Source organism: Streptomyces sp. NPDC039430 (assembly GCF_055639435.1).
Genome location: NZ_JBVKAK010000001.1, coordinates 892922 through 948690, shown reverse-complemented (window position 1 = coordinate 948690; position 55769 = coordinate 892922). Strand labels below are relative to the sequence as shown.

The 55769-nt window shown below is 72.1% G+C and carries 48 protein-coding genes and 4 tRNA genes (2 of these 52 running past the window's edge); 19 read left to right on the top strand and 33 right to left on the bottom strand.

What is annotated here, in order from left to right:
- Both ACZ7LS_RS04035 and ACZ7LS_RS04030 read right to left on the bottom strand, forming a co-directional pair.
- Positions 1-537, bottom strand: partial view of a glycosyltransferase gene (locus tag ACZ7LS_RS04035; RefSeq protein ID WP_385132550.1) — the start only. It extends 858 nt beyond the left edge of the window; only the first 537 of its 1395 coding nucleotides appear in the window; it begins with the start codon at positions 535-537; its stop codon lies beyond the left edge, outside the window.
- A 284-nt stretch (positions 538-821) separates the two neighbouring features.
- Positions 822-895, bottom strand: a tRNA-Lys gene (locus tag ACZ7LS_RS04030).
- A gap of 191 nt (positions 896-1086) precedes the next feature.
- Between ACZ7LS_RS04030 and ACZ7LS_RS04025 the strand changes: the two genes are divergently transcribed.
- From ACZ7LS_RS04025 to ACZ7LS_RS04015, 3 genes are all read left to right on the top strand, one after another.
- Complete coding sequence (locus ACZ7LS_RS04025; protein WP_385132553.1) at positions 1087-2493, top strand: peptidoglycan-binding protein; 1407 nt, start codon at positions 1087-1089, stop codon at positions 2491-2493.
- Between the two features lie 11 nt (positions 2494-2504).
- On the top strand, positions 2505-4286 hold the full coding sequence (locus ACZ7LS_RS04020; protein ID WP_385132556.1) for an SPFH domain-containing protein: 1782 nt from the start codon (positions 2505-2507) through the stop codon (positions 4284-4286).
- Positions 4287-4441: 155 nt separating this feature from the next.
- Positions 4442-5029 carry a lytic polysaccharide monooxygenase auxiliary activity family 9 protein gene (locus tag ACZ7LS_RS04015; protein WP_382521319.1) on the top strand — a complete coding sequence of 196 codons (588 nt, stop codon included), beginning with the start codon at positions 4442-4444 and terminating at the stop codon, positions 5027-5029.
- A 244-nt stretch (positions 5030-5273) separates the two neighbouring features.
- Here ACZ7LS_RS04015 and ACZ7LS_RS04010 read toward each other — a convergent pair whose 3' ends face one another.
- A complete protein-coding gene (locus ACZ7LS_RS04010; protein ID WP_385132560.1) occupies positions 5274-7778 on the bottom strand; it encodes an FtsX-like permease family protein in 2505 nt (834 codons plus the stop codon).
- Entirely contained in the window at positions 7772-8605 is an 834-nt protein-coding gene (locus ACZ7LS_RS04005) for an ABC transporter ATP-binding protein (RefSeq protein WP_382872334.1), read from the bottom strand. The genes ACZ7LS_RS04010 and ACZ7LS_RS04005 overlap by 7 nt, the downstream gene beginning before the upstream one ends.
- A gap of 132 nt (positions 8606-8737) precedes the next feature.
- On the opposite strand from ACZ7LS_RS04005, the gene ACZ7LS_RS04000 reads away from it, so the two are divergent.
- On the top strand, positions 8738-10024 hold the full coding sequence (locus ACZ7LS_RS04000) for a sensor histidine kinase (RefSeq protein WP_385132563.1): 1287 nt from the start codon (positions 8738-8740) through the stop codon (positions 10022-10024).
- Positions 10025-10296: 272 nt separating this feature from the next.
- A complete protein-coding gene (locus ACZ7LS_RS03995) occupies positions 10297-10785 on the top strand; it encodes a phospholipase (protein ID WP_382521330.1) in 489 nt (162 codons plus the stop codon).
- A gap of 54 nt (positions 10786-10839) precedes the next feature.
- Here ACZ7LS_RS03995 and ACZ7LS_RS03990 read toward each other — a convergent pair.
- From ACZ7LS_RS03990 to ehuB, 6 genes are all read right to left on the bottom strand, one after another.
- A tRNA-Lys gene (locus ACZ7LS_RS03990) sits at positions 10840-10913 on the bottom strand.
- Between the two features lie 92 nt (positions 10914-11005).
- Positions 11006-11764 (bottom strand): IclR family transcriptional regulator, encoded by a 759-nt coding sequence (locus ACZ7LS_RS03985; protein WP_385132566.1) that lies wholly within the window; start codon positions 11762-11764, stop codon positions 11006-11008.
- Between the two features lie 166 nt (positions 11765-11930).
- Positions 11931-12698, bottom strand: coding sequence for an ectoine/hydroxyectoine ABC transporter ATP-binding protein EhuA (ehuA, locus tag ACZ7LS_RS03980; protein WP_469449193.1), 768 nt, complete (start codon positions 12696-12698; stop codon positions 11931-11933).
- A 16-nt stretch (positions 12699-12714) separates the two neighbouring features.
- Positions 12715-13368 (bottom strand): ectoine/hydroxyectoine ABC transporter permease subunit EhuD, encoded by a 654-nt coding sequence (ehuD, locus tag ACZ7LS_RS03975; RefSeq protein WP_382521336.1) that lies wholly within the window; start codon positions 13366-13368, stop codon positions 12715-12717.
- Entirely contained in the window at positions 13365-14039 is a 675-nt protein-coding gene (ehuC, locus tag ACZ7LS_RS03970; protein ID WP_382521339.1) for an ectoine/hydroxyectoine ABC transporter permease subunit EhuC, read from the bottom strand. Before ehuC ends, ehuD begins: the two co-directional genes overlap by 4 nt.
- A complete protein-coding gene (ehuB, locus tag ACZ7LS_RS03965; protein ID WP_385132574.1) occupies positions 14036-14968 on the bottom strand; it encodes an ectoine/hydroxyectoine ABC transporter substrate-binding protein EhuB in 933 nt (310 codons plus the stop codon). Before ehuB ends, ehuC begins: the two co-directional genes overlap by 4 nt.
- A 119-nt stretch (positions 14969-15087) precedes the next feature.
- On the opposite strand from ehuB, the gene ACZ7LS_RS03960 reads away from it, so the two are divergent.
- Positions 15088-15585, top strand: a complete 498-nt coding sequence (locus tag ACZ7LS_RS03960) for a DUF3830 family protein (RefSeq protein WP_382521344.1) — start codon at positions 15088-15090, stop codon at positions 15583-15585.
- Here the strand turns inward: ACZ7LS_RS03960 and ACZ7LS_RS03955 are convergent.
- Together ACZ7LS_RS03955 and ACZ7LS_RS03950 are read right to left on the bottom strand one after the other, a co-directional pair.
- The gene (locus tag ACZ7LS_RS03955) at positions 15566-17032 is read right to left on the bottom strand and encodes an amidase (protein ID WP_385132577.1); all 1467 of its coding nucleotides are present in this window, start codon (positions 17030-17032) and stop codon (positions 15566-15568) included. The two genes, ACZ7LS_RS03960 and ACZ7LS_RS03955, sit on opposite strands and share 20 nt — an antisense overlap.
- A complete protein-coding gene (locus ACZ7LS_RS03950; protein ID WP_382521350.1) occupies positions 17025-17975 on the bottom strand; it encodes a D-2-hydroxyacid dehydrogenase in 951 nt (316 codons plus the stop codon). Before ACZ7LS_RS03950 ends, ACZ7LS_RS03955 begins: the two co-directional genes overlap by 8 nt.
- Before the next feature lie 224 nt (positions 17976-18199).
- On the opposite strand from ACZ7LS_RS03950, the gene ACZ7LS_RS03945 reads away from it, so the two are divergent.
- The 3 genes from ACZ7LS_RS03945 to ACZ7LS_RS03935 all read left to right on the top strand — a co-directional run bounded on the left by ACZ7LS_RS03945 (position 18200) and on the right by ACZ7LS_RS03935 (position 21063).
- The gene (locus ACZ7LS_RS03945; protein ID WP_382666276.1) at positions 18200-19102 is read left to right on the top strand and encodes a maleate cis-trans isomerase family protein; all 903 of its coding nucleotides are present in this window, start codon (positions 18200-18202) and stop codon (positions 19100-19102) included.
- Complete coding sequence (locus ACZ7LS_RS03940) at positions 19099-19833, top strand: maleate cis-trans isomerase family protein (protein WP_382666274.1); 735 nt, start codon at positions 19099-19101, stop codon at positions 19831-19833. The genes ACZ7LS_RS03945 and ACZ7LS_RS03940 overlap by 4 nt, the downstream gene beginning before the upstream one ends.
- Before the next feature lie 147 nt (positions 19834-19980).
- Positions 19981-21063, top strand: coding sequence for an LLM class flavin-dependent oxidoreductase (locus tag ACZ7LS_RS03935; RefSeq protein WP_382521358.1), 1083 nt, complete (start codon positions 19981-19983; stop codon positions 21061-21063).
- Between the two features lie 30 nt (positions 21064-21093).
- On the opposite strand, the gene ACZ7LS_RS03930 is transcribed toward ACZ7LS_RS03935, so the two are convergent.
- Positions 21094-22371 carry a methyltransferase domain-containing protein gene (locus tag ACZ7LS_RS03930; RefSeq protein ID WP_385132582.1) on the bottom strand — a complete coding sequence of 426 codons (1278 nt, stop codon included), beginning with the start codon at positions 22369-22371 and terminating at the stop codon, positions 21094-21096.
- Positions 22372-22712: 341 nt separating this feature from the next.
- Positions 22713-24674 carry a putative bifunctional diguanylate cyclase/phosphodiesterase gene (locus ACZ7LS_RS03925; RefSeq protein ID WP_382521364.1) on the bottom strand — a complete coding sequence of 654 codons (1962 nt, stop codon included), beginning with the start codon at positions 24672-24674 and terminating at the stop codon, positions 22713-22715.
- 316 nt (positions 24675-24990) lie between these two features.
- Here ACZ7LS_RS03925 and ACZ7LS_RS03920 point away from each other — a divergent pair, with 316 nt between their 5' ends.
- On the top strand, positions 24991-26271 hold the full coding sequence (locus tag ACZ7LS_RS03920) for a M6 family metalloprotease domain-containing protein (protein ID WP_382521366.1): 1281 nt from the start codon (positions 24991-24993) through the stop codon (positions 26269-26271).
- An 89-nt stretch (positions 26272-26360) separates the two neighbouring features.
- Here ACZ7LS_RS03920 and ACZ7LS_RS03915 read toward each other — a convergent pair.
- The 7 genes from ACZ7LS_RS03915 to ACZ7LS_RS03885 form a co-directional block, all read right to left on the bottom strand.
- Positions 26361-26434, bottom strand: a tRNA-Lys gene (locus tag ACZ7LS_RS03915).
- 85 nt (positions 26435-26519) lie between these two features.
- Positions 26520-27209 carry a hypothetical protein gene (locus ACZ7LS_RS03910; protein ID WP_382521369.1) on the bottom strand — a complete coding sequence of 230 codons (690 nt, stop codon included), beginning with the start codon at positions 27207-27209 and terminating at the stop codon, positions 26520-26522.
- Between the two features lie 146 nt (positions 27210-27355).
- Positions 27356-27703: a hypothetical protein gene (locus ACZ7LS_RS03905; RefSeq protein WP_129771719.1), complete on the bottom strand. Its 348-nt coding sequence runs from the start codon at positions 27701-27703 to the stop codon at positions 27356-27358.
- Between the two features lie 72 nt (positions 27704-27775).
- A complete protein-coding gene (locus tag ACZ7LS_RS03900) occupies positions 27776-29140 on the bottom strand; it encodes an AAA domain-containing protein (protein WP_385132620.1) in 1365 nt (454 codons plus the stop codon).
- Between the two features lie 29 nt (positions 29141-29169).
- Complete coding sequence (locus ACZ7LS_RS03895; protein WP_385132587.1) at positions 29170-30957, bottom strand: hypothetical protein; 1788 nt, start codon at positions 30955-30957, stop codon at positions 29170-29172.
- Entirely contained in the window at positions 30948-32243 is a 1296-nt protein-coding gene (locus ACZ7LS_RS03890; protein WP_382521377.1) for a hypothetical protein, read from the bottom strand. Before ACZ7LS_RS03890 ends, ACZ7LS_RS03895 begins: the two co-directional genes overlap by 10 nt.
- A complete protein-coding gene (locus tag ACZ7LS_RS03885) occupies positions 32161-33195 on the bottom strand; it encodes a phosphatase PAP2 family protein (RefSeq protein WP_385132623.1) in 1035 nt (344 codons plus the stop codon). Before ACZ7LS_RS03885 ends, ACZ7LS_RS03890 begins: the two co-directional genes overlap by 83 nt.
- A 228-nt stretch (positions 33196-33423) precedes the next feature.
- Here ACZ7LS_RS03885 and ACZ7LS_RS03880 point away from each other — a divergent pair, with 228 nt between their 5' ends.
- Entirely contained in the window at positions 33424-34020 is a 597-nt protein-coding gene (locus tag ACZ7LS_RS03880) for a histidine phosphatase family protein (RefSeq protein WP_382521383.1), read from the top strand.
- A 118-nt stretch (positions 34021-34138) separates the two neighbouring features.
- Here the strand turns inward: ACZ7LS_RS03880 and ACZ7LS_RS03875 are convergent, their stop codons facing one another.
- Positions 34139-35554: a tetratricopeptide repeat protein gene (locus tag ACZ7LS_RS03875; protein ID WP_382666258.1), complete on the bottom strand. Its 1416-nt coding sequence runs from the start codon at positions 35552-35554 to the stop codon at positions 34139-34141.
- A gap of 265 nt (positions 35555-35819) precedes the next feature.
- Between ACZ7LS_RS03875 and ACZ7LS_RS03870 the strand changes: the two genes are divergently transcribed.
- Together ACZ7LS_RS03870 and ACZ7LS_RS03865 are read left to right on the top strand one after the other, a co-directional pair.
- Complete coding sequence (locus tag ACZ7LS_RS03870; protein ID WP_382521387.1) at positions 35820-36251, top strand: hypothetical protein; 432 nt, start codon at positions 35820-35822, stop codon at positions 36249-36251.
- 96 nt (positions 36252-36347) lie between these two features.
- Positions 36348-37208 (top strand): spermidine synthase, encoded by an 861-nt coding sequence (locus ACZ7LS_RS03865; RefSeq protein ID WP_382666256.1) that lies wholly within the window; start codon positions 36348-36350, stop codon positions 37206-37208.
- 78 nt (positions 37209-37286) lie between these two features.
- Here ACZ7LS_RS03865 and ACZ7LS_RS03860 read toward each other — a convergent pair whose 3' ends face one another.
- Entirely contained in the window at positions 37287-37934 is a 648-nt protein-coding gene (locus ACZ7LS_RS03860; RefSeq protein WP_385132592.1) for a hypothetical protein, read from the bottom strand.
- Between the two features lie 112 nt (positions 37935-38046).
- Here ACZ7LS_RS03860 and ACZ7LS_RS03855 point away from each other — a divergent pair, with 112 nt between their 5' ends.
- Both ACZ7LS_RS03855 and ACZ7LS_RS03850 read left to right on the top strand, forming a co-directional pair.
- Positions 38047-38862 (top strand): response regulator transcription factor, encoded by an 816-nt coding sequence (locus ACZ7LS_RS03855; protein WP_385132595.1) that lies wholly within the window; start codon positions 38047-38049, stop codon positions 38860-38862.
- Positions 38859-40256, top strand: coding sequence for an ATP-binding protein (locus ACZ7LS_RS03850; RefSeq protein WP_382521399.1), 1398 nt, complete (start codon positions 38859-38861; stop codon positions 40254-40256). The genes ACZ7LS_RS03855 and ACZ7LS_RS03850 overlap by 4 nt, the downstream gene beginning before the upstream one ends.
- A gap of 253 nt (positions 40257-40509) precedes the next feature.
- Here the strand turns inward: ACZ7LS_RS03850 and ACZ7LS_RS03845 are convergent, their stop codons facing one another.
- The 4 genes from ACZ7LS_RS03845 to ACZ7LS_RS03830 all read right to left on the bottom strand — a co-directional run bounded on the left by ACZ7LS_RS03845 (position 40510) and on the right by ACZ7LS_RS03830 (position 45357).
- Positions 40510-41943, bottom strand: coding sequence for a glycoside hydrolase family 1 protein (locus tag ACZ7LS_RS03845; protein ID WP_385132598.1), 1434 nt, complete (start codon positions 41941-41943; stop codon positions 40510-40512).
- A gap of 108 nt (positions 41944-42051) precedes the next feature.
- Positions 42052-42939 carry a carbohydrate ABC transporter permease gene (locus tag ACZ7LS_RS03840; protein ID WP_385132601.1) on the bottom strand — a complete coding sequence of 296 codons (888 nt, stop codon included), beginning with the start codon at positions 42937-42939 and terminating at the stop codon, positions 42052-42054.
- A gap of 9 nt (positions 42940-42948) precedes the next feature.
- Positions 42949-44013 (bottom strand): carbohydrate ABC transporter permease, encoded by a 1065-nt coding sequence (locus tag ACZ7LS_RS03835; RefSeq protein WP_382521407.1) that lies wholly within the window; start codon positions 44011-44013, stop codon positions 42949-42951.
- A 3-nt stretch (positions 44014-44016) separates the two neighbouring features.
- Positions 44017-45357, bottom strand: a complete 1341-nt coding sequence (locus ACZ7LS_RS03830; RefSeq protein ID WP_382879098.1) for an ABC transporter substrate-binding protein — start codon at positions 45355-45357, stop codon at positions 44017-44019.
- A 200-nt stretch (positions 45358-45557) separates the two neighbouring features.
- On the opposite strand from ACZ7LS_RS03830, the gene ACZ7LS_RS03825 reads away from it, so the two are divergent.
- Positions 45558-46703: a LacI family DNA-binding transcriptional regulator gene (locus ACZ7LS_RS03825; RefSeq protein ID WP_385132604.1), complete on the top strand. Its 1146-nt coding sequence runs from the start codon at positions 45558-45560 to the stop codon at positions 46701-46703.
- 107 nt (positions 46704-46810) lie between these two features.
- Here the strand turns inward: ACZ7LS_RS03825 and ACZ7LS_RS03820 are convergent.
- The 3 genes from ACZ7LS_RS03820 to ACZ7LS_RS03810 form a co-directional block, all read right to left on the bottom strand.
- Positions 46811-46883, bottom strand: a tRNA-His gene (locus tag ACZ7LS_RS03820).
- A 131-nt stretch (positions 46884-47014) separates the two neighbouring features.
- The gene (orn, locus tag ACZ7LS_RS03815; protein ID WP_385132607.1) at positions 47015-47617 is read right to left on the bottom strand and encodes an oligoribonuclease; all 603 of its coding nucleotides are present in this window, start codon (positions 47615-47617) and stop codon (positions 47015-47017) included.
- 10 nt (positions 47618-47627) lie between these two features.
- Positions 47628-48848 (bottom strand): GlxA family transcriptional regulator, encoded by a 1221-nt coding sequence (locus ACZ7LS_RS03810; RefSeq protein WP_382521417.1) that lies wholly within the window; start codon positions 48846-48848, stop codon positions 47628-47630.
- A gap of 1135 nt (positions 48849-49983) precedes the next feature.
- Between ACZ7LS_RS03810 and ACZ7LS_RS03805 the strand changes: the two genes are divergently transcribed.
- Both ACZ7LS_RS03805 and ACZ7LS_RS03800 read left to right on the top strand, forming a co-directional pair.
- Positions 49984-50505, top strand: a complete 522-nt coding sequence (locus ACZ7LS_RS03805) for a universal stress protein (protein ID WP_030354999.1) — start codon at positions 49984-49986, stop codon at positions 50503-50505.
- Positions 50506-50746: 241 nt separating this feature from the next.
- Positions 50747-51325 carry an acetate uptake transporter gene (locus tag ACZ7LS_RS03800; RefSeq protein ID WP_382881987.1) on the top strand — a complete coding sequence of 193 codons (579 nt, stop codon included), beginning with the start codon at positions 50747-50749 and terminating at the stop codon, positions 51323-51325.
- Positions 51326-51534: 209 nt separating this feature from the next.
- Here the strand turns inward: ACZ7LS_RS03800 and glmS are convergent, their stop codons facing one another.
- From glmS to ACZ7LS_RS03785, 3 genes are all read right to left on the bottom strand, one after another.
- A complete protein-coding gene (glmS, locus tag ACZ7LS_RS03795; RefSeq protein ID WP_382521423.1) occupies positions 51535-53364 on the bottom strand; it encodes a glutamine--fructose-6-phosphate transaminase (isomerizing) in 1830 nt (609 codons plus the stop codon).
- 54 nt (positions 53365-53418) lie between these two features.
- On the bottom strand, positions 53419-53694 hold the full coding sequence (locus ACZ7LS_RS03790) for a hypothetical protein (RefSeq protein ID WP_356508494.1): 276 nt from the start codon (positions 53692-53694) through the stop codon (positions 53419-53421).
- Between the two features lie 189 nt (positions 53695-53883).
- Positions 53884-54804, bottom strand: a complete 921-nt coding sequence (locus tag ACZ7LS_RS03785) for a DUF4429 domain-containing protein (RefSeq protein ID WP_382521425.1) — start codon at positions 54802-54804, stop codon at positions 53884-53886.
- 129 nt (positions 54805-54933) lie between these two features.
- On the opposite strand from ACZ7LS_RS03785, the gene ACZ7LS_RS03780 reads away from it, so the two are divergent.
- Positions 54934-55769, top strand: partial view of a beta-N-acetylhexosaminidase gene (locus ACZ7LS_RS03780; RefSeq protein ID WP_385136708.1) — the 5' end (the start) only. 847 nt of this gene lie beyond the right edge of the window; 836 of the gene's 1683 nt are visible here — the first part of the coding sequence; it begins with the start codon at positions 54934-54936; its stop codon lies off the right edge, out of view.

Below are 55769 nucleotides of genomic sequence, written 5' to 3'. Positions count from 1 at the left end.
GGAGGCGAAGAACTCGTAGTCGTCGCCGTGCGCGTCCAGCCAGGCGTTGTAGTTGCCGTGCTTGGTCTTCGCGCGGTGCGCGCCCATGGCCTGGTTCCACACCATCTCCAGGGGCTCCTTGCCCGGTACGAAGGAGGTGAGGAAGGCCACGCGGGTATTGGCCTCGGGCACGACGGGGACCGGGTCGCGCGCCACCAGCGTCGCGTGCGCGTTCGAGAGGACGTTCATCGTGCGGAACAGCTCGATCAGTCCGATCGAGACGAGCATCACGATGTCGAGGACGAGCAGGAGATCGTTCTTGACGTTCGGGTCACGCTCCGTCCAGTGCTGCGGCTGCATCAGCCAGACGAAGAGGCCGAGCGAGAGCAGCGGGGCCGCGCCGAGCAGCAGGGCGGCGCGGATACGGTGCGGCTCCTGGGAGAGCAGCGAACGGTACTGGACGCGGTACGGCTTGGCCGGATCGGGCCTGGTGAGGGGTCCGGCGAGCCGGCTGTCGCACGGACGGGGCCACCGACCGCTGTTCGGCGTCGGTGACATGGGTGACCCCGCCGGACCCACCGCTGGGGCATCCCCTCGTACCGCGTCCAACTGTTCGGACCGCACGCCCCATTGGCGTTCACCAGCCCAGTCTGATCATGTGAAGAACCCTGGGGGATTCGCCCCGGAGGGATCGTATCGTGGGCGGCGCGGTGCACGAGCGGGTGCGAGTGGGCGCGAGCCCGGGTGAGCGGGGCGAGTGGGGGCGGGCGGGGGCGTCAACGAGTGGTGCGACACAACGAGCGAGGCCCCCTCACATGAAGTGAGAGGGCCTCGACTGTGCGTGCGCCGCCAGGGACTCGAACCCCGGACCCGCTGATTAAGAGTCAGCTGCTCTAACCAACTGAGCTAGCGGCGCCTGCTGACCTGGCCAACTCTACCCGATCGGCTTGGGTGGCCCCGACCATTTGATGGGTGTTGCGGCCTGTCGGATTGTCCTTTCTTCCCTTTGATCCGTCAAAATGCGATTTGTTCGGACAGTTGACGCACTGGCGCTCGTGCAGCCGCGCCCAAAGATCTTGATGACTTGATGAGTGTGGAGGGGATCGCATGACCGTCCCGGTCTTCGAGGAGTACGAGCCCGCTCCCGACTGCCCCTGTGCGGGATGCGCCGAGCACCGGCGCGATCTGGCCAGAGGGCTGCCGGTACGGGCCGGTGGCCATCCGGCCGCGCACGGTGCCCGGCGCGCACTGGTGCTGGTGACCGCCGCCGGGGTGGCGCTGGGCGTGCCGTGCGCGGGCGCCGGCACCGCATGGGCCGCCGCGCCGCCCGGTACGGCTGCCGGCACCTCCGTCGATCCGCATCCGGTCACCCCTCAGGGCGGCAGCGGCCCCCTGCACGGGCGACCGCAGTCGAGCAAGCCACCGGGCGAACTGCGCGCGACCACCCGGGCCGACATCATCAACCGCGCGAAGCGGTGGGTGCAGGCGCAGGTGCCGTACAGCATGGAGAAGTACTGGTCGGACGGGTACCGCCAGGACTGTTCCGGCTATGTGTCGATGGCCTGGAACCTCTCCGACAACGAGTGGACGGGCAGCCTGGCGGATTTCGGCGTACGGATCTCGCGGGACGAGCTGGAGCCCGGGGACATGCTGCTCTTCCACAATCCGGCCGACCCCAACAAGGGCTCGCACGTCACGCTCTTCGGCGGCTGGACCGACTACACGCACTCCTACTACGTGGCCTACGAGCAGACCAAGCCGCATACGCGTACGGAGTCCACGCCGGTGGGGTACTGGAACAACCCCGACCGCTATGTGCCGTACCGCTATAAGGGGCTGACCGAGGTATCGGAGGGCAAGGGGGCGAACTCGGCCACGGGCAACGGGGCCGGGATGCCTGCGGCGTACCCGGGGGAGCGCTCCTTCGGGCCGGGCGCCCGCAACGCGTATGTCACCCGGCTCGGCCGGCTGCTGATCCAGCGGGGCGGCAAGCGGTTCTACAGCCAGGGCCCAGGACCCGAGTGGGGCGAGGCGGACCGGCGGGCCACGCAGGCGTTCCAGCTCGCGCAGGGCTGGAGCGGCGCGGAGGCGGACGGCCGGCCTGGGCCCGGGACCTGGCGCCTGCTGGTGAAGGGCCTGGGCAGGAACATCCCGGCCGAGGACGCGGGCGGGCGCCCCGGCGGCTCCGTCGGTGGCGGTGGCGGTGGCGGTGGAGCCGGGAGTGGCGCGAGCGGGAACGGGAGCGGGAGCGGGGGCGGGAGCGGTACGGGGAAGGCGCCGGCGTTCCCGGGCGTCGAGTTCTTCCGGCCCGGCCAGTCCAGCGTCCACGTCGAACAGCTCGGCAGACAGCTGGTGCGGAAGGGCTTCGGCAAGCACTACACCTCGGGTCCCGGCCGGCTCTGGACCGAGGCCGACCGGCGTAACACCGAGGCGTTCCAGCGCGCTCAGGGCTGGAGCGGCAGCGCGGCCAACGGTTACCCCGGTCCGGAGACCTGGCGGCGACTCTTCGCATGACGGAGGCAAGGATGACGACCACGCGGCGGCCGAATGGCGACGAGGACGACCTGAGGGGCGTGTTCACGGTACGGCGCACACCGCCCCCGGTGGAGCCGAGCCCCGAGCCCGAGCCCCAGGGCGCGAGCGGGAGCGAGAAGGGGGACGGGGACGGGGACGGGAGTCAGAGCCGGCCCGATCACGGACCCGGACTCGAACCCGAGTCCCGGTCCGAGTCCCGGTCCGAGTCCCGGTCCGAGTCCCGGTCCGAGCGCCGGTCCGAGCGCCGGTTCGATTCCGAGCCCGAGCGGGTGCCGGACCGGCCCCCCGAGCCGACGGTCGGTCCGGCTGACGACGACACGGCGGAACTTGTACCGGAGGGCGCGACGCGCGGGGAAGGGCCGGCTCCCGACGACGGTGGAAGCGGCGGCGGATGTGATCGGGACCGCTGCCCGGAGCCGGTGCTCTTCGGGAAGGACGCTCCCGCCCACCACGACGGTCCCGGCCCCGACGATCCCGCCCCCGCCCCCGGCGATTCCGCTCGTACCGGTCCCGCCCCCGCCGGCCCCCTCGGCGATGACACGGACGCCGACCGTCCGGTCCTCGCCGCCTTCGGTGCTCAGGCGCCCGGCGCGGGGGCCGCTCCGTTCGTACGCACCGCGGGTGTTCCCCGGTGGAGCCCGCTCATCGTGGGCGAGAGCACCCAGGAGATCCCCGTCCATCTGCTCTTCCGCGACGAGGCCGACGCGCTCGAAACCGCCGGACACCCGGCCGGGCGTCCCGCCGGACAGCCCGTCAGGCCCACCGTCGTCGGGCGCCGATGGGGGACGGGGGAGCAGCCCCGGGTCCGCCGGGTGCCGGGGCCCGCGCCCATGCCGGTCGCGCCGAAGCGCGCCGCGCCGCCCGTGGACCCCAAGCTCGCCGAGCGGCCGGGTCCTGCGCTGCCCGGCTGGGCCGCCGCCCTCGTCGGCTGCGTGGCGCTCGTCGGCTGCGCGGCGGTGGTGTGGTCGACCGGAGCCGTACCGGACGGGGCGTCCAGGGTGCTCGGGCTGCCCCGGCGCCCGTACCACGGCATCGGGCTCGGTCAGTGGGTCCTGCTCGCGCTGGGGGTGACGGTCACGCTCTTCGCCTTCGGCGGCCTCGGCCGGGGCCGGGTCGGCCAGGCGTGGGTGCTGACGCTCTTCGGTGACTACCGGGGCAGCGTGCGCCGTACGGGGCTGCTGTGGGTGAGCCCGCTGCTGCTCCGCCGCGGGGTGGACGTACGGCTGCGGCACTGGCGCAGCGAGCCGATGCCCGCGGTCGACTCGAACGGCACCGCGCTGCGGGTCGTCGTGCTGGTGGTCTGGCGGGTGCGGGACACCGTACGCGCGGCGCTCGGCGTCAAGGACCACGAGGCGTATCTGCGCGAGCAGGTGGAGGCGGCGATGGCGCGGGTCCTCTCGCAGCTGCCGGCCGACGCGTTCCACGACGAGGCGCCGACGCTGCGCGACGCGGAGACCGTCGGTGACTCGCTGACCAGAATGCTGTCGGCGGAGTGCCGGCCGGTCGGCGTCGAGGTCTTCTCGGCGCAGCCGACCCGTATCGAGTACGCGCCGGAGATCGCGACGGCGATGCAGCGCAGCCGGATCGCGGCGATCGACGCCAGGCACCGGGACTCCGTGCTGACCTCGGTGGTGGACGCGGTGGACGACACCGTGAACCGGCTGACCTCGCGGGGACTGGTGGAGCTGGACGACTACGAGCGCAAGGCGTTGGTCAAGGACCTCACCGTCGCGTTCTACACGGGTCGTCAGGGAGCGGCGGAGAAATGGTGACCGTTCGGCGCTGATTGGTCTGGACCTTGTTCGTACTTGTTATGGACACGGTCAAGTTCTGTCCATACCCTAGGACTTGGTCTAGACCGCATAACTGCTCACCTGCACGCGCGCAGCACGGCTCACCGAACTCCCCACGTTCTCTGGAGCGAAGCATGCGAAAGAAGATTGGCGCGGCCGTGGTCGGCCTCGCGGTCGCGGGCGTATCCCTGCTCGCCACCGGCAGTGCCAGCAGCCACGGCTACACCGACTCACCGATCAGCCGTCAGAAGCTCTGTGCCAACGGCACCGTGAGCAACTGCGGCAACATCCAGTGGGAGCCGCAGAGCGTCGAGGGGCCCAAGGGCTTCCCGGCCGGCGGTCCCGCCGACGGCAAGATCTGCTCCGGCGGTCTCGGCCAGTTCGCGCAGCTCGACGACCCGCGCGGCGGTGCCTGGCCCACCACCAAGGTATCGAGCGGCCAGAGCTACAACTTCCGCTGGCAGTTCACCGCCCGGCACGCCACGACCGACTTCAAGTACTACATCACCAAGAACGGATGGAACTCGAACGCCCCCGTCACCCGGGCGGCTCTCGACTCGCAGCCGTTCCTGACGGTGCCGTACAACAACCAGCAGCCGCCCGCGACGCTCTCGCACTCGGGCACGCTGCCGTCGAAGTCGGGCCGGCACCTGATCGTGGCCGTCTGGACCATCGCTGACACGGGGAACGCGTTCTACGCCTGCTCCGACGTCCAGTTCTGAGGCAGGTCTCCACAGTAGGAACCTCGGGGGGCGTGGTTCTTCCCGGTCCGCCGCCGTGCGGTCCGCGCTCCCCGAGGCGAGTGGCTCCCCGTGGCGAGTGGCTCCCCGTATCGAGTGGCACACCCGAGCCGCGCAGCTTCCTGAGCCGCATAACTTTCTGAGCCGCACAGTTCCCCGGGCCGCCTGGTTTCCCGAGCCGCACAGCAGCCCGGGTCGCACAGCTTCCCCGCCGCCGCGGCCCGTGTCACTCTCGCGTGCCCGCGAACTCCACCGGCCGCGAACGCAGGGACAGCGCGGCCGGGACCACCGCCGAGACCGTGGCGAGCAGCGCGCACGCGCCCGCCGCCGCACCGAGCGCGCCCCACGGCAGTACGAGCGGGGCCCCCGCGTGGAGGACGCCCAGCGCGCCCCACAACCCGGCCAGACCGACCCCGGCGACCAGCGTGCCGAGCACCGCTCCGACCGCCACGACCAGCAGCGCCTCCGCCGCGACGAGCCGTAGCACCTGGGGAGCCGTGGCGCCCGCCAGCCGGAGCGCGGCCAGCTCCCGCACCCGGTCGGAACCCGCCATGACCAGGGTGTTCGCCAGGGAGATCCCGGTGTAGAGCAGTGCGATGCCCAGGACGAGCAGGAACCCCGTCCGCGTTCTGCCATCGGTCTCCGGGTAACTGGCCGCCACCCACGCGTCCTTGGTGAACACCTGCCCGCCCGAGCGTCCGGCCGCCGCGCGCAGACCGGCCGCCACGGCGCTCGCGTCGGCTCCCTCCGCGAGGCGCACGTCGATCCGGTCGACGGGCGCGCCCGGCGCGTTGCGCGGCGTCACGTACACCCCGTTGCCGCCGGTCCCGACGCGCATCACGGCGGCGACGCGCAGCGAGGTCCGCGTGCCGTCCGCCCGCCAGATGTCCACGGACTCGCCGACCGTATGCCGCTCCCACTCCTCGGTGACGATGATCGAGCGGTCGTCGAGACCGGTCACCCGGCCCGCGGCGAGCGGCAGCCGGACCGTCGCGGCAAGCGCCGCCGGATCGGCCGCGCGGGCGTCGGACCGGATGAGCGCGACACCGTCCTCCAGTACGTGGACGGCGCTCGCGGCGGTGGGGGAGACCATGGCGCCGGGGACCCGCCGTACGCGCTCCACCGTCGCGGCGTCGAAGCCCGTTCCGACCGCGTCCCGCCCGGTCGCGGCCTCCCCTCCCGGCCCGGAGATCACGAAATCCGCCGTGGTCCGCTGCCGGATCTCGCCGGCCTTCGCCCCGTCGATCGTCGCCGTGGCCCCGAGCAGGGAGCCCGTCAGCGCGACCGTCACCAGCACGGGCGCGGCGACGGCCGCGGTGCGCCGGACCCCGGCCGCCGCGTTCTCCCGTACCAACAGGCCGGTCGCGCCCGGCAGCCGGGCGGGCAGCCAGGCGAGCAGCCGGGCGAGCGGAGGCACCAGGACCGGCGCGAGCAGCGCGCACGCGACGATCAGCGGCATCGGCCCGCTCGTGTACGACTTACGGCCCAGCAGCCCGCCCGGCTCGGTCAGCAGGGCGTACACCGGCAGCCCGATCCCCACCAGCAGCAGCCCGGCGCCGCAGAACCACCGGCCCCGGGTCATGGTCCCGGTGTCCACCGCCGCGTCACGCAGCGCCTCCACCGGCCCTGTCCGCCCGGCCCGCCGGGACGCCGCAACCGCGCCCGCGAGCGCCACCGACAGCCCGGTCCAGAAGGCCAGTTGGTACGGCCAGGTGTCCGTCCCGATGGCGAACCAGCGCGGTGCGAGCCCGTCGTCCACCAGCCACGCGGCCAGCAGCGGCGCTCCCCGCGCGCCCAGCGCGCAGCCCGCCGCCGAGGCCACCACGCCCACCGCCATCGCCTCCGCGAGGACCATGCGCCGGATCTGGCCCGGGGTGGCGCCCGCCGTGCGCAGCAGCCCGAACTCCCGGCGCCGCTGCGCCACCGCGAAGGCGAACGTCGACGCGACCACGAAGACCGAGACGAACCCGGTGACCCCCGCCGCCGTGCCGAGCATGGCGTTCACCGTGACCAGCGCCTCGCTGTCGCGCTCCGGATCGGCGTCCGCGTCCTTCCTGGCGGCCCCCGTGAGCACCCGTACGCCCGCCGCGTCCGTCGCGTCCGCCGAGCCGGCCACCTTCTCGCGTACCGCACGTGGATCGGCGTCCACCACCAGCTGATCCACGTCCGGGGAGAGCCGGGCCGCGCGGTCGTCGGTGTAGAACAGCGCCCGCTCGAAGCCGAGATCCCGGACCGTACCGACGATCGTCACCGTCCCCCGGTCGGTCCGCACCCGCCGCCCCGGCGCGGTCCAGTCGCCCGTGGCCACGGCCTCGTCCGCCGCCCTCGGCGCCCGGCCCGTGTCGAGGCGGTACGGCGCGAAGGCGGCCGTGGACCACGGGTGCCCCACCAGCCCGGCCGGGCCGCCGTCGGCCCGTACCGCGAACGTACGGTCCTCGACGGTACGGCCCAGCGCGGCCAACTCCCGTCCCAGGGACGGCGGTACGGGACGCGGACTGTCCAGCTTCGCGACCCGGTCGCCGATCCGGGTCGGTACGCGCAGGGTGTCGGCGCCCTTCACCACGACGGGCGCCTTCGCGAACCGCTCGGGGCGGCGCTCGGGCGCGTCCAGGGTCGCGGCCAGGGCGAGTCCCATGGTGGCGATCAGCCCGACCCCCAGGGAGAGCGCGATGAAACCGCCGACGAAGGTGGTCCAGCGGCTGCGCAGCGTACGCAGGGCGACGCTCAGCACGGCACGGCCTCCAGAGCGGTCATCCGGGCCGCGATCTCCTCGGCGGCCGGCGCCGGCAGTTCGCCGCCGACCCGTCCGTCGACCAGGAAGACGACGCGGTCGGCGTACGAGGCGGCGACCGGGTCATGGGTGACCATCACGATCGTGGAGCCCTCCCGGTCCACCAGGGAGCGCAGCATGGCCAGCACCTCACGGCCGGTCCGTGAGTCCAGCGCTCCGGTCGGCTCGTCGGCGAACAGCACCTCGGGGCGGGTGATCAGGGCGCGGGCGAGCGCGACCCGCTGCTGCTGGCCGCCCGACAGCTCGGTGGGCCGGTGCTTCGCGCGGTCGGCCAGACCGACCCGGTCCAGTACGTCCCGTACCCGCGCCCGTGAGGCCGCGCGGCCCGCGAGCCGCAGCGGCAGGGCCACATTCTGCTCGGCCGTCAGCGCGGGCAGCAGATTGAAGGACTGGAAGACGAAGCCGACGCGGTCGCGGCGCAGCAGGGTCAGCCCTCTCTCGGTCAGCTCCGTCAGTTCCGTCCCGCCGATGGACACCGACCCCGAGGTGGGCCGGTCGAGACCGGCCGCGCACTGGAGCAGGGTCGACTTCCCGGAACCGGAAGGGCCCATCACGGCGGTGAACGTGGCACGGGGGAAGACGAGGGAGACGTCGTCGAGGGCGGCGACGGCACCGTCCCCCGATCCATGGATCCTGCGTACGGAGCGCAGCTGAATCGCGTCATCGTGCGCGTCGCCGTCCGTGCGCTCGTCCGTGTGGTCCTGAGCGTGGTCCGGCTCGTCTCGATGCCGGGCGTCGTGCCGGGCGCGGAATGCGTTGTGGGTCATACGTCCAGTCCACCGGCGCGCGCCGCCCGGCACACCAGTGCGGGGCCTATTCCCGGGGTAGGGCAGGCCCTACCCCGGACACTCCGCCTGCGTGGATGGCCGGTCCTCCGGTTCGCCTTCTACCGTCCTCCCATGCGCTCCCGCTCCCGCACCGTGTGGCAGGCCCTGGCCCGGCCGGACTTCCCGCTCTCGCCCTGGCCGTGGCGCGCGGCGGCGTATCTGCTCAGCGGCGTACCGGCCGGGGCCGCCGTGCTGGTGGTGGCCCTGGCCGTCATCGCCGTCGGCGGGGCGCTCTCCCTCGTACTGGTCGGGCTGCCGCTCCTCGCGGTCTCGGCGCTCGGCGGGCTGCCCGTGGCCAGGTTCGAGCGGTTCAGGGCGCGGCTGATCGACGGGCGGCCCGCCGCCGATCCGCACCGGCGTCCCACGGAACCGGGGCTGTGGCCCTGGCTGCGGACCCGCTTCCAGGAGCGTGCCACCTGGCGGGAGCTGGGATACGCGGCGCTCTTCGCGCTGGTGCTCTGGCCGCTCGACGCGATCGCCGTCACGCTCTGTCTGCTGCTGCCGCTCGCGATGGTCGCCACACCGGTCCTGCTGGCCACCGTGGGGGAGGGCGAGGAGGTGAAGGTCGTCAAGGTGTGGACGGTCACCTCCTGGCCCATGGCGTGCGCGTTCGCCGTGCTCGGCCTGCTCTTCCTCGCGGTCTGCTGTTACGCGCTGGGCGTGCTGGCCGGCGCCCGCGCCGGACTGACCCGGATCCTGATCGCGCCCCGGGAGACCGCGCTGGGCCGGCGGGTCACCGAACTGAGCCGCTCCCGGGTGCGGTTGGTGGACGCCTTCGAGGCGGAGCGCCGCCGGATCGAACGGGATCTGCACGACGGCGCCCAGCAGCGGCTGGTCGCGCTGACCATGACGCTCGGCCTGGCCCGGCTCGACGCCCCGCCGGGGCCCGCCGCCGACCGTATCGAAGCGGCGCACCGGGAGGCCGGCGAGGCGCTGGCGGAGCTGCGCGAACTGATCCGGGGCATACACCCCAAGGTCCTCACCGACTACGGACTCGCGGCGGCCGTCGCGGATGTGGCGGACCGCTCGGCGCTGCCGGTGGACGTGGCGATCGAACGGATGCCGAGGTTCTCCGACGCGGTGGAGGCCACCGCGTACTTCGTGGTGTGCGAGGCGCTGGCGAACGCGGGCAGACACAGCGGGGCGAGCCGTGCCACCGTCTCCGGCCGGTACGGCGACGGGCGGCTGATGCTGGAGATAGCGGACGACGGCGACGGCGGTGCCCGCGCGGGCGGGGGAAGCGGGCTGACCGGACTGGCCGATCGCGTCTCCGTACTGGACGGCAGGCTCTCGCTGTCCAGCCCGGCCGGCGGCCCGACCGTCCTGCGGGTCGAGATCCCGTGCGCGCGAGGGAGTTGACGGGTAGGACCAGGCGCCCTCCGCCGCGCCGGCGGCCGGACACAGAACGGTCAACTGGGGACGGATGTGTCAACTGGACGCTGTCCGCCGGGAGTTCGCCGCACAAGGGGTTTGCCGACGCCGGGATTTGGGGGACCATTCCCGCGTCGGTCATCGCGCGTAGACCCATGCGACAGCCGCGCCGCTCACTCTATGGACGCTCCATGCCCACCCGGGCGTGGAACGTCTTCCCCCCCCATGTCCCCCCATGCCTCGCCCGGAGGATCACCGTCATGCGCAGACGCCTGGCACTTCCCCTCGCCTCAGCCGTACTCGCCCTCGCCGCCTCGCTGGTGACGGCGTCTCAGGCCGCCGCCGCCCCGGCCGACAAGCCGCAGGTCCTCAGCGGCTGGACCCAGGAATCCGCCGCCAGCTACAACTCCTGGGTCTCGGCCCGGGGGAACCAGGGCGCGTGGTCGGCCTACGGTTTCGACTGGTCCACGGACTACTGCTCGTCCTCGCCGGACAACCCCTTCGGCTTCCCGTTCCAGACCGCCTGTTCCCGCCATGACTTCGGATACCGCAACTACAAGGCGGCCGGTCAGTTCGCGGCGAACAAGGCCCGGCTCGACTCCGCGTTCTACGCGGACCTGAAGCGCGTCTGCTCGGGATACTCCGGCGCCACGAAGACGTCCTGTGACGGTCTGGCGTGGACGTACTACCAGGCGGTCAGCATCTTCGGCGTGAGCCCGATGGTGGACGGCTCGCGGTCCGTGGTCTGAGGATCGTGAACGAGGGAAGGCCCCCCGCTTCCGCAGGGGGCCTTCCTCTGTCTGTGCGCCGCCAGGGACTCGAACCCCGGACCCGCTGATTAAGAGTCAGCTGCTCTAACCAACTGAGCTAGCGGCGCCTGCTGACTCGAAAATAATACCCGGTGGTCCAGGGTGCTCAGGACCACGGCCATGATCACCGGCCGGGCAGCCGACCGGACAGGCGGAAAAGCTAGATCGTCAGCGAGAGGGCCAGCGGGGCCGCCCCGCGGTTCAGGGCCTCCGCCGCCACCCGCAGCCGGTGGACGTGCTCGACCGGGAGCGACAGCGCCAGGCAGCCCACCGTGGACCCCGCCGTCAGCGGGACGGCGGCGCAGACGGTCCCCAGCGCGTACTCCTGGAGATCGAGCACCGGCACCGTCGGCGCCTGGCTGTCCAGCCGGGAGAGCAGCAGCCGCTCGCTGGTGATCGTCCGGGAGGTGAACCGGGCGATCTTGTGGCGGTCCAGGTGGTCACGGCGGCCGTCCCTGTCCAGCTGGGTCAGCAGACACTTGCCGATCGCGCTGGCGTGGGCGGTGGCGCGGAAGTCCACGTACTCATTGACGGCGGGCGTCAGCGGGCCGTCGGCGACCTGTGTGACCTTGATCTCACCGTCGATATAGCGGCTGAGATAGACCGCCGCCCCGACCGAGTCGCGCAGCTCGTCCAGCGCGCTATGCAGCCTGTCCTCCAGGGCCTGCCGCCGGGCCGCGCCGGAGCCGAGCATCGCCAGTGACTCGCCGATCACATACGCGCCGTCCGTGACCTGCTCCACGTATCCCTCGCGCCGCAGCAAGGAGAGCAGAGGAGCCAGATGACCGGCCGGCAGTCCGCTCTCCCTGGCTATCCGGGCCTCGGTCACCCCGCCGCCGTAGTTGGACACGGCCTCCAGGACGCGCAGCACGTACCGCACCGAGTGGAACGGCGCGGTCGGCTCCGGCTTCAGCACCACGGTTCCCCCCAGCAGGTTGTGACCGCAAGCTCACTCACCACGATAGCCGTCAAGAGCCTTTGCCGGGGCGGCGGTTGCCCACACGGAGCGGACGGGCCGACGCCCTGGGCTGGGGCGCATCGCGCTGGCATATGCCAGCGGAATACTTGCCCGAGGGGATATGAGGTCAGAGCACCGCGCCCAGGAACTCGCGTGTACGTTCGTGCCCCGGCTCGGAGAAGATCCTCTCCGGCGGGCCCGATTCGATGACCTTGCCGGCATCGAACATCAGAACGTCGTCGGAGATGTCCCGGGCGAAGTTCATCTCGTGGGTCACGCAGAGCATCGTGATGTCCGTGGTGCGGGCGATGTCCCGGAGCACATCGAGTACGCCCGCGACCAGCTCGGGGTCGAGGGCCGAGGTGACCTCGTCGAGCAGCAGGATCTTCGGCCGCATCGCCAGCGCGCGGGCGATCGCCACCCGCTGCTGCTGGCCGCCCGAGAGCTGGGTCGGCTTCGCCGCGCAGCGGTCGCCGAGGCCGACCAGATCGAGCAGCTCGCGGCCGCGCTCCTCCGCCTCGTCCTTGCTCAGCCCCAGCACCTTCACCGGGGCCTCGGTGACATTGCGGAGCACGTTCATGTTGGGGAAGAGATTGAACTGCTGGAAGACCATGCCGATGTTCTTGCGCACGTCACGGACATGCTTGTTGTCGGCCGGGAAAAGTCTGTCGCCATTGATGGTGATGACGCCCTCGTCCGGTTTCACCAGGGTCATCAGCAGCCGCAGGATCGTTGTCTTCCCCGAGCCGGACGGGCCGATCAGCGTCACATGCTTTCCTGGCCGCACGGAGAAACAGAGATCGTCCAGCACGGTGTTCTTGCCGAACCGCTTGGTGACATTGTCGAAACGGATCAGCTCGCCCGCGGGACCGGTGGTGGCTGTCGGATCGGGGATTTCGGGGGTGGATATGTCAGCGGACAAGACGACGCTCCAGGGCTCGCATGAGAAGAGAAGCCGGGTAGGCGATGAGAATGAAGGCGACACCGACCACGGTCAGCGGTTCGGTGTACTGGAAGGTGGTCGCGCTCTCCAGCCGGGACTGCTGGAGCATTTCCAGCACACTGATTCCGGCGAGCAGCGGCGTGTCCTTCAGCATCGAGATGACGTAATTGCCCAGCGCGGGCACGATCCGCCGGATCGCCTGCGGCAGGATCACCACCATCCACGTACGGCCGGGCGGCAGACTGAGCGCGGTGGCCGCCTCCCACTGCCCGGCCGGCACCGCGTCGATACCGGCCCGGTACACCTGGGCGGTGTAGGTCGAATAGTGCAGGCCGATCGCGATCGTGCCGGTGGTCAGCCCGGAGAACTGCACGCCCCATTCGGGCAGGACGAAGAAGAAGAAAAACAGCTGCACGAGCAGCGGGGTGTTCCGGATGAACTCGGTGACGACATTGACCGGCCACCGGATGAAACGCGTCGGCGCCCGGAATCCGATCGCCCAGACCAGACCGAGCGTGAAGGAGAGCAGCGAGCCGAGCACCAGCACCTGAAGGGTGAGGAGCAGGCCGTCCCAGAAGCGTGGCATGAAGTCCGCGACGGCGGACCAGTCCCAATTGTTCATCGGGCACCTCCCGGTGTCGCGGTGATGCCGATTCCGGCCTTGGTCTTGCGCTCAAGCGCCCGCATTCCACGGGCGAGGACAAACGCGAGCACGAAATAGATCACCAGCGTCACCGAGTAGATCTGCGCGCTCTCCTGGGTGGCCAGCCGCACCAGATAGGCGGCGAACGACACATCGGCGACGCCGAGCAGGGAGACCAGCGCGGTGCCCTTCAGCAGCTCGATGAGGAGGTTGCTGAACGGCGGGATCATCTCCGGGACCGCCTGGGGCAGCAGGATCAGCCGCATGCGCTGCCAGGGAGAGAAGTTCAGGGCGATGCCGGCCTCGCGCTGGGCGGGCGCCACGGAGTTCAGGGCGCCGCGTACGACCTCGGCGCCGTACGCCCCGTACGACAGCCCCAGCGCCAGGACGGCGGCCCACATCGGGACCAGGGCCCAGCCGAACAGGCCCGGCATGACGAAGAACAGCCAGAACATCAGCACCAGCGCCGAGGTGCCCCGGAAGATCTCGGTGTAGAGGCCCGCGAGGAAGCGGACGAAACGCGAGCTGTGCGTACGGGCCGTACCGACGGTGAAGGCCACGACGGCGGCGAGCGCGGCGCTGTACAGGGTGAGCTGGACCGTGATCCAGATACCGGGCAGCACCCAATGGGTCCAGAGGCCGGCCGTCATGCGCACAGCTCCTCTGCGGTCAGGGTGGTCATCTCCGCTTCCGTGAAGCCGAACGGCTTGAGGATGCGGAACAGCTCGCCGCTCTTCTTCATCTTGTGGATCTCGACATTGAAGGCGTCCCGGAGACCGGTATCGGTGGGACGGAAGGCGAATCCGCCGCCGTCGATCTTCTTCTTGCCGTCCACGACCGGCGCGAACGGCTTCGTGGCCTCCGCCTTGGTGCTCTTCTTCACCACATCGCGGCCGGTGAGCGCGGTTCCGGCGAATACGTCGACCCGGCCGGACTCGACCGCGTTCAGCCCCGCGACGGGATCCTGGAGAATGACGAGTTCGTTCTCCGGGACCCCGGCGGATATCGCGTAGTCGATTTCCGCGTAGCCGGTGCCGGTGGCGATCTTCGCCTTGGTCCGCACCACGTCCTGATACGAGTGCAGCCCTTTGGGGTTGCCCTTGCGCACGATGAACGAGTCGAGCATCTGGTACTCGGGATCGGCGAAGATGACCTGCGCGCAGCGCTCCTTGTTGATGTACATCCCGGCCGAGACGACATCGAACTGCTGCGAGTTGAGGCCGGGTATCAGCGAGGAGAAATCGGTGGCAACGGGCTGCACCGCGCCGATGCCGAGCCGCTTGAAGATCACCTTCGCCAGCTCCACCGCCTCACCGGTGAATTCACCCTGGTCGTCGATGAATCCGTACGGTGCCTCGCCCGCGATACCGAGACGCACCGTGCGCTGCGATTTCAGGCGGGCGAGGGTGTCACCCGACGGAATCCTGCTGCAGCCGGCGGCGCCGAGTGCCCCCGCGGCGCCCAGCGCCGCCGCGCCCAGCAGAAGCGAGCGGCGGCCCAGAGACCGGCGCGCCGGTGACCGGCGGCCTATGGACCGTTTTGCGGTTCTTTCCCTGTCGTGCTCTGGTGGTGAAGCCATGGGCGCGCGGCTACCCGACTCCATACGGGTTATGCACATCATTTCGAGCCGATCTTGGGATCGTCCCGCGCCCGGCCGACCGCTCTTGACTCAGTGGATCAGATGAGGACCATGAGGACATGGCCGACCGATTTGTAACTGTGTCGCTCGACAAGCGCGGGGTGCACTGCACCGCGAAACTCCTGGACGACCGGGCTCCGGTCACCTGCGCGGCGGTGTGGGAGGCGCTGCCGCTGGGCTCGGACGTGTATCACGCGAAGTACGCGCGCAATGAGATCTACGCGCTCTTTCCGGCCTTCGCCGCCGAGGAACCACCGCTGGAGAATCCGACCGTGACCCCCATCCCCGGGGATCTGTGCTACTTCACCTTCTCCGACACGGAGCTGGGCACGTCGTCGTACGGCTACGACGAGAAGGCGGTGCGCGGCCGGCGTACCGTCGTGGACCTGGCCCTCTTCTACGAGCGCAACAATCTCCTGATCAACGGGGACATGGGCTGGATCCCCGGCATCGTCTGGGGGACGGTGGTGGACGGCCTCGACCGGATGGCCGAGGCCTGCCAGGACCTGTGGCGCGCGGGCGCCGTCGGCGAGACGCTCAGCTTCCGGCGGCAGTAGGCGCCGGAAGGCCGGGCGCCGCGCCCGACTCGTACAGCGCGTGCGCGGCGCGCAGCACCAGCGCGTCCGCGTGGCGCCCGGCGACCAGCTGCACACCGACCGGCAGCCCGTCCCCGTCCACCCCGCACGGCACGCTGGCGGCGGGCTGCTGCGTCAGATTGAACGGGTACGTGAACGGCGTCCAGGCCGTCCAGCGCCGCTGGCCCGAGCCACGCGGCGTCTCCCGGCCCGCCTCGAACGCGGTGATCGGCAGCGTCGGCGTGACCAGCAGGTCGTACGACTCGTGGAACCGGCCGAACCGCCGGCCCAGCTCCATCCGCGCGTCGACCGCGGCCAGATAGTCCAGCGCGCTGTAGCGCTCACCGGCCGCGACGATCTCCCGCAGCCCCGGATCGAGCAGCTCGCGCTGCTCCGCGCCGTACGGCTCCACCAGCCGGGCCGCGCCGCTGAACCACAGGGTGTGGAAGGCCTCCACCGGATCCGTGATGTCCGGATCGGCCTCCTCGATATACGCGCCCAGCTCGGCGAGCCGGCCCACCGCGCGCCGTACGGCCGAGGCCACCTCGGGGCGTACCGCGACCTGATTGCCGAAGGTCGGGGAGTACGCGATCCGCAGCCCCTTGACGCCGCTCCCGCCCGCCCGTCCCGCCGAGCCCGTCGCGCCGTCCGTCAGCGCGGCGGAGAGGCTCGGCGCCGGGGCGAGCTGTGACCAGTCCCGCCAGTCGGCGCCGCTGATCACGTCCATCAGCAGCGCGGCGTCCGCCGCGTCCCGGGTCATCGGCCCGGCGTGCGCGAGCGTGCCGAACGGGCTGGACGGATAGAGCGGCACCCGGCCGTACGTCGGCTTGAACCCGAAGATCCCGCAGAAGGACGCCGGGATACGGACCGATCCGCCGCCGTCCGTACCGATGGAGAGCGGGGCCGCGCCCAGCGCCACGGCCGCCGCGCTGCCGCCGCTGGACCCGCCCGACGTCCGGGACGGATCGTACGGATTGCGGGTGACCCCGCTCAGCGGTGAGTCGGTGACGCCCTTCCAGCCGAACTCCGGGGTGGTGGTCTTGCCGACGAGAACCGCGCCGTGCTCCCGCAGCCGCGCCACCGCCGGCGCGTCCTCGTCCCAGGCGCCCTCGGCCCGTACGGTCCGGGAGCCGCGGAGGGTGGGGCTGCCGCGCTGGAGGAAGATGTCCTTCACCGAGACCGGCACCCCGTCGAGCAGCCCCCGCGGCTCCCGCGCGCGCCAGCGGGCCGTGGACGCCTCCGCCTGCGCGAGCGCGGCGTCGGCCGCCACCCGCACGAAGGCGTTGACCAGCGGCTGCACCACCTCGATCCGGTCCAGTACGGCACGGGTCGCGTCGAGCGGCGAGAAGTCGCCCCTCTCGTAGCCGGCCAGCAGCTGCCGTGCGGTGAGGTCGGTGAGGCGGGTGGGGTCGCTCGTGTGATCAGTCATGCATGGGGACGTACCCACGTTTCTTGTCCACCACGTTCGGCAGAGGCTTTCCGGCGGCCCAAAGTTCATACAGATCCACGAACTGTTCGCCCAGCCGGTCGCGCCAGCCGACCGTGTCCCCGCTCATGTGCGGGGAGATGATCAGCCCGGGGACGTCCCAGAGCCTGCTGCCCGTGTCCAGCGGCTCCCGCGCGAAGACATCGAGCGCCGCGCCCGCGATCCACCGCTTGGACACCGCCGCGACGAGATCGTCCTCCACCACGAGCTGACCGCGGCCCACGTTGATGAACCGGGCGGAGGGCTGCATCAGACCGAAGAGCCGTGCGTCGAACATGCCGCGTGTGGCGTCCGTGAGCGGCGCCGCGGAGATCACCCAGTCGGCCCGGATCACCAGCCGGTCCAGCTCTTCGGCGGCGTGCACGCCGGGGCGCGCCGTACGGCCGGTGACGGCCACCGTCACGCCCAGCGCGCGCAGCGTCCCGGCCACGGCCCGGCCGATCGGGCCCGCGCCGATCACGACCGCCCGGCTGCCCGCGACCTGAAGGCCTTCGCGATGGCGCCAGCGGCGCTGGCGCTGAAGCTCCAGCGTCCCGGGGAGATCCTTCGCCATGGCGAGCACCAGCCCCGCCACATACTCGGCGATCGGCGCCTCGAAGATGCCCCGGGCATTGGTCACGACCGTGTCGGAGGCGATCAGCTCGGGGCAGAGCAGCCGGTCCACCCCGGCGCTCGCGGTGTGCACCCAGCCGGGCCGCGGCCCCTCGCCCGGCCAGGCGTTCCGTACCGCGTCGGAGGTGAAGTCCCAGACCAGCAGGGCGTCCGCGTGCGGGAGTTCGGCCGCGAGCCCGGCTTCGTCGACGGAGCGGATCCGTGCCTTCCCGGTGAGGCGGCCCAGCCGTGGCGGAGGCTCCGCTTCCAGGACGAGGAGGGTGGGTGCTGTCATGAGGAGCAGCCCTTCTGCCGGGGCCGGACCGGCGGCGGGTCCGCCGGGTGCCGGACGGGAATCCGCCGTCCACCAGGCGGGAGTCTGCCGATGATCGGGCCGGGCGGGGTTCCCTCGGGATTTCCCTCGGGAAAATTCCGTGCAACGTCTGAGATGGGCGGATTGACCACGCTCGCACTTGGCTCCTACCGTCGTCAAACAAGAGCCTGATAAGGGGGCACGACGTGGAAGTCTCCTTTCTGGGTGGTCCAGAGCCGCAGCGTGGTGTCGGCGTGGTCGCTCCCTTCGATTTCGCACTCGACCGTGAACTGTGGCGGTGGGTGCCCGACGATATTTCCCTGCGCGTGACACGTACGCCGTACGTGCCGGTCGAGGTCTCCCTCGACCTGGCGCGGCTGGTCAGCGAGCACGAGACCCTCGGCGAGGCGGTCAGAGCGCTCGGCGCCTCGGAACCCGAGGTCATCGCCTACGCCTGCACCTCCGGCAGTTTCGTCGGAGGCGCGGCAGGCGAGCGCGCCATGTGCGAGGCGATGAACCGCGCCGGTGAGGTGCCCTCGCTCACTACGTCCGGCGCCTTGGTCGAGGCGCTGGAGGAGCTGGGCGTCGGCCGTATCGCGCTGGTCACGCCCTATACGGAGTCCGTCACCCAGTCGCTGGAGGACTATCTGGGCGAGGTCGGGGTAACTGTGACGGGTCGCGCTTTTCTGGGACTGACCCGGCACATCTGGAAGGTGCCGTACCGCTCGGTCGTGGACATGGCGCGGCAGGCCGTCGTCGGGGCGGCCGACGCGCTCTTCATCAGCTGTACGAATCTGCCGACGTACGACGCGATTCCGCAGCTGGAGGCCGAGCTGAGGATGCCCGTCCTGTCCGCCAACCAGGTGACGATGTGGGCGGCACTGCGCAGGCTCGGGGCACACGCCGTCGGTCCGTACCAGGCGCTGCTGCTCGATCGGCCGTCGGCGCGTTCGGTGCCGGCGATGCCGCTGGTGGAGCCGCTGCCGCCGGTCGCGCCCGTCTCGCCCGCGGCACCGATCGGGCCGGTCGGCCCGGTCGGGGTAGCCCCGCCGGGGCAGGCCGCCCTGCCGGCGGAGCCGCTGCCGGAAGATACGGAAGGATGGACATGACCACCGTCGGACTCCTCTACCCCGGACATTCGGCCGAGGACGACTACCCCCGCATCGAAATGATGTTCGGTAGTGACATCAGGCTGCCCGTGGTCCACACCGATATCGGCGAAGACGCCCACCGCGTCGACGCGCTGCTCCGGATGGGGGCGGACGAACGGCTCGCCGCGGGGGTGGAGGAACTGCGCCTCGCCGGTGCCGAGTCCGTGGTCTGGGCGTGCACCAGCGGAAGCTTCGTCTACGGCTGGGAGGGCGCCCATGAGCAGACACGCGCCCTGGCCGCCGCCGCGGGACTGCCGGCGTCGAGCACCTCGTTCGCCTTCGCCCACGCCGTACGCGCGCTGGGCGCCCGGCGGGTCGCCGTGGCCGCCACATACCCGGCGGACGTCACCGCGTACTTCGCCGCCTTCCTCAAGGCGGCCGGGATCGATGTCGTCTCCGACCGGGCCAGCGGCATCATCACCGCGGCCGAGGTCGGCACCTGGGAGCGGGAGCAGGTCCTCGAACTGGCCCGCGCGGGCGACCATCCGGACGCGGAGGTCGTCCTGCTCCCGGACACGGCCCTGCACACGATCGCGTATCTGCCGGAGCTGGAGGAGATCCTCGGCAAACCGGTCCTCACCGCGAACCAGGTGACGGTCTGGGAGGGGCTGCGGCTCGCGGGGCGCAGGGCCTGGGGGCGCCGGCTGGGGAAGCTGTTCGAAGGCCGGGAGTTCGAGGCCCGGGGCTGACGGCGCGGGCGCGGGTGCCGCCGACGTGGGCGAGGCGGCCACGGTGACGCGCGCGGGAATAATCCGGGGGCCGGTCCGGGAATAAGCGGAGAGACCCTCCTGTTGTACCCCTGCTGTACGCATTCGATACGCAGGAGGGTCTGACCGGTGGACGACGCGAGCCGAGGCACGACGGACGGCATCAGGGGCACGGCGCACGGCACCGCGCCCGTACCTCTCTCGGTACTGGACCTGGTCACCGTGGGCAAGGGCTCCACGGCCTCCGAGTCGCTGCGGACGAGCGTCGCGCTCGCGAAGCTCGCCGAGCGCCGGGGATACCACCGGCACTGGGTCGCCGAGCACCACTCCATGCCGGGCGTCGCCTCGTCCTCCCCGGCCGTGATCCTCGCCCATCTCGCCGCTCACACCGAGCGCATCCGGCTGGGCTCGGGCGGTGTGATGCTGCCCAACCACGCCCCGCTGGTGATCGCCGAGCAGTTCGGCACGGTGGAGGCGCTCGCCCCGGGCCGGGTCGACCTGGGCCTGGGCCGCGCGCCCGGCACCGACGGGGCGACGGCCGCCGCGCTGCGCCGCTCCGACCGGCTGAACGAGGGCGCCGACGACTTCCCCCAGCAGCTCGCCGAGCTGACCCGGTTCCTGGACGACGACTTCCCCGACGGCCACCCGTACGCCCGTATCCACGCGGTACCGGGCCCGGTCCAGGGCCCCGCGGGCCGGCCGCCGATCTGGCTGCTCGGTTCCTCCGGCTTCAGCGCCCGGCTGGCCGGGGTGCTGGGGCTGCCCTTCGCCTTCGCCCACCACTTCTCGGCGCAGAACACCATCCCGGCGCTCGATCTCTACCGGGACTCGTTCCGCCCCTCCGGGGTCCTCGACGCCCCGTACGCGCTGATCGGCGTCTCGGCCCTGGCCTCCGGCAGCGAGCGCGAGGCCCGCCGTCAGGTACTGTCCGGCGCGCTCTCCATGGTGCAGCTGCGCACCGGCCGGCCGGGGCTCGTCCCGACGCCGGAGGAGGCCGAGGCGTACCGGTTCAGCCCGATGGAACAGGAGTTCGTGGACAACTGGCTCGTCAATATCGTGCACGGCACCCCGGACGCGGTCCGCGACGGCCTCAACGACCTTCAGAAGCGCACGGGCGCCGACGAGCTGATGATCACCTCCCACGCGCACAGCGGTGAGGAGCGGCTGCGCAGCTATGGGCTGATCGCGGACGCGTACGGCCTGCCGGCCTGACGCTCGCGGGGTCGCCGCCCCGGACAGGACCTAAGGCATATCCGGCCCGGTCGTGAGGACGCCCGCCGGGGTGTGCAGCCATGGTGTCTGCCGGCCGTCAGGGGTGACGGTCAGGCCGAATCGCTCCGGGCCCGGACTGCCGGCCCGGAGCCACCACCGGTACGTCGCCTCGACCTCGTCCCACAGCCGGCGGGGGCCGTACTGCCAGACCGTGAGCCGCTTGTCCGTCCGGCCGTCCCAGTCCACGGCCGCCCAGGACGTGGTGTCGGTGGTGGCGAGCCAGAGCCGGGACGCCACGCCGTGCACATCCGGGTTGTCGTGCCAGGCGCGCCAGATGTCGGGGAGCCGCAGGCCGATGGCGAAGCGCGCGGCCGGGTCGTCGCCCGCCACCGCCCAGGGGCACAACTGCGTGGCGGACCGCTCCGGTATCTGGTGGTCCTCCACGACGTCGCGGTAGATCCGCAGGTCCGTGCGCTGGCTGCGGATGAGCACGAAGGCGGAGTGCGGGGAGAACCGGCCGGACGCGCTGCCGTCGTCCCGTACGGTGAGCCGCAGCAGCCCGAAGCGGAACCAGGGCGATTCCCAGGGCGTCAGGATCACCCCGCCCGGACGGGTCTGCTCCAGCCAGGCGCCCGGCACCCGCCGCACGGAACAGGTGGCGACGACCCGGTCGTACGGCGCGCCGGGCGCGTATCCTGCCGCGCCGTCCCCGGTGATGACCCGGGGCGCCAGGCCGGCGCTCCGGAGACGGCGGGCGGCCTGCGCGCTGAGCCGGGGATCCAGCTCGACGGTGGTCACGCGCTCGCTGCCGAGCCGATGCGCCATCAGCCCGGCGTTCCAGCCGGTACCGGTGCCGATCTCCAGCACGCGGTGGCCGTCCTCCACCGCCAGCAGGCGCAGCATACGGAAGACGATCGACGGGGCCGACGCCGAGGACGAGGCCCGCCGCCCGCCGCCGCCCGGGTCCCGGATGTCGTCGATTCCGTCGTCGATCCAGCCTCCGATCCTGTCGCCGCCCCCGTCACCGATTCCGTCACCGATTCCGTCATCGACCGCCGTCACCACCGGACCGTTCGCGTACGCGGCGCGGAGCCAGTGGTCCGGTGCCGCGCCACGGGTACACGCCGTCAGATCGTCATCGATCCAGACCCTTTCCGGCAGGAACCGGTGCCGAGGAACGGCCCAGAAGGCCCGCTCCCACTCCGGCGCGAGCGGCCCGGCCAGGGCACCGCGCAGCCCGTCGAGCAGCCCTCGCATGGCGGCCCGCTCGGCGGCACCCGTACGGAACGCACCCGGCGCGTCCGTCACCGCGTCTACTTGCCGTGCTTGCTGTGCTTGCTGTGCTTCGGCCCTGGGCCGGGCCGAGCCGTGACCGCCGACGACCCGGGGCCTGTCCGGCGGAGCCCCGGATCCCCGCCCTCCGTGTGTCCGCCCTCGCTCCCGCCACCGGCCGTGACCCTTCCCCAGCACATGCCTCGCGCCCCTGTCTTCTCCGCCGCCGTGGTCCAGCGTCCCGGCGGGACAGACGCCGGGACGCCCTTCCACGATCACCCAGCGTCCCGATCACCGGCAAGGCCGCCCGGACGAATGGCGAGTCCCCGCCAGCCAAGGGCCCATCTGTTCGAGCAGGGCGAGCACGAGAGCGGCCGTCACACGTCTCTCGGGCTGACCGCGACCATCTCCGCGATCCGTTCCGGCGCCACCGGACGGGAGAAGAGCCAGCCCTGCCCCGTGTCACACCCGATCCGCTGGAGCCGCGCCGCCTGGCCCGAGGTCTCCACACACTCCGCGGTGACCGTCAGCCCCAGCCGGTGCGCGAGCTGGATCAGGGCCTCCACGATCGTCTCGTCGGCCGGGCTCGGGTGGACTCCCTCGTCGTAGCGGAAGCCGCGGACGAACGAGCCGTCCAGCTTGAGGACCGAGACGGGCAGCCGGCTGAGATACGCGAGGTTCGAGTACCCCGTCCCGAAGTCGTCGATCGCGATCCGTACGCCCATGTCGCTCAGCGCCTGGAGCGCCTGGAGGGGCCGGCCCGCCGAGCCCATCACCGCCGACTCCGTCAGTTCCAGCTGCAGCAGTTGCGGCGCGAGACCGGTCTCCGCGAGGATCTCCGCCACGTCCGCGACCAGATCCGAGTCCCAGACCTGGCGCACGGCGACATTGACGCTGACGAAGAGCGGCCGGGTGTGCGGGTGGTCCAGCTGCCAGCGCCTCGCCTGGCGGCACGCCGTACGCAGCACCCAGCGGCCGAGCTGCACGATCGAGCCGTCCTCCTCGGCGATCCCGATGAACCGATTCGGCGCGAGAGTCCCGAATTGCGGGTGGTTCCAGCGCACCAGCGCCTCCACCCCCCGTACGACCCCGTCGGCCATCCCCACCAGCGGCTGGTACTGGAGCACGAACTCCTCGCGCTCCACGGCCGGCCGCAGCGTCGAGGTGAGCGCCTGCCGGGTCATCCGGTGGGCGTTGCGCTCCGGGTCGAAGAGGGTCCAGCGGGCCTTGCCGTCTGCCTTCGCCCAGTACAGCGTGGTGTCGGCGGCCTGCATCAGACCGGTCGGGGTGGTGCCCTCGGCGACCCGCTCCACGACCCCGATCGACGCCGAGACCGAGAGCCGCTGCCCGGCGAGGTCGAAGGGGCGCTGGAGCGCGGTGAGCACGGAGCGCGCCAGGTCGGCGAGCTGCTCCGTACCGGTGGAGTCCTCGACGAGGATCGCGAACTCGTCCCCGCCGAGCCGGGCGACCAGATGGCCGCCGCTGCGCGTGTAGCCGTCGTGGTCGGCGCACTCGGTGAGCCGGGTCGCCACGGCCGCGAGCAGCCGGTCGCCGGTGCGGTGGCCGAGGGTGTCGTTGACCGCCTTGAAGCCGTCGAGATCGAGGTAGCAGAGCCCGATCCGCCCTGTTCTGCCGTCGCCGTACGGCCTGCGGTCCAGATAGGCCGGGGACACGCCGTACGCCACGCCGTCGTACGTCGAGGCCTCCAGCGCGGAGGCGAGCCGCTCGAAGAACAGCGTGCGGTTGGGCAGCCGGGTCACCGGGTCGTGCATCTGGAGATGGCGCAGCCGCGCCTGGAGCTCGCGCCGGTCGCTGATGTCAGCGATCGACAGCAGCGCCCCGCGTCCTTCCGGTACGGGGACGACGGTGACCTCGGCCCAGAGGGTCCGTCCGTCGGGGTGCTTGAGCCGGCGGGTGCAGCGGAAGCGGGCGCGCCGGCGCTCCAGCACCGCGCGATAGGCGTCCCAGGTGCGGCTGTCGGAGGCGAGGTCGACGAGATCGGCCGCGGCCCGGCCGGCGACCGCGGCGGGTTCGGTGTCGAGGAGCACGGCGAGCGCGTCGTTGGCGCTGACGACCGTGCCCTCGTGGTCGGTCACGGCCATGGCGAGCTCCGCGGCCCGGAAGGCGCCGCGGAAGTGCTGCGCGTCGCCCGGCGTGCGTACATCGCGCGGTGTGCGGCTGCCGCCCGGCAGGTGCGCGCCGCCCGGCGTGGGTACGTCACGCCCGTCCGATGGCTCGGTGGCTGTTCTGCCGAAGGTATGACGCTCCGTGACGGGTGGCCGTGCGATGCCCGCCGCCGCGACCGCCGCTGGACGCGGCCCTTCGGAGGTTCCGCTCACGGCTCGCTCCCGCGGTGCAGTCGTGTCGTACAGAGTGGTCGGGACGGTCTGCCAGGGAAAGTGTGCCGATCATAGAGGCAGGCCGGGCGGCCGTTCCAGCTCCTGGACGTCGAAGAGCCCGCGGAATCCCGCCGGCGCCCCACCGGGCGATCGTTTCTGCACGTCTGTGGCACCGGAAGAGCCCGCCGTGATCGCTTGTGACTTTCCGTGATGCGCCGGGGTGTCGGGTCGTCGACGCAGTGATCACAAGGCCCCTCACCCATGTGGTGCAGCGGAACAGGGCATAGTCGTACAAATCGACCCAGGGTGGGGAGTGGTGCCCCCCAATCCGGAGCCGGAGGTCGATGTGGAGCGTCCGCAGCCACCCGGGGGAGTGGAACGGCCCCGCCTGCGCAGGACCGCGGCCGCCGTGACCTCCCTCGTGGCGCTCGCCGCCACATCGCTGATCGCCGGGCCCGCCGGGGCCTCGGCCCCCGAAGGGCCCTGCGCCCTGCCGCGTACCGGCGCCCATCACTCCCTCGGCCTCGACACCTGGAACGCCTCCTATCCGCGCCCGGACCGCGTCCTCGACGCGGTCATGATCTTTCTCTCCTTTCCCGACTCGGCGCCGCTGGCCGACCCCGCCGAACTGGCGGCCGATCACTTCCCGGCCACCAGCCGCTTCTACGAGCAGGCGTCGTACGGAAAGTTCGCGCTGCGCGCCCACCCGCAGCTCCAGTGGTTCCGGATGCCGCACGCGTCCACCGACTACGGGATACGGCGCGACTGGGAGCCCGCCCGGCGCACGGCCTATCTGCGGGACGCGCTGGCCGCGGCCGATCCGGCGGTCGACTTCTCGCGCTACGACGTCGTGTATCTGGTCGCCGATCCGGACGCGCCCGGTGTCGACTCCGATGCCACGAAGGTGGTCAACTTCGACCGGCCGATGCGGGCGGACGGCACGGACATCCGGCGGATCGTCACCGTCTTCGAGCGGCACCCGCCGGACCGCAATGTGCTGGCCCACGAGACCGGGCATGTCTTCGATCTGGCGGACCTGTACCACCGGCCCACGGACGGCAGGGGTGACTGGGACACCTATGTCGGTGACTGGGATGTGATGGGAAGCCAGTTCGGGATGGCGCCGGATCTCTTCGGCTGGCACAAGTGGAAGCTCGGCTGGCTGGACCAGCGGCAGGTGCGGTGCGTGCCGCCCACGGGCACGAGCCTGCTCACCCTGGAGCCGATCGCGGCGGCGCCCACCCCCGGCGGGAGCGCCGGGACCCGGCTCGCGGTCGTCAGGACCGGCCGGAACACCGCGCTGGCCATCGAGGCGCGCGCGGCGACCGGAAACGATCTGCACACCTGCACCGAGGGGGTGCTGATCTACCGCGTACGCGGCGAGACGGCGTCGGGCGGCGGGCCGGTCGAGGTGGTGGACACCCATCCGGGCGGAGAGGGCTGCTGGGACCGGTCGGTCTATCCGCCGCTGGCGGACGCGCCGCTGGGGGTCGGCGAGACCTTCACGGTGGAGCAGGAGCGGACGCGGGTGGAGGTGGCGGACCGTACCCCCACCGGGGCCTGGACCGTCAAGATCACCCCGGAGGTCACGTCCTAGAACCCCCTGGGCCTCACGCCGTGTGACCGTGCCCGATGTACGGAAAACGGAGGAGCCCCCCGCTCGCGCGAGGGGCTCCTCCGTGTCTGTGCGCCGCCAGGGACTCGAACCCCGGACCCGCTGATTAAGAGTCAGCTGCTCTAACCAACTGAGCTAGCGGCGCCTGCTGACGTCGTAGACCTTAGCACCCGGATCGGCGCGAAGAAAAATCGATACGGGCGGGCCGCTTCGGGAGGTGTTTCCCATGGTCAGGAGCGTGACCGGGGAAGCCGGGCGGCCGCCGCCGCCGACGGTTCCGGCGCCGTCCTGGGGCGCGGTACGGAGCCCGTCCCGGCCGCCGCCTGGTCGCGGGCCGCCCGTACGCAGGCCCAGAGCAGCACCTCGGGTCCGGGCAGCCAGGGGTGGCGGGTGTCGGGCGCTACCACCCAGCGCGGCCCCGACGCCGGGCCCGGCGACAGCGGCGGGACGGTCACCGCGTCGCCGGAGCCGTGGCAGAGGAGGGGCGGCGGCGCCGTCTCGCGCCCGCCGCCGCCCGAGCCGCCCCACTCCTCCCAGGAGAGCAGGGACGGCAGCCGCTGGGCGGTGCCCGGCGCGGCGAAGAGGAGCGTACGGCCGCGGTACGCGGCGACCGGCCCGGAGCCGGGGCCGTCCGCCCACAGCCGGTCCAGCATGCGCCGGCCGAAGACCGCGGGGGCGTTCACCACGTCGAAGGCGGAGCCGCAGGGCAGCACCGCGGGAGCGGTCGGACGGGCGGTCCAGAGGGAGAGCGTGGAGCGGGGGTACGGTCCGGCGGAGACGAGCCACTCCGCACCGGCCTGGGTGACCCGCTCGGCCTGCGGGCCGCCCTCGTCACGGAGAAGGCCGAAGATGTCGGTGCGGCGCTCGTCGTCGCTCATGCCGGGACTCAGCGGGGATTCATCTCGTAGCCATGCGCTCATGGCAGTCAGATCTACCGGGAGTAATGGGCTCGTTCCCGAGAGTTCGCGAAAGACGGGACAGGGCGGCGGGGGAGGCGTAACCTGCGCCACGCATATGCCACACGGGTGACACGCAGGCCCGCCAGTTCCCTGCCGTCCCGCCGGCCTCACTGGCTCGCCAGGCCCTCGCCGCTCAGCAGGTCCCGGCCGAACTCGACCATCTTCTTCGCGTAGTCCTCGGTCCACTGCGCGCGCAGCGCGATGTCCGCCGTCGTCAGCCGGTCGAAACGGCGGGGATCGGCGAGCTGCGCGGCGGCGATCGCCTGGAACTCGACGGCCCGGTCGGTCGCCGCCCGGAACGCGAGAGTCAGCTCCGTCGCTCTGGCCAGCAGGTCGGCGGGGTCGTCGATGGATTCGAGGTCGAAGAAGTGCTCGGGGTCGGCGACCGCCTCCGAGGGCTCGAAGAGCAGTGGTGCCGGCCGCAGCCGCCGCTCGCTCCGCTCGGGATCCGCCATCGGTTCTCCTCCTGCTCGTGCGTGTAGGGCCTTTCGGCCACCGTCCATTGTCCCGCCCGGCGCAAGGGGGCCTCAGGGCCGCCAGCTCACCCGGTGCTCCGAGAGCTTGGCCAGGACCGAGTGGTTCGCCTCCCAGCCGTCCGGGAATTTCACCGTCACCCCCAGCCGCACCGGCTCCGTCGAGGGGTGTTCGTCCAGCAGCTCGGCCACGCCCGCGCGGCACACCACGACACACGCGTGCCGGTGCCGGGACGCCAGCACGCACAGCCGGCCCGTCTCCAGATGGAACGCGGTGGCGTCCGGGCGGCCGGAGAGCGGGTGGAGCACCACCGTGACATCGAACTCACGGCCCTGGAGCCGGTTCGCCGTGTCCACCGCGACTCCGCTCACCCCCAGCTCCGCGAGGGCCGCGCGGACCGCCGCCGCCTGGTCGCGGTGGGCGGTGCCGACCGCGATCCGGTCGGCCGTGACCGGAACCGGACCGGGGGAGCGCTCGCTGGTCGCCGCGCCGCCGCGGTCCAGCACCCTGCGCACGACCAGCGCCACGGCCCGTACCGCCTCCGGGTCCGTACGGGGCGTACGCCGGGCGGGCAGCTCCAGCAGGCCCCAACCGGACTCGGCCGCCTCGTCGAGCACCCGGTCGGGACCCGAGCCGTCGGACGGCACCCCGAACGCGAGCCTCCGGTCGCCGTGGCCCGTACCGCTGCGGAACGGCGTGTACGGATAGAACGCGTCCGACACCAGCGGCGCCGCGGACGCGGGCAGCCGCCATGACACGGGCAGCCGGTGCTGGGGCAGCTCGGGGTTGTGCGCGAGGAGCGTGGAGACCGCGCTCGCCGACGGGTCGTACGACAGCCCCGCCCACTGATCGGCGCCCACCACGCTGAACGGGTCGAGCTGGCCGGGGTCGCCGACGAACAGCGCGCGTTCGAAGAGCCCGGCGACGGCGAGGAGCGCGTCGGAACGCATCTGGTACGCCTCGTCCACGATGGCGTGCCGCCAGGGCTCGACCCCCTGCACATGCGCCCACTTCGCCGCCGTCGAGATCACGACGTCGAGCCCCGCCAGATCCGCCGCCTTCGCGGACTTGCGGACGTTCGGCAGGGCGTCCAGGGCCTTGTCGTACGGGTCGGGGTCATTGCTGTGCAGCCGGCCGACCGGCAGCTCGGGGTCCTTCTCGGCGAGCCGCGCCACCAGATCGTCCACCTGCGCGTTGGTCTGCGCGACGACCATCAGCGGCCGTCCGGCGGCCACCAGTTCGCGGGCGGCCCGTACGACGAGCGTCGACTTGCCCGCGCCGGGCGGTGAGTCGACGACCACGCCGCGGTGGGTGCCGTGCAGTGTGTCGCGCAGGATCGCGTCGGTGGCACGCGCGGCGGCGGCGCCCGGATCGAAGGCCCCGGGGCCGGGACGGCCTGGCCGGCCGGGGCCCGGCAGGGCGGTGGTTTCCGACGCGGCGGTGTCCGTCACAGGAAGTCCTCCTCGGTGACCGGGTCCGGAGCCTCGGCCCGCGGGCCGCTCCCGGCCCGGTCCTGAGTCTGGGCCTGGTCCTGGGTCTGGGCCTGGTCCTGGGTCTGGGCTTGGGGCGCGGTCTCGGCCGCGTTCTCGACGTGGGCCGTGGGCGCGTCCTCCGCAGCCGGCGGACCGCCGTGGGTCCACGGGGTCTCCTCCGCGTCCGGCAGTTTCGGGCCACCCCGCTGGTCGTGCTCGAAGAGCGTCCAGGCGATCCGGTCGCCCTTCTCCGGCACGGAGCCGGGAGCGGGCTCCTTGCCGCGGCCCATACGGTCGGTCAGCCGCAGCACCAGCACGCCGTCGGCGCTGTCGGTCCCGTCCGCCTCTTCCGTCCCGTTCGCCTCGTCCACCTCGTCCGTCCCGTTCGCCTCGTCCACCTCGTCGGCGGACGACCGCACGAACTCCGCGGACTGCGGCTTTCCGTCCAGCGAACGGAACACCTTCGTACCCGCCTCCAGATGCGGCCGGTCGTCGGTGCGGACGGTGACCAGCGGGCGCGGGCTCGGCCGTTTGCTCTCGCTGTACGCCATCACCACCTCCGTCACCTCGCTCAGGAACGCCTCGCCCGACAGCCTGCGCCCCGCGAACACCAGCGGATCGTCCAGCGCCTCCTGGGCCTCCAGCTGCGCCTGGGCCGTCTCGCGCGAGGCGAGCTTCCGCGCCGCCGTCACCGCGTCGTCCCGCCGCGGCTGCGGCGGCTCCCCGGCGCGCACCCGGTCGCGATGGCCGGTGAACGACCAGCGGTCGCGCGTCCAGCGATCGGTGACGCGCGCCCCCTCGGGCAGCGCGCGCAGCAGGTCGAGACCGCGCCACACCGCGTCCCAGGTCGGCCGCATGACGCCCGCGAGCAGCTCGCGGATCTCCCGCTCCGCCGCGGTCAGCCGGGCCAGCTGCTCCTCCGCGCCCGGCCCGTCCTCGGCCGACGCGAGCGCCTGACGCGCCCGGTCGTACCCCTCGATGGCCGGTGCCAGCAGCCTGTTGTCGAACGCCGGGTCGGTGGCGGGCCCCGCCGGGGGGCAGCGCAGCTGTCCGCCGCGGTCCCGGTCCAGCTCGGCCCGCAGCGCCGCCTCGGCGCCCGAGGCTCCCTCGGGCGGATCGATCCAGGCGAGCAGCGCGCCGAGATGCTGGTCCTCCAGGCTGGACTGTCCGGTCGCCCAGTGGCGGTTCAGCAGATCCGTCGCCGCGAGCAGCAGCGAGGACCCCGGCACCCGGGCGCGCTCGCCGTAGTGCGTCAGCCACCGCCCGAGCAACGGCACGCGCGGCGGTGCGGGATACGGCGTGTCCGGGTCGTCCTCGGCCGTACGCCGGAACCGCATCGACCGCCCCAGCAGCCGTACGAAGTCGATGCCCGGCCGGCTCGGCACGATCAACTGCGGCGCGTCCACGCACAGTTCGGTCTCGACCTTGACCCGCTTGCCGGTCTCCGGGTCCGTCTCGCTGCGCTCGGCGGGCTCGATCACATCGGCGTACGCGTCGAGATACGGCAGCACGGCCTCCGCCAGCTCGCCGAGGAACGCGAACCGCAGATCGCGGTCGCGCGGCTGAGCGACGGTCAGCAGCCGCGGCGCGTCCCGGTCCGTCCCGACCAGCGCGCCGAGCGGGGCACCTGCCTCGCCCGCGGTGGTGAGCGGCACGAGCACCAGCGGCTCGTCCGAGATCCGGCGGTGCCGGACGGTGGCCAGCGGGCGGGCGCGGCCGCTCTCGACGGCCTCCAGCCGGGCGAGCGTACTGATCAGCGACATGTGACCGCCTCACCCGCGGATCCGCCGGCCGTGGCCGGCCTGACGGCAGACACGGCGGCCGGCCCGTCGACCGCTTCGCCGATCGCCTGATCGGCCTCCCCCTCGCCCCCGCGGGCGGCCGCCTCACGGGCGGCCCCGGCCGCCGCCAGTGCCTCCGCCCGCAGCGCGGCCGCCCTGCGCAGCGCGATGACCGTCGGGTCCGCCGGGTCGCCCGCCCCGCCGTGCGCCGCGGCCAGCACCGCGCCGACCGTGGTCAGACCGCCCAGCTCGCCCCGTACGCCACGGCCCAGCGTCTCCACCGCGCCCTCCGCGCGGGCCCGGTGACGGCAGTGGAAGGCCAGTTCGCACGCGGACAGGCATTCGGGCGCGTAGGCCGCCGAGACCGATTCGACCGCGGCCGTCAGCTCCTCGCCCGAGCAGTGCTCCAGATCGAAGGTGGTGCCCTCGGGCAGCCCGGCCGCGATGTCCTCGATCCGGGTCAGCCTGGCCAGCTGACGGCGCGTCACCGACAGCTGCTTGCGTACGTCCACGACCGACGCGGCCGGCAGGTTCGAGAAGTCCTTGGGGCAGACCAGCAGCACGCGGTCCGCCACCTCCGCGCCCGCCGTGTGCAGAGCGACCCGCTCCAGCGCCAGTACGTACACCGCGGCCTGCCGCGCCGCCGCGCCCACCTTCGCCGCGTCCGCGGAACCGTCGATCATCGGGAAGGACTTGATCTCCACGACGGTCCACCGGCCGTCGGGACGCACCACCACAGCGTCCGGCTCCAGATACGCGGGGGAGCCCGCCACCTCAAGAGCCAGCAGCGGATGGTCGAGCAGCGCCCACGTCCGGGCCTGCGTGGCCTCGCGCAGGGCCAGCGCCGTACGGGCCGTGCGCCCCTCGGGACCGGCCGCCGACAGGTCGGGGACGAGGACCTCACCGGGGGCGGGCGGCGGTGACTGCCCGCCGAGCCGTTCGGACAGCAGCCGCATCAGCTCCGTACCGCCGTCGGCCTTGACCCTGGCCTCGAAGGCGTTGCCGCGCATGAACGCGAACTGCGACTGGCCGAACGGGGCGGGCGAGCCGAGCGCCGACGCGAGCGCCGCCTTGTCGACCCCCGCGCCGTCCAGCAGGGCGCGCCGTTGGCAGCCGGGGTTGGCCGCGAGGGCCGCCAGCGCGCGGGCGTCGAGCGGATGCGGCGCGACGGCGGGGCCGCGCAGCTCAGCGAGCCGTCGCCGGAGTGTCGTCTGCGGAGGTGGTGCCGGTGGTGCTGGTGCGGGTCCGCTGCCCAGGGAATCGCTCACCCGCGGAAGTCTCGCATCCGCCGCTGACAACCGGGCCTTTACGGGGTGATGCGCGCGACGACGTACGGGGCGACGAGGCGGCGGACGAGGACACGGGGGAGGCGGCCGGGGACGGCGGGGAGGCGGCACCGGGGGACCCGCCGGCCGGCGCCGGGGACCACCCGGAGCGCGCCCGCGCCGCGGCCCGTACGCGCTCGGCCGCGCGCAGCGCCGGCCGGGTCAGCAGCCCCCCGAGGCCGATCACCGCCGCGCCCGCGACCGCGTCCAGGAAGTAGTGGTTCGCGGTCCCCATCACCACCACGGTGGTCACCAGCGGATAGCCGGCGCCCACCCACTTCACCAGCGGGGTACGGGCGTGCCGCCACAGCAGGACCCCGCACCACACGGCCCAGCCGACATGCAGGCTCGGCATCGCCGCGTACTGGTTGGTCATCCCGCCGAGACCGCGCGGCGCGCTCGCCTCGTCGCCCCACCAGCCGTACGAGCTGTACTGCGCCATGGTGTCGACGAAGCCGTGTCCGGCCGCCAGCAGCCGGGGCGGGCAGGTGGGCAGGAGGATGAAGCCGGCCAGGCCGAGGACGGTGGAGAGCGTCAGCCAGGTGCGGGCGGCCCGGTAACGGGCCGGGCGGCGGCGGAAGAGCCAGACGAGGACGGCCGGGGTGACGAGGTAGTGCAGTGAGGCGTAGGCGAAGTCGGCGGGTATGCCGAGGGCCGGGGTGCTGGTGAAGAGCCGGTTGAGCGGATGCTCGGCGTTGAGGAGGAGCGCCTTCTCCACCCGCAGGATCGCCAGTCCGTGGTCGACGGCGGTCGACACGTCGCCCCGTGCGAGCAGCCGGCCCAGTGAGTACGCCGCGTAGACCAGGACGAGCAGCGTCAGCTCGGTCCACCAGCGAGGCCGCGGGCGGGGGTGTGTCGTCCCAGGGCTCTGCGGCGCGCTGGCGCTGTACGGCATCCGGACGATCCCCATCATATTTTCATTCAGCTGTCGGCCAACGTTCAACCGTACGGTGTATGAGATCGAGTCCTTCGACCGGGTGTGCCTACGGAAGAACGTTCGACGACATCCCCTGGCAGGGAGAGGGACGTGGAGATCGTCCGGGAGGTTGCCCCTGGAGATCGCCTTCCGTTCAGGTGCGCGATGATGGAACGGCACCAGTTGTGAACCTCAGGGAGCACCTTCATGGCACCGCGCATCCTGCTCGCCCGGCACGGCCAGACGGCGTGGTCGCTGTCCGGCCAACACACGGGCAGGACGGACATCCCGCTGCTCGACGAGGGCCGGCGCGGCGCCAAGCTGCTGGGCGAACGGCTCCATCAGGCGCCATGGTCGGGGCTGCCCGGTGTGGAGATACGCACCAGCCCGCTGGCGCGCGCCGCTGAGACCTGCGCGCTGGCCGGGTTCGGCGACCGGGCCGAGGAGTGGGACGCGCTGATGGAGTTCGACTACGGCGCGTACGAGGGCCTGACCCCGGCACAGATAAAGGCGGAGCGGCCCGACTGGTTCATCTGGCGCGACGGAGTCCCGGACGGCGAGACCCTGGAGCAGGTCTCCGCCCGCGCCGACGAGGTCGTCTCCTGGGCGCGCTCGGCGGACCGTGACGTCCTGGTCTTCGCCCATGGCCACATCCTGCGCGCGATCGGCGCGCGCTGGCTGGGCGAGGACATCTCGTTCGCGGCGCGGATCCGGCTCGATCCGACGTCGGTGTCGGTGCTGAGCTGGGCGTACGACCTGCCGGCGATCCAGATCTGGAACGACACGGCACATCTCGCACGCTGACCCGGGGCCGGGGCCGGGGCCGGGCCCGGGGGCCGGAGCCCAGGGCTCGGGGGCCGGAGCTGACGGTTCCGGGCCGACGGTTCCGGGCCCCGGTGCTTCGGGCCGCCCGCTCCGGTCCTCAGGCCCGGACGTTCGTCGAGGCGTGGCGGTCCAGGAAGGCGCCCACCTCCGGCAGCCGCCGCTGCGGCAGCAGGACCCGCGCCGTGGCCGCGAGTCTCGTATGGATACGGGACGACTGGACGACATCCAGCGCGTCCAGCACCTGATGGCCGGCCGCCGCCGCCTCGTCCGGAGCGCCGGCGCGGGCCAGGTCCGTGGCCAGCTCCACCCGGTAGAGCGCCAGATTGCGGGCGAAGTGCGGATCCTGGAGCGCCGTCGCACGGTGGGCGTGCCGGGCGGCGCGTGACCAGTCGCCCAACGCCGCGTGACACAGCGCCTCCTGCGACTCCAGCTCCGGCTCGCCGAAGAAGGACATCCACTCGGGGTCGGCGTCCGAGAGGCCGCGGTCGAAGAGGCCATGGGCCCGGGACAGCGACTGCTCGCAGTTCGTACGGTCGCCCAGCTTGGCCCAGCCGGCCGCCTCGCGCAGGGAGAGCAGCGACAGCAGCCGCGGCGAGGCGAGATGCCTGGCGGCGCGCCGGCCCGCCTGCGCGGTCCGCACCGCTTCCCGGTACCGGCCCGAATCCTTCGCCAGGAACGAGGTGTTGGCGAAGGCGTGCGCCTCCACCCCGGGATCGTTCGCCATCCGCGCCGTCGCCAGCGCCTCCGCGTAGTGCGAGCGCGCGTCGTCGAAGCGGCCGGAGTCATGGGCGAGCCAGCCCACCGAGATCGACAGCTCGCCGGCGCTCGCGTAGAGCCGGTCGGCGACGGACTGGCGGGCGGGCATGCCCGAGTCGAGCAGCGCGTAGGCGGCGCGCAGCGGCTGGGCCGCCTGCCGGTAGATCCCGTCGGCGCCGTGCCGGTCGTCCAGCAGCCGGATCCGCCGCACGGCCGCCTCGACGGCGAGCACTTCGGCGTCGCCGGCCGGCCGCGGTGCCCGCCGCGGCGGCGGTACGGCCGCGGCGGCCGTACCGCCGAGACCGAGGGAGGCGACCACCACGGTGACGGGGCCGCTCTTCATGAACGCGCGACGCAGCACGTCGCTCTCCTCGCTGGTGTCGCCGGTCCTGCTCGTATCGCCGGTGCGGCTCCGACGGCTGGTGGTGTCCACCTTGTCGGCTCTGTCTGTTCTCTCTGCTCTGTTCATGGTGGTCGTCGTGGCCCGCGCCGCTCTGCCCCGTACGTGCTCGCGCGGACAGAAGCCCAGGTCCTTCAGGCTCAGCCCGGGGAACATATGCAGGAAAACCCGCTCGTACGCGTAGTTGGGACAGCGGATCTCGCCCGCCTCCACCCGTCCGATATAACGTGCGTCACAGGCGACTTGTTCACCGATCTCCCGCGCGGCCCTGCGTACGGCGGCGGCGAACTCCCCCGGCGAGCGCCGCCCGCGCAGCCGGCGGAAGGCGAGGTTGGGAACTGCCCGAGACAACGCCATGGCCGAGCCCTCTCCTGGTACAGCCGTTGGTGCCCGCGGGTCACCCGGAGCGTGCGGTGTGGTCTGGCGCGGTGCCCAACTCCGGTTGTTCCGACGGGCAGAACGTACCGGCTGTGACGGTCGTGACACATAGAGTTTGCCCACATACCGGATTTCTCGCCCATGATCTGCCATGAACTGCCATCTTTTTCGGCGGTGCGCCGCCGTAGCTGTTGACGCCGCCGTGCGTTGAACCGCGTGGGAGACGCTCAATGTGGAGGTCGGTATGGACACCAGTGGTGGCTCGCGGACGACTGCTCGGCGCGTGCCCGGCCAGGAGTGCGGCGCGCGTCCCGGGGACGACGCCGGGGAGCCCTGCGACCTGGTGACGGTGCCGGCCCGGCAGGGCTTCGAAGCGGTGGACATCCTGCGCCGCGGGGGTGCCTCTCCCAAGGTGGGGCCCGTGCTCCACGACGGCCCGTGCGACACCCTGGGCTTTCTGGTCCCGCCGGGTACGGCCGCGGGCTGGGACATGCCGGGCAGCGCCTGTACGCAGACGAACGGCCGGGGTTTCCGTATCCCCGCCGAACCCCCGGTCATCGGCTCGGCCTGGCTGCTCGACCCCGATACGACGGGCCCGGTGACGGACCCGGCGCTGCTGAGGGAGGCGCTGGGCGAAGCGGCGCGGCTCCTTGAGGCCGCCGACCGATGTAGATAGCCGCCGGCCCCGTGCCCCTCCGGCCCGGGTCTTTCCGGTGGCGGTCTTTCCGGTGGCGGGTGAGCCGGAGGTGAACCGGGCCCGCAGAATGGGCACGTGGCAAAGAACAGGCGCCGCGCGCCGTCCGTGACGGTCGTGGCCGAGGACGTCGACGGCGGTCGCGCCGAGCTGGTGCCCGACCGGGAGCGGGCGCGGGCCTGGTCGTTGCTGATCGACGGGGCCCCGCAGTCCCATGTCGACCTCGACGACCCCACGCGTCTCTCCTTCGCGTATCAGCGCAGGCTCGGCCATGCCGTCGATCTCGTGGCGCCCGCGGGCCGGCCGTTGCGTGTCGTGCATCTCGGCGGCGGGGCCTTCACCCTCGCCCGTTACATCGCCGCCACCCGCCCCCGCTCCACCCAGCAGATCGTCGAAGTGGACGGTCCCCTCATCCATCTCGTGCGCGAGCGGCTGCCGCTGGACCCCAACGCCCGGATCCGTGTCCGCACCGCCGACGCGCGGGCCGGGCTCGCGAAGGTGCCGGACGGCTGGGCGGATCTGGTGATCGCGGACGTGTTCGACGGCGCCCGTACCCCCGCGCATCTGACCAGCGCGGAGTTCCTGGGCGACGTACGCCGGGCCCTGGGGCCGGACGGCCATTACGCGGCCAACCTCGCGGACGGTCCGCCGCTGGCGCATCTGCGCGGCCAGATCGCCACCGCCGCCACCGTCTTCGGGCGGCTCGCGCTCGCCGCCGACCCGGCGGTGTTCCGGGGCCGCCGCTTCGGGAACGCCGTACTGCTCGCCTCGGACCGTGAGCTGCCCGTCGCCGAACTGACCCGCCGGGTCGCGGGCGATCCGCATCCGGGGCGGGTGGAGCACGGCCGGGCACTGGCCGACTTCACCGGCGGCGCGGCCGTGGTGACCGACGCGAGCGCCAAGGCTTCGCCGCCGCCTCCGGCCGACGCGTTCAAGTAGCCCGCCTCGTCAGGCTCGTACGGCGCACACACCTCGTACGGCGCACACACCTCGTACGGCGCGTACGGCCGCGTTCGCTCAGCGGTCGTCGAACTGCACCATCGGCGGATGGCCGTTCCAGGTGCAGAACACCGAGACCTCCCGGCCGTCCCGGGTGAACGTCACCCGGATCCAGGCCGGTTGGGTCCACACCTGCATCTGCCAGCCGCTGTCGGGCGTCGCGGAGACCAGTTCGGCCGAGGCGCTCCCGATGTCGAAGACGACCCGGCCGCCGTCGACCGTATAGCCCTTCACCTCGCCGGAGGCGCCGGACGAGTCGGACCCCGGCCCCGACCCCGGCCCCGACCCCGGCCCCGCCCCCGTACCTGTCCCCCCTGTCCCCGCGCCCTCGTCGCCGTACCCGCCCCCGTCCCCGTGCGTGCTCCCGCCCGCGTCCTTCGTCTCCTCGGCCGTCGAACGCGACGAGGGCCGTTCGCTGTCGCCCGGTGCCGCCGAGGGCGAGGAGGGCGGCTTCGCGGACGGGCTCGGGGGGCGCCAGGTGGACGAGGCGACGGGGCTCGCGCCCTGTTCCGTCGCGCTGTCCACGGGCAGCGGGAGCGCGCGCGGCGGGTCGTACGCCGTCCCCGCCATGACCGAGTGGACGCCCCACCACGACAGCGTGACCGCCGCGCCGGTGGCGAGCGACCACGCCAGGGTGTGTACGAGTCCCATGCGCATCCGGGCCATACTGCACCACCCGCACCACGGCTGTCCCGTGAGCACCGAGAAGGGACACGGGTCACGATCGACCCCGGAGACCGGCCCTCCCGCACCCCGTGGATGGCGTACGGTGCCGCCCATGCCCAGTGTGCTCGTGGTCGAGGACGACCAGTTCGTACGCTCCGCCCTCATCAGGCACTTGACCGAGGCCTCCCACACCGTGCGGAGCGTCGGTACGGCTCTGGAGGCGCTGCGCGAGGTGGCCCATTTCCAGTTCGACGTGGTCATTCTCGATCTCGGTCTGCCCGATCTGGACGGTGCGGAGGCGCTGAAGATGCTGCGCGGCATCACCGACGTACCGGTGATCATCGCCACCGCGCGGGACGACGAGGCGGAGATCGTCCGGCTGCTCAACGACGGCGCCGACGACTACCTCACCAAGCCGTTCTCGGTGGAGCATCTGGCGGCCAGGATGGCGGCCGTACTGCGCCGTTCGCGCGCCACCGCCGGCGAGGCCACGCCGCCGCGCGTCATCCGGGTCGGCGGGCTCTCCATCGATCCGCTGCGCCGCCAGGCCGAGTTGGACGGGGCCCGGCTCGATCTGACCCGGCGGGAGTTCGACCTGCTGACGTTCCTCGCCGGGCGCCCGGGGGTGGTCGTGGCGCGCAAGGAACTGCTCGCGGAGGTGTGGCAGCAGTCGTACGGCGACGACCAGACCATCGACGTCCATCTCTCCTGGCTGCGGCGGAAACTCGGCGAGACCGCGGCCAGGCCGCGCTATCTGCACACGCTGCGGGGTGTCGGGGTGAAGCTGGAGCCGCCCGTCCCACCCGCTCCGCCCGTCTCATCAGTCCCGCCCGCCCCGCCCGGCCCTCAGGTGTCCGTATCCGAGCCGCCCGCACGGGAGTTGCCCCTCCCGGGGCCGCTGCCGCCCGCCGCGGAGCCGCCCGTATGAGATGGGCCCTGGTCAAGGTGGCCGTGGCCGTGACCGCCATGGTCGTCGTGGCCTTCGCCGTGCCGCTCGGACTGGTCATCAAGGAGATGGCGAGGGACCGCGCGTTCTCCAACGCCGAGCGCCAGGCCGCCGCCATCGCCCCCACCCTCTCCATCACCACCGACCGCGAGCAGCTGGAACGGGCCATCGCCTCCACCAACGCCGGTGCCGACGGCCGGATGGCCGTCCATGTCCCGGCCGCCCCGGGGCCGGAGTCCGGTCGGCTGGACATCGGGCGCGGACGGGCCGCCGAGAAGGATCTGTCGACCGTCCAGCGGATTCCCCGCGCGGCCATGGCCGAGGTCGCGGGCGGTTCCGTACTGCTGCAGCCGACCGCCATCGGCTCCGGCCAGATCGCGATCGTCGAGATCTTCGTCCCCCAGAACGAGGTCTCCAAGGGCGTCACCACCGCCTGGCTGGTGCTCGCCGGTGTGGGAATCGCGCTGATCGTCGGATCCGTCGCCGTCGCCGACCGGCTCGGCGTGCGGATGGTCGAGCCCGCCCAGCGGCTCGCGGGCGCCGCGCACGCCCTGGGCGAGGGGAAACTCGGCGCGCGGGTCCCGGAGGAGGGCCCCGCCGAGCTGCGGTCCGCCGCGATCGCCTTCAACTCCATGGCCGACCAGGTCGTCGGGCTCCTCGCCAACGAGCGGGAGCTCGCGGCCGATCTCTCGCACCGGCTGCGCACCCCGCTCACCGTGCTGCGCCTCAACGCCGCGTCCCTGGGCGAGGGTCCGGCCGCCGACCAGACCAGGGCCGCGGTCGCGCAGCTGGAGCGGGAGGTCGACACGATCATCCGTACCGCCCGCGAGGCCAAGCCGCACACGGTGGCGGCGGGGCCGGCCGGCGGGTGCGACGTCTCGGAAGTCGTCAAGGAGCGGATGGACTTCTGGTCGGCGCTGGCGGAGGACGAGGGCCGTACGGCACGGGTCGCGGGCATCGGCCGTCCCGTGCGCATACCGGTCGTCCGCGCCGAACTGGCCGCCGCACTCGACGCGTTGCTCGGCAACGTCTTCCGCCACACCCCGGAGGGCACGGCCTTCGCCGTCGACGTGCACAACGGGGAGGACGCCGTGATCGTCCTCGTCTCGGACGCGGGTTCCGGCATCGCCGACCCGAAGGCCGCCCTCGCCCGGGGCAACAGCGGCGGCCGGGAGGGCTCGACCGGTCTTGGCCTGGACATCGTGCGCAGGGTGGCCGAGTCGACGGGCGGCGACGTACGGATCGGACGCTCGGTGCTCGGCGGTACCGAGGTACGGATCTGGATCGGCCTCGACGGATGGCGCGCCGCCGACGGGCCGCGCCGGGGCCACCGGCTGCGGCGGCGCGGACGCCGCGGCGGCGGCCGGGACTTTTGACGGCCGCCGACTTTAACGGCCTCCGATGCGTTCCTTAAGCCTGCCCTAAGGACAGCGACCGCCGCCCGGAACGGGCCGTTCGTCCGGATCGGGACGGCTAACGTGCTGGCATCGGCATCTCCACCCGCCCCCTGCCCGTCCCCCCGCCGCCCGTCCCCCGACTGTCCCCGCCCGTCCCCCCGGACCGCGCGCTCCGGCCGGTACATCACCCCCCACCCGGCCGGGGCGCGCACCCCCCTTGCTGCCCGCGGCGTCACCCGATGGGCACCTCCGGCAGCACCCCCGTGCCCGCGAGCCGGGCGTACCAGCGCGCGCTCGACTTCGGCGTACGGCGCTGTGTCTCGTAGTCCACATGGACCGCGCCGAAGCGCTTGCCATAGCCGTACGCCCACTCGAAGTTGTCCATCAGCGACCAGAGGAAGTACCCGCGCACATCCGCCCCGTCGGCGATCGCGCGCTGTACCGCCGACAGATGGCCGTGCAGATAGCGGATCCGGTCCGGGTCGTGGACCGCGCCGTCGGCATCCGGCTTGTCGGCGTACGCCGCGCCGTTCTCGGTGACCATCAGGGGCAGCCCGGGGGCCTCACGCGTATAGCGCAGCAGCAGGTCGTACAGTCCGCTCGGATCCACCGACCAGCCCATCTCGGTCAGTTCGCCGGGCGGCTGGTGGAAGGCGACGGATTCGGCGCCCGGCCAGGGGGAGTGCTCGCTCGCGCCGTGGCCGTCCCGCCGGTCCTTGCGGCCGGCGCCCTGTCCCGAGGCGTCCTGTCCGGCCGCGGCGGAGACCACCGCGGGCTGGTAGTAGTTGATGCCCAGCGAGTCCAGCGGCTGCCTGCTGACGGCCGCGTCGCCGGTGCGGACGAACGCCCAGTCGGTCAGCCGCGCGGTGTCCGCGAGAAGGTCCTCGGGGTACGCGCCGGTCAGCATCGGGCCGGTGAAGACCCGGTTCGCCAGCGCGTCGATCCTGCGTCGCGCGTCCAGGTCCCCGGGCGACTGCGTACGGGCCCTGACCGCCGCCGGGTTGAGGCTCACCGAGATCTGACCGCTCGCCGGGAGCACGGCGCGCAGCGCCTGCGTCGCGAGTCCGTGGCCGAGGTTGAGATGGTGGGCGGCGCGCAGGGCGGCCACCGGGTCCGTACGGCCGGGGGCGTGCACCCCGGACCCGTACCCCAGGAAGGCGCTGCACCAGGGCTCGTTGAGGGTCGTCCAGCGTGTCACCCGGTCGCCGAGCGCCTCGGCGACGGCCCGCGCGTACTCCGCGAAGCGGTACGCCGTCTCGCGCTCGGGCCAGCCGCCCGCGGCCTCCAACTCCTGCGGCAGGTCCCAGTGGTAGAGCGTCAGGACCGGTTCGATGCCATGGGCGAGCAGATCGTCGACCAGACCGCGGTAGAAGTCGAGCCCGCGCTGAATGGCCGGGCCGCGGCCGGTGGGCTGGACGCGCGGCCAGGAGACGGAGAAGCGGTACGCGTTCACACCGAGGTCCGCCATAATCCGGACGTCCTCGGCCCTGCGGTGGAAGTGGTCGACGGCGATGTCTCCGGTATCTCCCCTCTCGACCTTGCCGGGCGTATGGCTGAAGGTGTCCCAGATGGAGGGCGTACGGCCGTTCTCCCGTGCCGCGCCCTCGATCTGGTAGGCGGCCGTGGCGGTGCCCCACAGGAACCCGGGCGGAAAGGTGTCGGACATGATGCGGCTCCCGTTGACCGTAGGAAAGGGGGGATGTGGTGGTGCGAGAGGGGTGCCGGGTGGCACCGGGACCGGTCCTCCGGCCCGCGGCGTCCGGCCGTACGGACGTCAGCCCTTGACCGCGCCCTGCATGATGCCGCCGACGATATGTCTGCCGAAGATCACGAAGGCGAGGAGCAGCGGCAGTGTCCCCAGCAGCGCGCCGGCCATGATCACCGACTGGTCGGGGATATAGCCGCGGCCGAGCCCGGTCAGCGCCACCTGCACGGTGGGGCTGCCGTTCTGGGTCAGCGCGATGATGGGCCAGAAGAAGTCGTTCCAGGCCATCACGAACGTCAGCATCCCGAGCACGGCCATCGCGGGCCGCGCGGCCGGGAAGACGACATGCCACACCACCCGCCAGCTGCTCGCGCCGTCCACCCGGGCCGCCTCGATCAGCTCGGTGGGCAGCGCCCCGGTCAGGTACTGCCGCATGAAGAACACACCGAACGCGCTGACCAGGGTGGGCAGAATGACGGACTGGAGCTGATCGGTCCAGGACAACTCGGCGATCAGCAGGTACAGCGGTACGACGCTGAGCTGCGGCGGCACCATCATCGTGCCGATCACCAGCAGCAGAAGCAGGTTCTTGAACCGGAAACGCAGCTTGGCGAAGGCGAAACCGGCGAGGGTGGAGAAGAGCACCGTGCCCGCCGCGATCGCCCCGGCGACGACCGTCGTATTGATCAGGGCCGTACCCATATTGGCGTCGGTCCAGGCGATTTCGAGGTTCTTGAAGAGATTCCCGCCGAACCAGAAGGGCGGCGGGGTCTGGGCGAGCCGGGTGTTGTTGCGGGACGCCGCGACCGCCGTCCACACCAGGGGGAAGAGCGACCCGGCGGTGAAGAGGATCAGTACGGCGTGGGTGATCCGCCCGCCGTGCAACTGCCGCCCCGCGCCCTTCCCGTTCCCGCCGGAGGTCCGGGTCGTACCGCCGGTCCGCGCCATCGTCGCCATCTCTCTCCCCTACGCGCTCTCGCGGAGACGGCGGGCGATGATCCAGTTCACCGCGCCGACGATCAGCAGGATCAGGAACATCGCCCAGGCGATCGCCGAGGCCCGGCCGAGATGCAGATTCACCCAGCCCTGCTCGTACAGATAGAGCCCGAGCGTCTGGAACTGGTGATCCGCCCCGCCCGTGGCACCCGCGCCGCCGTTGAACAGCAGCGGCTCACCGAAGAGCTGGGTCGCGCCGATCGTCGAGACCACGCACGTGAACAGGATCGTCGGCCTCAGCGAGGGAACGGTCACATGGAGGAACTGCTGCCATCGCGAGGCTCCGTCCAGCGCCGCCGACTCGTACAGGTCGTCCGGGATCGCTTGCATCGCCGCCAGATAGATCAGCGCGTTGTAGCCGGTCCAGCGCCAGATGACGATCGTGGAGACCGCGAGCTGTGAGGTCCAGGCGCCGTTCTGCCAGTCGACCGGGTCGACACCGGCCAGCCCCAGCACCCAGTTGATCATTCCGTAGTCGCGGCCGAAGAGGAGGACGAAGACGAGCGTGGCGGCGGCGACCGAGGTGGCGTACGGAGTAAGCACCGCGACCCGGAAGAACATCGAGCCGCGCAGCCGGTAGTTGAGCAGATGCGCGATGCCCAGCGCGATCAGCAGCTGCGGAACGGTCGAGAGCACCCCGATGGTGACGGTGTTCTTCAGCGCGTTCCAGAAGAAGTCGTCGGTCAGCAGCCGGGAGAAGTTCCGCAGCCCCACCCACTCCATGTCGGTGGGCGCGGTCAGCTCCACCCGGTGGAGCGAGGCCCAGCCGGTGTAGAGGAGCGGGAAGAGGCCGAAGGCCAGGAAGAAGACGAAGAACGGGGCGATGAGGGCGTACGGGCTCCACCGCACGTCGCGGCGGTACCAGCGGCTGCGCCGCTCCCGGCGCCGGTCGTCCAGCTCCTCGCCGAGCCGTCCCGGCCGCCCCGGCCGTTCGGACCGCTCCCGAGGCCCGGCGGGCGCCGCGGGAGCGTCCCCGACGCCCGCCGTGTCCCCGACGCCCGCCTCCGGGACGGCTGTCGCGTCACCACTGGCCATCGGTCACTGATCCAGTGCGTTGTCGATCGCCTTGACGGCCGCGTTCCAGCCGTCCTTGGAGGAGGTGCCCTTCTGGTCGACCTGGAGCATGCCGACGTCGGCCAGGTTCTGCGCGATGATCAGGTCCTTCGGGCCGACGATCTGGACCGGTACGCCCTGGGCGGCGGCGGAGAAGATCTCCCCGATGGGGGCGTCGCCGAAGTACTCGTGCGTGGCACCGGACACGGCGGGCAGCGCGTACGCCGCCCGGGAGCTGGGGAAGCTGCCGCGCTTCGCGAAGAACGTGGCCTGCTGTTCCGGCGCGGTCAGCCACGCGACGAGTCCGGCGGCCTCCTTCTTGTGCCTGCCCGCCTCGGGCACCACCAGGAAGGAGCCGCCCCAGTTGCTCGGCTTCGGCGCGGCGGCCACATCCCACTTGCCCTTGCCCGCGGCGCCGGACTTGTCCTGGATGTAGCCGAGCATCCAGGCGGGGCAGGAGACGGTGGCGAAGCCGGCGTTCGCGTATCCCTGGTCCCAGGCCGGGGTGAACTGCTGGAGCCGGGCGGTCAGTCCCGCCCCGGCGAACTGCGCGGCGATGTCCCACGCGTTCCGTACGGCCGGGTTGGTCTTGTAGATGACCTTGCCGTCCTTGTCGTAGAACCGGTTCGCCTCGCTGCCGGTGATGGCGGCCATGACGCCGCTCGCCGAGTCGACGAAGGCCGTTCCCTTGGGCGCCTTGGCCTTGAACTTCTTCCCGGCGTCCAGATACTTCCGCCAGTCGCCCGCCCACAGCGCGCCGACCGACGCGCGGTCGGTGGGGAGCCCTGCCGCGGCGAAGAGATCCTTGCGGTAGCAGATGCCCTCGGGCCCGATATCGGTACCGAGCCCTATGGTCCGGCCGGTCTTGTCGGTGGCCTGCGCCCACTTCCACGGCAGGAAGCTGTCCTGCCGTACGCCGCCGGTCTTCCCGAGGTCCATGAGCCTGTCCGACTGGGTGGCGGTGATCTCGGCGATGTTGTTGACCTCGACGGCCTGGATGTCGGCGAGTCCGCTGCCGCTGCCGAGGTGGGTGAGCAGCTGGGGGTAGTAGTTCTCGTTGCGCTCGATGGACGTCTGTCTGATGACGATGTCGGGGTGGAGCTTCATGTACTGGTCGTAGAGCCCGGCCTCCTTCAGGCCGAAGGCCCCGAAGACGCCCACCGTGAGCGTGGTCTTCCCCTTGCCGCCGTCCCCGCCGTCGCCGCCGCCCGTGCCGCTGCCGGCGGGGCCTTCGCCGTCCTGGGCGCAGCCGGCCAGGAGCCCGGCGCCGAGCGCGGCGACGGCCGCGAGGACGACCACCCGGGACGAGCGAGTACCTGTACGCATGACGTCCTCCTAGTGCACCGACGTGCCGGCCTCCGCCCTGCGGCCGGTCCGTCCGGGCGTGGTCGGGCAGCGTGCGGGGCAGGTATGGGTCGGGTACGGTGGGAGCGCTCCCATATGTGATGTGTTGAAGCGTCGCGGGTCCCCGTAGGGGTGTCAAGGGACCGGGCTGGACTCGGGGCGGATTCATTGGGGAGGCGGAGATGACAGCTCGTACGGCCCGTGAGACGGCGGCCGCGCGCACATCCCGGAAGGAGGCCCGTACGGTCCGTACGGCCCGTGCGCGCGGCGCGAAGCCGCCCACGCTCGAAGAGGTGGCCGCGCGCGCCGGGGTCGGGCGGGGCACGGTCTCGCGGGTGATCAACGGCTCGCCGCGGGTCAGCGCGCCGACCAGGGCCGCGGTGGAGGCGGCGATCGCCGAGCTGGGGTACGTACCGAACCGCGCGGCCCGCGCGCTCGCCGCGAACCGCGCCGACGCGATCGCCCTGGTGGTGCCGGAGCCGGAGGCGCGGTTCTTCGCCGAGCCGTACTTCTCGGACATCGTCAGCGGGGTGGGCGAGGCGCTCTCCGAGACCGGGATGCAGCTGCTGCTCACCTTCGCGGGCGGCCCGCGCGAGCGCCGCAGGCTGGCGCAGTACCTGGCCGCGCACCGGGCCGACGGGGTGCTGCTGGTCTCGGTCCGCGCGGACGATCCGCTGCCGGACCTGCTGGCCGGCACCGGCGTTCCGACGGTCGTCAGCGGGCGCCGCTCGGCGGCCGAGCCGCTGCCCTCGGTCGACTCCGACAACGCCGGTGGCGCCCGTACGGCGGTGACGCATCTGCTCTCCCGGGGCCGCCGTACGATCGCGACGATCACCGGACGCCTGGAGGTCTACGGCGCGGCCTGCCGCCTGGACGGCTACCGCCGGGCCCTCGCCGAGGCCGGCCACGCGCCGGACGAGTCGCTGATCGCCGTGGCCGACTTCACGGAGGAGGGCGGCCGGCGGGCGATGCGCGAACTGCTGGCCCGCCGCCCGGCCCTGGACGCGGTCTTCGCGGCCTCCGACGTCATGGCGGCCGGTGCCCGCCAGACCCTCCGCGCGGCGGGCCGGCGCATACCGGAGGACGTGGCGCTGATCGGCTTCGACGACTCGGCGATAGCCCGCCACATGGACCCACCGCTGACGAGCGTCCGCCAGCCGATCGAGGAGATGGGCCGGGCGATGGCCCGGGTGGTCCTCGCGGAGATCGCGAGGCGCGCGCCGGGGGCGGCCGGGCCCGTGGAGGCGGGGCCCCTGGAGACGGAGCCCGGGGGAGGCCCGCGACAACTGGTGCTGCCGACGGAACTGGTGGTACGGGGCTCGTCCTGAGGGGCAGCCCCTGTCCGGTCAGGGAAGCTGGGCCGGAAGACGGGGCCGAAAGACGGGGCATGAAAAAGGCCCGGTCTGCTTTCGCAGATCGGGCCTTGATCGATCAGGGTGAGTAACGGGACTTGAACCCGCGACATCCTGGACCACAACCAGGTGCTCTACCAGCTGAGCTATACCCACCAAGGGCCGGTCTTCGTTCCCTACCGGCCGAGAAAAAGTGTACAGGGTCCGCGAGGGTGCTCGCGCCCGGATTCCGGGGCCGTGACCGGGGGGCGGTCAGGGGCCGGGGCGGGGTGCCGGCCCGGGGGTGGTCAGCCCCCGGGCAGCACGTGCTTCGCGGCGATCTGCTTGGCCGTGTCCGAGTCCGGGCCCGGCTGGGGTACGAAGACCGCCTCGCGGTAGTAGCGCAGCTCCGCGATGGACTCGCGGATGTCCGCCAGCGCGCGGTGGTTGCCGCTCTTCTCCGGGCTGTTGAAGTAGGCCCGCGGGTACCAGCGGCGGGCCAGCTCCTTGATCGAGGAGACATCGACGATGCGGTAGTGGAGGTAGCCCTCCAGCGTCGGCATGTCGCGGAGCAGGAAGCCCCGGTCGGTGCCGACGGTGTTTCCGCACAGCGGGGCCTTGCCCGGCTCCTTCACGTGCTCGCGTACGTACGCGAGGACCTGCTCCTCGGCGGCGGCGAGCGTGGTCCCGCCCGCCAGCTCGTCGAGGAGGCCCGAGGCGGTGTGCATCTGCCGCACCACCTCGGGCATGGTCTCCAGCGCCGAGTCCGGCGGGCGGATCACGATGTCCACCCCGTCGCCGAGCACGTTCAGCTCCGAGTCGGTGACCAGCGCGGCCACCTCGATGAGTGCGTCCTCCGTCAGCGAGAGCCCGGTCATCTCGCAGTCGATCCACACCATTCGATCGTTCATGCGCCTTACCCTACGGGGCGCTCCGCTGGCCGGGCAGACTCGGACGGCCCGGACCTGTCGCGTACATGTCGGGACCTGTTCTCCCGTGCTCCGTCACCGTCGCGGACGCGGACGCCTGGCCCGGCGTACTGGCGGCTGCCGCTGCCCGCCTGGAGTGCGGGGACGCCTGGGCGGGGACCATCGACTCCATGACCCCGTGGGGCATGGACTCGCCCTGCGGCCTGCGGGCCCGGTAGGCGGACCGGTAGGCCGCCGGGGAGGAGCCCAGCTGGCGCCGGAAGTGGCCGCGCAGTGCCACCGGTGAGCGGAAGCCGCAGCGGCCCGCGACCTCGTCGACCGAGTAGTCGGAGGTCTCCAGCAGCCGCTGTGCCTGGAGCACCCGCTGGGTGATCAGCCACTGCAGCGGCGCGCTTCCGGTGAGCGAGCGGAACCGCCGGTCGAACGTACGGCGGCTCATGTACGCGCGGGCCGCGAGCGTCTCCACGTCGAACTGCTCGTGCAGATGCTCCAGCGCCCAGGCCACGACCTCGGCGAGCGGGTCGGAGCCGATCTCCTCTGGTAAAGACCTGTCCAGATAGCGCTCCTGGCCGCCGCTGCGCCGTGGTGGTACGACCAGTCTGCGGGCGAGCGCGCCCGCGGCCTCCGCGCCATGATCCGTCCGGACTATGTGCAGACACAGGTCGATTCCGGCCGCTGTCCCCGCGGAGGTGAGCACATCGCCGTCATCGACGAACAGTTCTCTCGGATCCACATGGACGGACGGATAACGCTTGGCGAGCGTCGGTGCGTACATCCAGTGCGTGGTGGCCGGCCGGCCGTCCAGCAGACCGGCCGCGGCGAGCACGAACGCGCCGGTGCACAGACCGACGATCCGCGCGCCCTCTTCATGGGCACGGCGCAACGCGTCCAGTGCCTCCGGCGGTGGCGGTGATGTGATCGACCGCCAGGCCGGTACCACCACCGTGCCGGCCCTGCTGATCGCCTCCAGGCCGTACGGCGCGGTGAGTTCGAGGCCGCCGGTGGTCCGCAGCGGCCCGTCCTCCCCGCCGCAGACGAGCAGGCGATAGCGGGGAACCCCGGCGTCCTGGCGGTCGATTCCGAACACGGAGAGCGGGATGGAGCTCTCGAAGATGGGGCCACCGCTGAAGAGCAGCACAGCGACGACTTCCCGGCGACGTCTTCCGGAAAGTTTACGTGCTGACTCCGGTGCGGTAGTGGAGTCCTGGCTCATGGTGCTAAGCCCCCCTCGGTGTTCGCGTCTCCCCGTTCTTGTCGGGCCTTTCGCTCCTGCACGATTCCCCTCGGTTTTGCACGGGTCCCCAGCCTTCGATACTCATGATCGAATCTACTGTGTCCCGTGGTGCCGGCGTGACAAGTTCTCCAACCGGCGCTATGTCGACAAGGCAACTTGGCGCGAAGCATTCGATCACGAAGCGTTCCACTCGGAAGCCGAGAGTGGAAGTGCGCCTCGCGTGCATGGCCCATCCCCGTAGGGTGCTCAGGACCGCTGCGGTCCTTTCTTCCCTGGTGGCAAGGGGGTTGGCAGGCCATTTCGGCAAGGGTTCTACTCACGTGCGAAGTTGGCTGAAAAGCGATGGGTGCGTCGGTGTGATGCACTCAGTATCCCGGCGCACACCCTTCGCGTACGCGCGAGCCCCGGCGCGCCCCTTGGAGGCCTCGGGAGTGACGGCTTCCGGACGTTGCGTACGTAACGTACGTCCTGGCCTCCTCCGTGTGCCGCCGTGCGGCGTCGCGCCCGTACCGCCGCGGCGGCGGCCGGCGGACCGCGGTCGCCGCGACGGGACCGGGCGCCGCCGCCGCCGTACCGCCGCCGTACCGCCGGAGGCGGCGCCGTACGCCGCGCGGACCACCGGAACCGGCGCAGGGCTCGGCGCCGCCCGGCAGGCCCCGTCGTCCGCCGGTTCCGCGGCGGATCGTACGGCGGGCGCGGCGTCGGCCGGTGGCGGCCGGTGCGGCCCCGCGCTGTGCGCCCCATGATGCGCCCCGGAGCGCGCTCCGTGGCGTGCGGGCCTCGCGGTGGCGGCGGGGGCCCCAGCGGTGCGTGAGGCGGGCACGGGGGCTCCGTGGGCCCGGGGGCATGGCCGATGGCCAACGAGGAGCGGAGCCGTCCGGTTCGCTTCCGGGCCGCGCGAGGACCGCTGTAGAGACCATCCGGCATTGCCATCCGGGACGCCCTCGTGCATGCTCCCTGGAACGCCGCGTATGGGGCGCCGGGCACTGGGCAGGAGAGGAGTGCCGCCGTACCCTTCGGGGTATGGGGTTGGGAAGATGATTCCCGGACACAGCTCCCCCCGTCACGCCACTTGTTGATCCTTCTCAAGAGGACCTCTTTCGCCGAGACACTCATGGCCGGTCACGAAATCCCAGAACCCGCAGACCGCGAGCAGGTAGCCGACCCACTGTCGGACCTGCAAGCGGCGGAACAGACGCGCGCTTCCTGCGATCCCGCCTTCCGGCACGGAGTCGTCGTCGGCTTCGACGGCTCGATGTCGAGTGAACGGGCCCTCGCGTACGCCATCGGCATGGCCAGACGGCTGGGCTCGGGGCTGATCATCGTCCATGTCGCCAACCGGCTGCCCACCACGGTCTGGGCGGGCTGCGAGCCGCCCGTGTTCGTGGATGTGCCCGACCACCGCACCGAAGTGCTCGGTCTCGAACTGGCCTGTGCGGACTATCTCGCCGAGGTGCCGTGGATCCTGGTCGAGCGTGGCGGCGACATCTGCCATGAACTCGAAGAGGTCGGCCAGGAGTACTCCGCCGACGCGATCGTCGTCGGGTCCACGCACGGCATCGTGGGGCGGATCTTCGGCTCGGTGGCGGGGCGGCTGGCGCGGCGTGCGCAGCGGCCCGTCGTGGTGATCCCGTAACCCTTCGCGCCGCCGTTCGCCCGCTGTTCCCCCGCGCGACCGTCTCCACTCGCAAACTCTCCCGCGCGCGCAACCCGCCTTGTGTGTCAGTCGCGTTGACGTCAACGTCACGCTGACGCCGTGTCAACTCCCTTACGCGCGATGTGAATCTACTCACAGGTAGAGGTGGATCGCGTGCTTGTGAAGGGTACATATCGGCCGCTGGGACACAGCACCACGCACATCGTGAAGGGAGCCCGCCGTGGACAACGCCGTCTCTGCGGGAAGCGCTGCTTCGACCTGGGTTCTGGGCCATCTCGCCCTGGGCCTCACCCTGCTCGCCTTTGGAATCGGCCACACCGGCGTCATCGACGGAGTGACGGCGGTCGCCGCCGTCACGCTCGCGCTCTACGTCGGCGGCATCGCCCTTTTCCTCGCCGGACTGCTCGAATTCCGGGCGGGCGACTCATTCACCGGTACGGCCTTCGCGGGCCTCGGCGCGTTCTGGTTCACCTGGGGCATGGGAGTCGGCCATCAGGTGTCCGCGGACGCGGCGGGCCTCTTCCTCGTCCTCTGGGCGCTTCTGGCGTTCAGCCTCGCCGTCGGAGGCGCGGGCGCGGGGCCGCTGGTGCAGACCGCGTACGGACTGTTCTGCGTCGGGCTGCTGCTGCTCGCCGCGGGCCAGTTCGCCGGCAGTGCGGGCCTCGTCAAGGTCGGCGGCTGGTTCGCCGTCGTGGCGGGCCTCGCCTCCTGGTACGCGGCGACGGCCGCGCTCGCCAAGTGGCCGACCGCCCTGCCGCGCCGTCGTGCTGCCGGCCGAGGAGTGACGGCCACCGGCTGAGGCAGCCGCGGGCCGGCGCCAAAGGGCAAGGGCCTGTCCGGCTGATCCGCGAAGGTCCGCCGACAGGCCCTGGCACCGGCCCCTTCGGGGAGCGTCCCCGGCGCGATGGGTGGCACGCGCCGGGGGCGCTCTCGCCAGTACGGCCCGTACGGGCGCCCTGTGTCGTACGGGCCGTACTGGCGAGAGCGCCCCCGAGAGGGGGCGAGCCGCTACTCGACCGTCACCGACTTCGCGAGGTTACGGGGCTTGTCGATGTCCCGGCCCAGCGCCAGAGCCGTGTGGTACGCGAGCAGTTGGAGCGGGATGCCCAGCAGGATCGGGTCCAGTTCCGTCTCGTTCTTCGGTACGACGATGGTGTGGTCGGCCTTCTCCTGCGGCTGGTGCGCCACCGCCAGGATCGGGCCGCTGCGGGCCTTGATCTCCTCCAGCGCCGCCCGGTTCTTCTCCAGCAGATCGTCGTCGGGGACGATCGCGACCGTCGGCAGCGCGGGCTCGATGAGGGCGAGCGGGCCGTGCTTCAGCTCCGAGGCCGGGTACGCCTCGGCGTGGATGTAGGAGATCTCCTTCAGCTTCAGCGAGGCCTCCAGCGCCACCGGATAGCCCCGCACCCTGCCGATGAACATCATTGAACTGACCTGCGCGTACTGCGCCGCCAGCTTGGCGATGTCGTCCTCCGTCGCCAGGATCTCGGCGATCTGGGCGGGCAGCCTGCGCAGCCCGTCGATGATCCGCTTGCCGTCCGCGACCGACAGATCCCGGATCCTGCCCAGATGCAGCGCGAGCAGCGCGAACGACACCACGGTGTTGGTGAAGCACTTGGTGGAGACGACACAGACCTCGGGGCCCGCGTGCACATACACCCCGCCGTCGGTCTCCCGGGCGATCGCCGAGCCCACGACATTCACGACGCCCAGGACGCGCGCGCCCTTGCGCTTCAGCTCCTGGACCGCGGCCAGCACGTCGTATGTCTCGCCCGACTGGGACACCGCGACATAGAGGGTGTCGGGGTCCACGACCGGATTGCGGTAGCGGAACTCGGAGGCGGGCTCGGCGTCCGCCGGGATCCGGGCCAGCTCCTCGATCAGCTGTGCGCCGATGAGGCCGGCGTGGTACGAGGTGCCACAGCCGAGGATCTTGATCCGGCGCACCCCGCGCGCCTCCCGGGCGTCCAGATTGAGACCGCCCAGATGCACGGTCGAGAACCGGTCGTCGATCCGGCCGCGCAGCACCCGGTCCACGGAGTCGACCTGCTCCGAGATCTCCTTGTGCATGTAGGTGTCGTGGCCGCCCATGTCGTACGACTCGGCCTCCCACTCCACGGTGGTCGGCGTCGCCGAGGTGCGCGAGCCCTCGGTGGTGTACGTACGGAAGTCGTCGGCCTTGAGGGTGGCCATCTCGCCGTCGTCCAGCGTCACGACCTGGCGGGTGTGGGAGACCAGCGCGGCCACGTCGGAGGCGACGAACATCTCCTTCTCGCCGATGCCCAGGACGACCGGCGAGCCGTTGCGGGCGACGACGATACGGTCCGGGAAATCGGCGTGCAGGACGGCGATCCCGTACGTGCCCTCGATCAGCTGGAGCGCCTGGCGGACCTTCTCCTCCAGGGTCGGCGCCTGGGAGCGGGCGACGAGATGGGTCACCACCTCGGTGTCCGTCTCGGACTGGAACGCGACACCGTCGGCCTCCAGCTTGCGCCGCAGCTCCGAGGCGTTGTCGATGATGCCGTTGTGGACGAGGGCGACCTTGCCCTCGGGATCCATGTGCGGGTGCGCGTTCTCGTCGCTCGGCGCGCCGTGGGTGGCCCAGCGGGTGTGCGCGATACCGGTGGTGCCGGAGAAGCGCTTGGGTACGCGGGCCTCCAGCTCGCGGACCCGGCCCTTGGCCTTGACCATCTTCAGCGCGGCCGGCTTGCCCGCGGCCGGCTTGCCGGTGATGACCAGCCCGGCCGAGTCGTACCCCCGGTACTCCAGCCGCTGCAGGCCCTCCAGCAGCAGTGGTGCCACATCACGCTTTCCGATGTATCCGACGATTCCGCACATACGGTCCCTGTCCCTCCTGAGTCACGCTGTCCTGAGTCACGCTGCTTCGCACGGTCAGCCGTAGACGATGCGGCGCAGCTGCCGCAGCGAGAGCGCCGGGGGCGCCACCGCGCGGTGCGGCAGCTCGGCCGCGATCCGCTCGAAGATCTCCGCGTTCGTGGACCCACCGGACTGCATCTCCCGGTGGCGGCGGCGGACGAACTCCTCGGTCGTCTCGTCGAAGTACGCCAGCACGTCGAGCACCACCCGGGCGGCCTCACCGCGCTGGAGCGCGGTGCTGCGGACCAGATGGTCGATGAGGTCGTCGTACGACGAGCGGCGTTCGAGCACCTGTTGATATTGCGGGTGATCAAGGGGGTTTGCAAGAATCCTGCCCGGAATCGGGCAGGATGCTGTGGAAACAGGGGCCGAAAGAGGGAAAGCGGAGATGCGGAGTGGAGGCCTGGGGTGGAGATCCCGGTGGAGATCCGAGGTGGAGATCCGGGGTGGGGGTGCGGAACGGAGGACCGCGACCCCGAATCAGAGCCGCTTGAGGACGGCCTGCTTCGCCGTGCTGAACTCCTCGGCGGTGAGGATCCCCGCCTGGTGCAGTTCGCCCAGCTCCCGCAGCCGGCGCAGCAGGGCGTCATGGTCGTCGCCGCTCGCCGCCGCCGGTCCCGCGGGGTCCGCCGTGTCCGTGGCGCGCGTCGCGGCCTTGGTGAGGTCCGGGTCCTGGGCGGCGGTGAGCGCGTCGGCCGTGGCGCGGGGATGGGGCAGCCGGGCCACCACCGCCGCACCGACCAGAGCCATCAGCGGGTCCTTCCTGAACCCGTACAGCTCCACCGCCTGCGGGTCGTACTTCGGCGGGGTGGACACGGGCGCCCTGCTGGTGAGGAAGCGCAGATAGCCGTTCTCCAGACCGGCGCTCGGCAGCCATTCCACCGCCTCCACCTCGCTCAGCGCGAGGGTGCGGGGGCCGCCGGAGGACTTGGACTCCTCCGTCTTCCAGTTCCACTCCAGCCGGATCCGCTCCCCGTCGAAGGTGACGCTCGCGTCGCCCGCGCTCACGGTGATCGGCAGAGCCGGTCCCGGCAGCAGATAGCGGTCGACGGGACCGGGCCCCACCTGGTCGAGCAGCAGCGCGTTCCGTACCTCGTCCACGAAGTACTCGGCGACCCCCACGCGGTCCTTGTCGACGGTCAGCAGATAGGGGTCGGAGCTGTCGCCCAGCCGGCCGCCGGTGATCTGGAGCAGCGGGTCCGCGCCCTCCCGCAGGCGCAGCCGCAGCCGCCCCGACCTGCGCCCGGCCTCGAAGGAGACACCCGCCAACGCGCCCAGCGGCAGGGCGATTTCACCGAGAGCCCTGCGGAGCGGGCTCACGCCCTTGTCCGTGCCGGGCACGATACGGACCGTGTCCCCGTCGAAGGTCCATGTGCCGTCCTTCTGGATGATTTCCGCCATGCGGGGATTCTTCCATCAGGCGGGCGGAAATTGGTCTACACCTTGACCGCCGGTGGGACGTGCGGGTCCCATGGTGAGTGCTCGGCACCGCAGGTGAGTACCCCGTCGCCCCGTCGAAGGGACAATCTTGTGAGACAGCACAGCACGTTCCCCCGTCTGTTCGGTTCGCTGCTGCTCGTCGTGGCGGCCGGTATCTCCAGCATCGGAGCCGCGCCGGAGCGTGGCGCTCCGGCGCCCGCCCAAGCGCCCGCCGCGCGTCCGCTCGATCAGATCGTGCCCGCTCCCGCCCAGGTCAGGGCCGGTGGGGCGGTGTACACCCTCACCGCGCGCAGCCGGATCCAGGTGGCGGGCCGGTCGGACGAGGACGCCCGCGAGGCCCGCCGTATCGGCTCGTACCTGGCCGGGCTGCTGCGGCCCTCGACCGGTTACGCGCTGCCGGTCACCGACCGCCGCGACGGCGACGGCGGCATCCGGCTGCGGCTCGTCGGCTCCGACGGCCGGGACCGTGAGAAGGCGGGACTGTCGCCACACGCCCCAGGGCTGGGCGAGGAGGGCTACCGCCTGGAGTCCGGCCGCGGCGGCGTCACCATCACCGCCCAGGAGCCCGCCGGGCTCTTCCACGGCGTCCAGACCCTGCGCCAGCTGCTGCCCGCCTCCGTGGAGAAGCGGACCACCCAGCCCGGTCCCTGGACGGTCGCGGGCGGCACCATCACCGACACCCCGCGCTACGCCTACCGGGGCGCGATGCTCGATGTCTCACGGCATTTTCTGACGCCTGATCAGGTCAAGCTCTATATCGATCAGTTGGCCCTCTACAAGATCAACAAACTGCATCTGCACCTTTCCGACGACCAGGGCTGGCGGATCGCCATCGACTCCTGGCCGCGCCTGGCCACGTACGGTGGCTCCACCCAGGTCGGCGGCGGCCCCGGCGGCTACTACACCAAGGCCCAGTACCGGGGGCT

Bases quoted from the DNA above. Each gene is read 5' to 3' on its own strand.
- ACZ7LS_RS04025 (WP_385132553.1), top strand. From the start codon at position 1,087: ATGACCGTCCCGGTCTTCGAGGAGTACGAGCCCGCTCCCGACTGCCCC.
- ACZ7LS_RS04020 (WP_385132556.1), top strand. From the start codon at position 2,505: ATGACGACCACGCGGCGGCCGAATGGCGACGAGGACGACCTGAGGGGC.
- ACZ7LS_RS04015 (WP_382521319.1), top strand. From the start codon at position 4,442: ATGCGAAAGAAGATTGGCGCGGCCGTGGTCGGCCTCGCGGTCGCGGGC.
- ACZ7LS_RS04005 (WP_382872334.1), bottom strand. From the start codon at position 8,605: ATGACCCACAACGCATTCCGCGCCCGGCACGACGCCCGGCATCGAGAC.
- ACZ7LS_RS04000 (WP_385132563.1), top strand. From the start codon at position 8,738: ATGCGCTCCCGCTCCCGCACCGTGTGGCAGGCCCTGGCCCGGCCGGAC.
- ACZ7LS_RS03995 (WP_382521330.1), top strand. From the start codon at position 10,297: ATGCGCAGACGCCTGGCACTTCCCCTCGCCTCAGCCGTACTCGCCCTC.
- ehuD (WP_382521336.1), bottom strand. From the start codon at position 13,368: ATGAACAATTGGGACTGGTCCGCCGTCGCGGACTTCATGCCACGCTTC.
- ehuC (WP_382521339.1), bottom strand. From the start codon at position 14,039: ATGACGGCCGGCCTCTGGACCCATTGGGTGCTGCCCGGTATCTGGATC.
- ehuB (WP_385132574.1), bottom strand. From the start codon at position 14,968: ATGGCTTCACCACCAGAGCACGACAGGGAAAGAACCGCAAAACGGTCC.
- ACZ7LS_RS03960 (WP_382521344.1), top strand. From the start codon at position 15,088: ATGGCCGACCGATTTGTAACTGTGTCGCTCGACAAGCGCGGGGTGCAC.
- ACZ7LS_RS03955 (WP_385132577.1), bottom strand. From the start codon at position 17,032: ATGACTGATCACACGAGCGACCCCACCCGCCTCACCGACCTCACCGCA.
- ACZ7LS_RS03950 (WP_382521350.1), bottom strand. From the start codon at position 17,975: ATGACAGCACCCACCCTCCTCGTCCTGGAAGCGGAGCCTCCGCCACGG.
- ACZ7LS_RS03940 (WP_382666274.1), top strand. From the start codon at position 19,099: ATGACCACCGTCGGACTCCTCTACCCCGGACATTCGGCCGAGGACGAC.
- ACZ7LS_RS03910 (WP_382521369.1), bottom strand. From the start codon at position 27,209: ATGAGCGCATGGCTACGAGATGAATCCCCGCTGAGTCCCGGCATGAGC.
- ACZ7LS_RS03905 (WP_129771719.1), bottom strand. From the start codon at position 27,703: ATGGCGGATCCCGAGCGGAGCGAGCGGCGGCTGCGGCCGGCACCACTG.
- ACZ7LS_RS03895 (WP_385132587.1), bottom strand. From the start codon at position 30,957: ATGTCGCTGATCAGTACGCTCGCCCGGCTGGAGGCCGTCGAGAGCGGC.
- ACZ7LS_RS03885 (WP_385132623.1), bottom strand. From the start codon at position 33,195: ATGCCGTACAGCGCCAGCGCGCCGCAGAGCCCTGGGACGACACACCCC.
- ACZ7LS_RS03880 (WP_382521383.1), top strand. From the start codon at position 33,424: ATGGCACCGCGCATCCTGCTCGCCCGGCACGGCCAGACGGCGTGGTCG.
- ACZ7LS_RS03875 (WP_382666258.1), bottom strand. From the start codon at position 35,554: ATGGCGTTGTCTCGGGCAGTTCCCAACCTCGCCTTCCGCCGGCTGCGC.
- ACZ7LS_RS03870 (WP_382521387.1), top strand. From the start codon at position 35,820: ATGGACACCAGTGGTGGCTCGCGGACGACTGCTCGGCGCGTGCCCGGC.
- ACZ7LS_RS03860 (WP_385132592.1), bottom strand. From the start codon at position 37,934: ATGGCCCGGATGCGCATGGGACTCGTACACACCCTGGCGTGGTCGCTC.
- ACZ7LS_RS03855 (WP_385132595.1), top strand. From the start codon at position 38,047: ATGCCCAGTGTGCTCGTGGTCGAGGACGACCAGTTCGTACGCTCCGCC.
- ACZ7LS_RS03850 (WP_382521399.1), top strand. From the start codon at position 38,859: ATGAGATGGGCCCTGGTCAAGGTGGCCGTGGCCGTGACCGCCATGGTC.
- ACZ7LS_RS03845 (WP_385132598.1), bottom strand. From the start codon at position 41,943: ATGTCCGACACCTTTCCGCCCGGGTTCCTGTGGGGCACCGCCACGGCC.
- ACZ7LS_RS03840 (WP_385132601.1), bottom strand. From the start codon at position 42,939: ATGGCGACGATGGCGCGGACCGGCGGTACGACCCGGACCTCCGGCGGG.
- ACZ7LS_RS03835 (WP_382521407.1), bottom strand. From the start codon at position 44,013: ATGGCCAGTGGTGACGCGACAGCCGTCCCGGAGGCGGGCGTCGGGGAC.
- ACZ7LS_RS03830 (WP_382879098.1), bottom strand. From the start codon at position 45,357: ATGCGTACAGGTACTCGCTCGTCCCGGGTGGTCGTCCTCGCGGCCGTC.
- ACZ7LS_RS03825 (WP_385132604.1), top strand. From the start codon at position 45,558: ATGACAGCTCGTACGGCCCGTGAGACGGCGGCCGCGCGCACATCCCGG.
- orn (WP_385132607.1), bottom strand. From the start codon at position 47,617: ATGAACGATCGAATGGTGTGGATCGACTGCGAGATGACCGGGCTCTCG.
- ACZ7LS_RS03810 (WP_382521417.1), bottom strand. From the start codon at position 48,848: ATGAGCCAGGACTCCACTACCGCACCGGAGTCAGCACGTAAACTTTCC.
- ACZ7LS_RS03805 (WP_030354999.1), top strand. From the start codon at position 49,984: ATGGCCGGTCACGAAATCCCAGAACCCGCAGACCGCGAGCAGGTAGCC.
- glmS (WP_382521423.1), bottom strand. From the start codon at position 53,364: ATGTGCGGAATCGTCGGATACATCGGAAAGCGTGATGTGGCACCACTG.
- ACZ7LS_RS03785 (WP_382521425.1), bottom strand. From the start codon at position 54,804: ATGGCGGAAATCATCCAGAAGGACGGCACATGGACCTTCGACGGGGAC.